This window comes from Arthrobacter sp. ISL-95 (assembly GCF_018613695.1).
In the GTDB taxonomy this organism is placed as follows: Bacteria; Actinomycetota; Actinomycetes; order Actinomycetales; family Micrococcaceae; genus Arthrobacter.
In genome coordinates this window covers 262,119-318,217 of sequence record NZ_JAGGPR010000008.1, presented here as the reverse complement: position 1 = coordinate 318,217, position 56,099 = coordinate 262,119, and the positions used below count along the sequence as shown (strand labels likewise).

Below are 56,099 nucleotides of genomic sequence, written 5' to 3'. Positions count from 1 at the left end.
CCGGGGTGGGTGCGGTCAGCACGGGCACGGCACCCGTTCCCGCCGTGCGCACCCTTTACGCGCTAACACAGCACCCGTTTCCGCTGTGCGCACCCTTTACGCGCTAACACAGCACCCGTTTCCGCTGTGCGCACCCTTTACGCGCTAACACAGCACCCGTTCCCGCCGTGCGCACCAGAGGTTACGGGTGCAAATGGCGTAAAAGGGTGCGGTAGGGGGAGCTGCTGCCGAGTTTGGGGTGGCCGGGGTGGGTGTGCTCAGCACGCGCGGCGCACCTGTTCCCGCTGTGCGCACCCCTCACGCCCTAACACCGCACCCGTTCCCGCCGTGCGCACCAGAGGTTACGGGTGCAAACGGCGTAAAAGGGTGCGGCAGGGGGAGCTGCTGCCGAGTTTGGGGTGGCCGGGGTGGGTGTGGTCAGCACGGGCACGGCACCCGTTTCCGCCGTGCGCACCCCTTACGCGCTAACACCGCACCCGTTCCCGCCGTGCGCACCAGAGGTTACGGGTGCAAATGGCGTAAAAGGGTGCGGCAGGGGGAACCGCTGCCAAGTTCGGGGTGGCCGGGGTGGGTGTGGTCAGCACGCGCGGCGCACCTGCTCCCGCCGTGCGCACCCCTCACGCACTAACACCGCACCTGTTTCCGCTGTGCGCACCCCTTACGCGCTAACACCGCACCCGTTCCCGCCGTGCGCACCAGAGGTTACGGGTGCAAACGGCGTAAAAGGGTGCGGCGTACGTGCCCAGTCAGCGATGACCATGACCGAGCACATCTGTACCCTGCAGATCTATCCAATAACGGCGGATTGGTTCAGTGACGCCCAAATCCGGGGCGAAGCTCTCTGGAGGGCGAACGCTTTCGAGAGTGCCGCCACAGGCTTCGATGGTGCGGGCGGATGCCACGTTGGGCTGCTTGCAAGTGACCATCACCCGTTCCATTCCGAGTGCACGCGCTTCTTTCAAGGCCCCGTTCAGCGCGAATTTGGCGAGGCCGTGACCCCTTGCGCTTGGCCGTATTCCGTAGCCAATGTGACCACCCACCTCGGTCAAGTATTCATTTATCAAGGAGTGCCTGAGGCTGACGGCGCCCAAATATGCATCGTCCCGAACCACCCAGATGGTGCTCTGGTTGGCCAAACCTTCAGGAGGTTGAAAGTCGTCCTTGGCCATCTGGTGCAGCACCTGAACCCATTCGGCGAAGTCGCTGTTGTCGCGAAGATCCAGGTGGTACCTCGCAGCCACAAAGGCTGCAGAACCGTCTTGGTCCAGGGTTCCCCATTCGTCGTAACTTTCCAGCCACGAGGCATGGAAGCTGGCAGACGGCTGGGTGAGCTTGGCGTGAATCATTCGGTGAGCGTACTACGCCTGCCGGCTAGTTCGACTTACTTAGCGTCCTGCCCATGATGGCCTGCGTGAGGGCGTCGATCACTTCAGCGTTGGCCAATGGGTTGCGGATGAGCGTGAAATCGACATCGCCCACCGGTGGCAATCCGAACCTCTGCGTAATGACCTTGAGGTCCTCCGGAACCAGCGATGCCGGCATTACGGCAACTCCAATGCCGGCGCGCACGGCGGCGAGTACTCCGCTGATCTGCTTGGTGCTGCAGGTGATCCGCCAGGTCCGGCCTTCGGCTTCCAGGGCATCGATAGCCAGCTTCCGGCTCAGGCTCGGTGCGGGGTAGGCGATGAGCGGGACCGGGGCCCCGGGTTCCAGTACGGTCTGTTCTACGCCCACCCACGCGAAGTTGTCGTGCCGGACCACCGTGCCCTCCTTGGCGCCAGCCACCCATTTCACGAACACCAGGTCCAATTGCCCGGCATTGAGGCGTTTGTAGAGCTGGTCGCTTTGGCTGACCGTGAGCTCCAAGTTGATCTGCGGGTACAACTGCCGGAACTCGCGGAGGATCCTGGGCAGGCCGGTGATAGCAAGGTCGTCGGCGGTTCCGAATCGGAGGCGCCCGCGCATGGCCGAACCCGAAAAGTAGCGGGCAGCGGAGTCGTGGGCGGCAAGGATGTTGCGGGCAAAACCGGCCATGGCGTCGCCGTTGTCGGTGAGCCGGACCTCGCGCGTATCGCGGGCAACCAGCACCCTTTTGGCCGAAGCTTCAAGCTTGCGGACATGCTGGCTGACTGTGGGCTGCGCGAGCCCAAGACGCTCTGCAGCCTTTGTGAAACTCAGCGTTTCCGCGACGGCCAAAAAGGAACGGAGCTGGACAGGTTCGAACACGGAACTCCTAAAGCGCAGGTCAACGCCGGGCCGGAGTACTGCGCCGATGAAAAGGACTCATTGCATTCCGCAATGCTAGTTATAGGCGCAATACGCTTCCATAATTGCTGCTGGCAACCCTAGCGTTAAACGCATCCCACCGAAACTCTCCATCCGAGGACTACCTTTGGCACCCCCACCGCCTTCAGCGGCAAACGTCAGCCAGCCCGTCATCGATTCCCTGTCCGCACCTCAGCCAGCGGACACCGTCACCCAGCCACTCGCCGTCGTGAGTGAGAAGCTGCCCTGGCGGCATACCTTCATCTCCCTGAAGGTCCCCAACTTCAGGATCTTCGCGATAGGCCACTTCATCGCCGTGATCGCGATCTGGATGCAGCGCATCGCTCAGGACTGGATGGTGCTCCAACTGTCCGGTTCCGTCACCGCCGTCGGAATTACTGTGGCGTTGCAGTTCATGCCTTCACTTTTCCTTGGCCCGTGGGGCGGCATGATTGCCGACCGTTTCGCCAAGCGAAAGATCCTCATCATCTGCCAATCTGCGGCGGCCGTGCTGGCCGCGGTGTTGGCGGCGCTCTCCCTGAGCCAGCGCGTTGAAGTCTGGCACGTGTACGTCATCGCCCTGGTCCTGGGGTTTGTGACCGTTCTTGACCAGCCGGCCCGGCAAGTGTTCGTCAACGAGCTCGTCGGCCCCAAGTACCTGCGGAACGCCATCAGCGTGAACTCCACAACGTTCCAGCTCGGCGGACTGATCGGTCCCGCCTTGGCCGGCGTGCTGCTCACCGCAGTGGGTGCCGGTTGGGCTTTCGCCGCGAATGCGGTGGCATGTTGCTCCACTGTCGCTATGCTGCTGATCCTGCGCAAAGACCAGCTGCACCTCAGCCAGCCGACTCCCCGCAAGAAGGGAATGTTGCGCGAAGGCCTCAACTACGCGCTGAGCAAGCCCACCATCTACTGGCCGTGGCTGATGGCCGGCTTCGTGGCAGTTTTCGCCATGAGCCTGCCGGTGCTGCTGGCCGCGTTTGCGGACCACGTGTACGACGCCGGTGCCGGAGGCTACGGCCTGCTGAACGCCATGGTTGCGCTCGGTGCGCTGACCGGCGCGGTGGCGTCCACCCGCCGTCGTCAGCTGCGGTTGCGGTCTGTGGTGACCTCCGCCGGGCTGTATGGCCTGATGCTCTGTGTGTCGTCTCTGATGCCATCCATGGTGTGGTTCAGCGTCACCATGGTCCTGGCCGGATTCTGGTGCCTCTTGTTCCTCACCGCGGCCAACCAAATGGTGCAGACCAGCTCCAACATGAGCATCCGCGGCCGCGTCATGAGCTTGTACCTGGTAGTGCTGATCGGTGGGCAGGCAATCGGCGGTCCCATGATGGGTTGGCTTGCCGAACACCTCGGTCCCCACCTGGCCGTCCTGATCTCCGGTGGTGTGCCGGCCATCGCCGCGGTGGTTGTCGCCGTCGTACTGGCCCGAAAGTCTTCCCTGCACATCAAAGTGGACCTGCGGGATCGGCGGCGGGTGCTGCGGATCGTGCAGGAACCGCAAACGGCCTGAACGGTTGAAGCGCCCCCGGTGTACCGGGGGCGCTTCATTGTTTCCAGCGTTGTTTGCCGTGAACTAGGCCGCGGGCAGGTGAGGGTATTCCGCTGAGCGTCCCTGGAACTCCAGGACGTCCGGATTGCGAATCACGCCATCGCGGATTTCGATTGCGCGGGAGACAGTCTCGTTGGCATCCCAGCCGTCCGGTCCCGCCGTCACGATGTCCAGGAACGGAAGCAAGGCCTCGCTGATTTCCCAGCTGGCAGAGTTCCAAAGGTACGACGGACTGTGGTCCACGGCGTAGTAATTGACGTGCCCGCCCACGCGGAACATGGGCTCGTCGAACGTGGTGGTCCGCGCCCAGCTGAAGCCCATCCCTTCGTCGCAGGACACATCCACAATCAGGCTGTCCGGCTGAAATTCCGTCAGGTCCTCAGTGCGAAGGTATGTCAGCGGGGCGTTCGGGTCCTGCAAGGTGCAGTTCACCACGATGTCCGCCGCGGCCAGGAACGGCGCCAAGGGCTTGCGCCCCTTGTCCGTGATGACCTCGCTGAGGAACGGCGCCTTGCTGTCATGGTCGAACTGCACAATCCGCACGGAGTGGATCGGAGACCCGACGGCGGCGACGCCCCGGTTGGTCAGGACCTGGACGTCGTGGATGCCATGGGCATTAAGGGCCGTGACAGCACCGCGGGCCGTGGCACCGAAGCCAATGACGACGGCGCTGAGCCGGCGGCCGTAATCGCCCGTGGAACCCGTGAGTGCCAAGGCATGCAGCACGGAGCAGTATCCGGCGAGTTCGTTGTTCTTGTGGAAGACATGCAGGCCGAAGCCGCCGTCTCCGGCCCAGTGATTCATGGCCTCGAAGGCGATGAGCGTGAGCTTCTTGTCGATTGCCAGCTGAGTGATGGCCCGGTCCTGCACACAGTGCGGCCAGCCCCACAACGTTTGACCGTCACGGAGTTCAGCCAAATCCTGTGCCTGCGGCTTGGGGAGGAGGATGACGTCGCTGTTGGCGATCAATTCCTCGCGGGTCCCGAGCCCACCCACCAAAGACTCAAGTTTGCTGTCCGGGACACCAAACCGCTCTCCGTAGCCGTGCTCAAAGCGAAGTTGGCTGCGAACTTCAGGAGCTATGCGCTCCAAATGCTGCGGGTGGATCGGCAGACGGCGCTCATTGGGCTTCAGCGAGGAAGCGAGGACGCCAACGCTCAGCTGGCCGGTTGGTGCGGTCACTTCTTGTTGCCGGTGGAAGGCTTTGCAGCCTCAGTAGCGGAAGACTCGGAAGCCCGCTTATCCGCCCGTTTTTCCTTGATGGATTTGCTGGATTTCTTCGATGCAGTTTGGCGCGGTGATTTGTCGCCCATGATGGCTCCCTTAGAGCGGAGCCGCGATGGCTCCTGACTCCTGACGATACACCTCCCCGGAATGTGTTGTGGTCGGAGTCACGAGGGGGCTGGGCTGTTTGTGCGTGTGGGGGCCGGGCGTTCAGTACTGAGACAAAGAAACCCCGGATCGCTGGATCCGGGGTTTTCTTGGAGCGGGCGACGGGAATCGAACCCGCGTATCGAGCTTGGGAAGCTAGCGCTCTACCATTGAGCTACGCCCGCGTTGCCCGGGAAAAATCCCCCGAGCGAGTCCTAGCTTAGCGCAGTTGAAGGACTCCTCATGACCGGCGCACCGCTTGCCGCCTTGGCTCTATTTGAACAACTTCATCCCATTCCAGCCGTTGCCCACCTGGCGCTGAGTACCCCAGAATCCGGCACCCAGGGCGTAATCGACGAGTAGTCCGTCCACGGTCTGGGCAGTGACGCCGCGCGTGCCTGGACCCGACAAACCGAAGCTCGGAACCAGCGCCTTCATGGTGCCCCAGCCGGAACCAATGGTGGCGGGAAGGCCTGCGAAGCCTCCGCCGCCGTTGCCGGGGTAGCTGAGCAGGTGCCCGGAGGTTGTGGTTGCCAGGATGTCGTTGGCGCCGTCGGCATTCCAGTCGGCCATGGTCAGGCCCATTCCCGCCCAGCCGCTTCCAATGTCCACCCGGTAGGTCAGCGCCCTGCCCGAGGTGTTGGGGTAGTAGCGCAGCCCGCCATCAGGTAAATAGCCCACGATTCCCGGGTACCCCTGCGCGGCGGACCATTTGCCTACAGTGATGGTCATCTTGTCCCAGTCACCCGTTCCCACCACGATCTGGGTGGAGAAAGCACCGCCAGGCCAACCCTTGAACAGACCCAAAGTGCCGTTATCCCATTGCGCCAAAATGTCGTAGACACCATCGGCGTCCCAGTCCACTACAAACGCCTGCTTCAAACCATGCCAGTTGGAGCCGATCATCGTGGGAACGCCATAGCCGCCACCGCCATGGGCGGGATACCGGAGGAGCCGGCCGGACGAGTCAGCAGCCACCAAATCCGCGCCGGAGGTGATGCTCGCATACGCGGTAGGGTTGCCCGCGAAGTACTGCTCCATAGTGGGGAAGCCCCGGCGTTTCATATCGGTAGCCAGATCAACACCGACGTAACGCAGGTGCCACGGCTCGTAGCTGTAGCCCGTGATGTTCGTATAGCCGTTGGGGTACCGGACAATGAAACCGTATTTGTGGGCATTCGCAGCCACCCAGATGCCGGCAGCCGTATCCCCGAAACAGGTGCTGAGCCCGCACGAACCGTTGGCGTTACCCACATCCACGGCCAAACCGGTCTGATGCTCGCTGTGTCCCGGGCGTGCAGAAATAAGATCCGCCTGGGCCTTGCCGTAGATGCTGACGTAATAGGAATAAACCTGCTGCTGCTGCGCGTAGGAACGGTAGCCGCTCACCACCGCAAGCCCGCCCGTGCCGGCATCAGCCGCACCTTGGAACAAACCATTGAGCCAAGCCGCAGCCTCGGCCCGCAAATACTGGCCGGAGCCGCGGGCATCGACCAAGTCGCCGGGAGCGTAGCTCACAGGATTTAAGGGCCGGGACTTGTTGACCAGGACTGAGAAGTTCGCGGGGTCGCCCACAGGGTCGACGCTCGGGAGCGGATTCGCTGCGGTGGGTACGGCGGCTTGTACTGCTGCCTGTACTGCGGCGGCAGGTGCGGCCGTGGCAGGGGACCCGGCCATGACCCCGCCAGCTACCGCCAGACTGAGGATCGCAGCGCACGCTGCCAGTCGTCGTCGTGCGTTCCTCACGGAACCCGAATGATCTTTCCCTCGCATAACGCCCCCCCAATTTGCTTGTAGCCAGCCGCAGGCACTCTACCCGGCTCGCGGTCGCCTGTCAGCAGTGCCTCGAAAAAATGGCAGATAACCATTCGGTCAAGGCTCGGCCGTCTTGTGTCGCGGACACCCCGCCGCTGACTATTCTGAAGGTGTTAGCTGCAGCGTATGGGGAACCGGGCTACGAATAATCGACCGTACGCCGAAAGAGGTTCCCATGGCATTCGCAGCCAACGAAGTGGTGATTAGCAGGGACGCCATGACCGTTTACGGATTCCTCATGGACGGGATGAACAACTCCCTGTGGCGTTCGGGAGTGCGCAGTATCGCGCTTCGGTCCGGCGTCCGCGGCCAAAAAGGTGCCCTCTACCAACAGACGGTTACCGGCCCCGGCGGCCGTCCCGTCGCCGCCGACTTCAGGATCACCGAAGCCCGTCCCGGAGCCGAAGTCCGCTACGCCGTGGTGACCGGACCGGCACGGCCCACCGGGGGCTTCTACCTCAGCACCGAAGGCAACACCACCCGCCTCCGGTTCGCCCTCGAATACCATCCGAAGGGCCTGCGCAAGCTCATGAACGGCATTATCCAGAAGGCCCTGGAGGGCGAAGTAGCGCAGTTGGAACAGCTCAAGGTTGCCATCGAAGCCCACTCGAACGATTAGTCGCGGCTGTTGCTAGTCACCGGTGTTGGCGTACGACGCCGGCACCCGGGTTGGGCTTTAGGCCTGCGTTCTATTGGGCGAACTTCAGCCCGCCCCAGCCGATGCCGATGGTCACCGGAGTAGTGAGCCGCCCGGTGTTGAGATCCCAATACTCAACAACCCCGTTGCGATCCAGCCCGGCAATGCCCGTGGAGTCCGGACCTGTTACCCCGCGCAGTGCCCGCAACCCCGTGTAATCGGTCCACTCCGCACCCACTACCGGACGTGATTCCTGTTTGGGCGTGCCCAGCCCGCTGCCACGATACAAACGGAGGGTGCCGTTGGCTTCCGTGGTGAGCAGGTCCTGGAAACCGTCGGCGTTGTAATCCACCATGCTGAGCTTGATCGCTGGGAAGCCCGTACCGATCGCTGCCTGTGACCGAATGTAAGCAAGGCCGGCGTTCTTGTAGAGATACAGGTTTCCGCCCGCGTCCATGGCAACTATCTGGGGGAGCCGGTTGTTCGCACACCAGGTGCCCACGGCAATGTTCAGCGTCCCCCAGCCCTGGCCAAGCGCAACGGGATCCTTGAATCCGCCGGCTTGAAGACCGGGATACACAAGGAGGGCCCCGTCAAGCCTTTGGGAGATCAGGTCAAACACGCCGTCACGGTCCCAGTCCGTAATGAAGAGGTCTTTCAGCCCGGTAAACCCGAGTCCGATCCTCTTGCCACCGCCATACCGGCCGCCACCCCACGAGGGGTAGGCCACCACGGAACCGTCACCGGCGATCGATACGATATCCGCTGGGCTGCTGATCGATGCCGCGCTCAGGTTGAGGGTGGGCGGTTGGTGCTTGCTGCCCGGTTCGCAGACAGCCACAGGATCCGTTGGTGGTGGGACCGTGCCGCCAGGGCTCGTAGTGGTCCCTGCCGGCAAAGTCGTGTAGCCGAAGAAATTCACCACCCCCCAGAGTGTGTAGCGGTTGGGGGTGGTCTGCCAATTACCGTCCGTGTACGTGATGCCGATGCCCATGACGTTGAACCGGGGATCACGCAGAAGGGCATCATGACCCGGGGAGCCTTTCCACCACTCCACCAGCTGCGCCGCGTCCCGGTCCCAGCGGACGGCTATGACCTCACCCGCACCGTTGTTCGGATTGAGTGCCCGGGGATCTGTCCAGAAATTGGCGCGGTGCTGGATCACCTCACGCGTTGCGATGTTGTTGGACCAATCCTGGGCCAGACTGGCCACCGTTGCGTGGTACTTCACCGGGGCCAAGCCAAGCGACGCACGGTAGCTGTTGATCGCGTTGAACACCGTCAGGATTGCTGCCGCGTTGCTGTCAGGGAGGAGGGCCAGGGCGCCGTTCTCCGGATTCACGTCGCCGCTGGGGCTCTTTCCCGGGAAGGGCGTGGTGGTCGTTGGAGAAGGGGCCGGATCTGAGGCCGCCGTGGGTGGCGGGGTTGCGGCGGGTTCGGATGGCGCCGGTTCGGATGATGCCGTCTGAGATGGCGCCGTCGGGGTTGGTGTGGCGGTTTCAGTTGGTGGCGTGCTCGCCGTCGATTCGGCTGGTGCCGGCGGAGATGGTGAGGCGGTTTCGCTTGGGGAAGCCGGGTCGGTGGGTAAATCTGATGGGTTTGGTCCAGCGGCCGGGGCCGTCGGCGGGGCTTCACTCGGGACTGCTCCAGCGGTCCCTTGTGGAGTCGGTTCCGTAGCAGGCGGTCCGGAGGTGCCCGGGTCCGAAGGGTTGTCCGGACCCCACGAGGGCCCGATATTGGGCACGGGAGGTGGCGTTTCAAAGACGGGATCCACCGCGACGGGTCCGCTATCTGAGCCGGTCTCCGTCGTGACACCTGGTGCCGGCTCCGAAGCCCCGGGACCGGGGACGGGCGCGGTGGTCGGTTGGGATTCACTGCCGGCCGCGGGGAGCGGGGCGGAAGGTGCGGGGTCCGCCGTCGTGGTTTCCTTCGGTGCCGTCAGTCCTGACGGGACAGCGGCGGAAGAAGTGACGGAGGGGCCGGGGACAGTCTCCGTTGACGGAAGAATTTGGCTGGAGGCAGCCACCCCGAGAGCCAGCGCGCAGGCCAGCACAATAGCGGCCGGCGCAGCCATTTTTCTCACAATTACCCCGCGAATGCTCGTTGCCCCCAAGTACGGGCGCGGTTCTACATGTCCGGGAACTATAGTCCCATGGGGCGGCGCGGACAATGCATGGGGTATTTTTGATGCTGTGCTGATCTCTGACCGCGATATTCGTGCCGAAATAGACTCCCAACGGATTGTTCTTGAACCGTACGACCCCGCGATGGTTCAGCCGTCCTCCGTGGACGTGCGGATTGACCGGTTTTTCCGGCTCTTCGACAACCATAAATACGCCCACATCGACCCCGCCGAGGAACAGCCGGAACTGACCCGGTTGGTGGAAGTGGAGGGCGACGAGCCGTTCATCCTTCACCCGGGAGAATTCGTGCTTGGCTCCACGTACGAAACTGTCAGTCTGGCCGACGACATCGCTGCGCGTCTCGAGGGGAAGTCATCCCTGGGTCGCCTAGGGCTGTTGACACACTCCACGGCAGGCTTCATTGACCCCGGCTTCTCTGGTCACGTGACCTTGGAGCTCTCCAACGTTGCCACGTTGCCCATCAAACTGTGGCCGGGCATGAAGATCGGCCAGCTGTGCTTCTTCCGGCTGACGTCCTCAGCGGAGCACCCCTACGGTTCAGGTGAATACGGCAACCGTTACCAAGGCCAGCGTGGACCCACCGCGAGCCGCAGCCACCAGAACTTCCACCGGACGTCCATCTAACGTCTTCTCCCTTGGTTGCCTTGTTGCCGAGGAGTTAGCTCTCGGCACTTTGGGGGTTTCTTTGGGTTGAGATCCCGCCCCTCGAGGGGGTTGGTTGTGATTCGGTTGGGTGCTTGGTGTCGAGGGGTTAGTTCTCGGCACTTTGGGGGTTTCTTTGGGTTGAGATCCCGCCCCTCGATGGGCGCGGATGGTCCCCACTAGTCCTCCACACTGTGGGTAACCTCTCGAGCCATTCTCAGCCATGCCAACAATGGCTGATGAGGATTCCTTCACCGCTTCCGATCGAGCTCGACGGCCGATCATTTTCGCTTGCAGAGCAACGTGCCGCGGGTCTGCCAGACCATCGGGCATGGAACAGCGACCTTCACGTCGCCAGCAGGGGAATCCGGGTACCTTGGGGTCGGGAACAGGACCCTGCACACACGGCCCGACTCCTCGCGCATATAAGCGAAGGGACTGTTTGTTGCCGCGAGACGGCCGCGATCCTGTGGGGATGTCCATTGCCTTGGGATGCGCAGCAGGATTTCTTAGTACATCTGACTCGTATGGACGGAACCTTTCGACCACAACGCCGGGGAGTCCGCGGGCACCGGATGATTCTCACTTCGGCAGACGTCGGCTCCGTTGATGGCATTCCGGTAACCAGCGCCGCGAGGACTTGGCTTGATCTTGCCGCAGTGCTGCCATTCGACGATCTGGTCGCGGCCGCGGACCATTTCATCTGTAGCCAGACCAGGAGCTTCGGACACAATCGGACTCCCCTTTGCTCGCTGGAGGATTTGAGAGCTCAAGTTGAACGACACGTCGGCACAAGAGGTATTCGGAAGGCCCGCGAAGCATTGGAATTGGCACGGATTGGGTCAGATTCAGTACCTGAGCCCAAGCTGCGTCTCGCCATGGGCCGCGCTTTCCTGCCCGAACCAATACTGAGTTACGTGGTGTGCGACCCCTCCGGCCGCGAGCTGGTGTGGCCCGACCTCGCCTTCCCGGAGTTCAAAGTCGCTATCAATTACGACGGCGGCCATCACCTCAGCGCCGCGCAGAAGGAGTCCGACATTCGGCGGGAGGCTTTGCTGGCGGCAAACGGCTGGATCTCGATCGTCATCACGGCGGAGCAGGTCCGGGAGCGAGGCTACGACGGCGTTGTTCGCCGCATCGAGGAAGCCCTTATCCGTGGCGGGTGGGCCTCGAGGGGTTAGCTGTCGGCGCTTTGGGTAGGTCTTTGGGTTGAGATCTCGCCCCTCGGCGGGGTGGTGTGTGGGCGTGGTGTGTGCGTGGCGGGTGGGCCTCGAGGGGTTAGCTCTCGCCGTTTGGGTAGGTCTTTGGGCTGAGATCTCGCCCCTCGGCGGGGGTGGCGTCTGTGGGTGGATGGCGGGCTTGCTACGCGGGGGCGCGCTCAGGCGTCCGGGGTGCGGCTCCCGGAGCCTTTCGGATGGCCTTGACTACCGGCTCCACGAAGCGGGATGCAAGTGGACCGAGGATAGCCATGATGAGTACGTAGGCGGTAGCGAGAGCGGCGAGTTCGTCGGGAACTGCGCCGGAAGCAACAGCCAGGCCCGCGATGACAATGGAGAACTCACCACGGGCGATCAACGCAGCGCCTGCGCGGAAGCGGCCCGGCACAGCGATGCCGGCGCGCTTGGCGGCCCATATTCCAGTGAGCATTTTGGTTGCGGCGGTGACAACCGCCAGCACCAGAGCCCATCCAAGGACCGGCGGAATGGACGTGGGGTCCGTGTTGAGCCCGAACGCAACGAAGAAGATCGCAGCAAAGAGATCCCGCAATGGTTCGAGGATCCTGGTGGCGTTGTGTGCCGTCGCGCCGGAGATGGCGATGCCCAACATGAAGGCCCCAACTGCGGCCGACACTTGGAGGGCGGATGCAATGCCCGCCACGAGTAGTGCGAGGCCAAGCACATTGAGGAGGAAGACTTCCGAGTTCTCGCTGTGCACCGCTTGCGAGACTCGGTGGCCGTGCTTGAGCGCAATGACCAACACCACCGTGACCACGGCAAGGGCAATTCCCACAGTTTGCAGTCCGCCCAGGAACCCCACACCGGCAAGGATGGCGGTGAGGATGGGGAGGTAGATGGCCATGGCGAGGTCTTCAAAAACCAGGATGGAAAGCACAACGGGAGTCTCGCGGTTACCGATACGGCCGAGGTCGGTAATCACCTTGGCGGCGATGCCGGACGACGAGATGTAGGTGACGCCACCCATGACGATTGCACCCACTAGTCCCCAACCCAGAAGAACGGCCAATCCCGCGCCCGGAAGGAAGTTGAGGACAAAATCCATGACACCGGCCTGCCATGATCGGCGAAGGCCCGTGACGAGCTCCGAGGCCGTATATTCCAGTCCGAGCATAAGCAGCAGGAGGATGACGCCGATTTCTCCCGAGAGATGAGCGAACTCGTGCATTCCATCGAGCTTGACGAACCCGCCGGCTCCGAAAGCCAGGCCCCCCACCAAGTAGAGAGGTATGGGGGACATGCCTATGCGGCCCGCTAGTCGAGCAAGGAGACCGAGGCAGAAGACGACGGCCCCCAGTTCAACGAGGGCTAATGCGAGCGGATCCATTTCCGGTCAGCCGTTGCGGAGGATGTCGGCTGCCGAGTCAAGACCTTCCTGCGTGCCGACCGCTACGAGCAAATCGCCGGTGTGAAGTACGACGTCGGGAGCCGGCGACGGGACCACCTCGCCTTCGCGCATGATCGCCACGATGGACACACCGCTGCGTGTGCGGATCTGTGCCTTCCCCATGGGCTGGTTGGCGAAGGGCGATTCAGGTGTAATGGAGAACTGGCGAGTGACGATGCCCGGTATCTCCCGGTGTTCCTCGGCCAAGCGCATGGCAATGTGTTGGCCGCCCAGGAGGTTCCCCAGTGTGGACGCTTCATCGGCTGTCAACGGGATGGATGCCTGGCAGGTGTCAGGATCGTCCCAGGTGGACACGAAAAGTTCTGTCTCACCCTCACGAAGTTCCACCACACCGATGCGACGGCCCGAGGCCGTGACGAAATCCTTGCGGATCCCGAGGCCCGGGAGTTCAGTCTCATCCACGTTCATAGCTCCACCCTAACTCTGTTGTACGGGTCTGGTACGGCGTTCATGCTCAGCCAGTCCAATGTAGTTAACGCTCAGGGACCACAGCTATTTCCACCTTGGTTGGTGGCTTCACAGGCAGGATCACCAAGAGGCCTGCAAGTAGCACCACCATGATTCCCAGGATGCCCCAGCGTTGGGCTTCACCTTCTGCGACTAGCGGCGAGGCGATGGTGATGCACAGGGTGAAGAGCGTGGGGGCGAGGAAGCTGACTGCCCGGCCCGTTGTGGCGTAAAGCCCAAAGAGTTCTCCGGATTCACCAGCGGGGGCGAGCCTTGCCAGATAGGCCCGCGAAGACGATTGGGCCGGTCCCACAAACAAGCAGAGCAACAGGCCGAAGACCCAGAACGTGGCGGTCCCGGGCCAATCATTTCCGAAGAAGAAGTAGTCGCCGTTGCCGAGAACCAGGATGGCTGTGCCGGCGACCAGGAGGCCAACCAAGGAGAGGATGATGACGGACTTGGGCCCGATCCTGTCGTCCAGGAACCCTCCGAAGATGGCACCGACAGCCGCTACTACGTTGCCGAAGATAGCGAAGAAGATGACGTCCTTGAGTTCGAAGCCGAAGGTACCGGCGGCGATGACGCCGCCGAAGGTGAACACGGCCGCAAGGCCGTCGCGGAAAATTGCGCTGGACAGTAGGAAGTAGATGGTGTGGGGACTGGTTTTGTAGATCGCCCCGATGCGGCGGAACAGCAGTTTGTAGGAGCCCACGAAACCTGAGGACGCCGTGTCTTTCTTCACGGATACTTCCGGAACGGCGAACATCACGGGCAGGGCAAAGATGAAGAACCACAGGGCGGAAAAGATGGCAACGAGGCGGATGTTAAGGGAGTCCTGTGTGGATGAGCCGAACCAGTCAAAGGAGGGCTGGACAAACAGCTGCAGGACAAGGAGGAGCGCCACGATTCCTCCGAGATACCCCATGGCCCAGCCAAAGCCGCTAACCCTGCCAATGTTCTTTGGGGTTGAGATCTGGGCCAGCATGGCGTTGTAGTTCACGCCTGCAAACTCGAAGAAGACGTTGCCGAGTGCTATCAGGCAGACGCCGAGGAGCAGGAATTCGGGCTGTGGGAAAACGAAGAAGCACAGCGCGGTAAGGACGGCAGTGGCGGCGGTGTTGACGCCAAGCCATAGCTTGCGGCGCCCTCCGGCGTCGGAGCGCTGGCCGGTGACGGGAGCTAGTAGGGCAATGGCCAGGCCTGCAATAGCCAGGGCGGCACCGAGGGCTGCCGAGGCAGCGTCCTCCCCGCCGAAGGCATTGGACGTCAAGTAGACGGTGAAAACAAAGGTGGTCATGACTGCCTGGAAGGCCGCCGAGCCCCAGTCCCAAGAGGCCCAAGCGAGTATTTGCGCCTTTTTGGAGGCCACGGGTCCCGAGGCAAGCTCGGACGTTGGGTGGGAGGCTTCGGGAACTGCGGCCGCGTTCATAACTTGAATGCTATAGGGGCGCGGAAGGTGGTGGGGGTATGACAGACCGGTATGTGGAGAACGCGGCTTTAAGCCATGCGCGCAGACGGGGTCCGATGCCCAAAACAGTCAGTCTGCCTTGATAAACTGGGTAAACCGAACCCAACGAATAACCGCCTGCTCCAACTTTTGACAATATGTTCCTGACTTTGCGGAGATAACAGTGATCACAGTTCTCGCCATCACCTTTGTAGCGGCAACTGTGGCGCCCTTGATCTTCAGCAAACTCGGCAGAAACGCGTTCTACGCCCTCGCGGCGGTACCCGCAGGCGCCTTCATCTGGCTGCTCTTCCAGTACGAGGCTGCATATTCCGGTGGAGCCATGGAAGAGATCCTTCCATGGATCCCCACCCTTAAGCTTGAACTCGCTTTCCGCATGGATCCCTTGGCTTGGGTGATGTCACTCCTGATCCTCGGCGTTGGATCTTTGGTGTTGGTTTATTGCGCCCGTTACTTCAAGAACAAGGACGCGGACCTCGGCGGATTCGGAGCTCAACTCCTCGCCTTTGCCGGCGCAATGTTCGGTTTGGTGACCTCCGATGACTTGCTGATGCTGTTCATCTTCTGGGAGCTCACCACCATCCTGTCCTATCTGCTGATCGGATACGCGCGCACCCGTTTGGCTGCACGCCGTTCGGCGCTTCAGGCTCTCATGGTCACCACCGCTGGTGGGTTGGCCATGCTCGTGGGCCTCATCATCTTGGGCCAAGCTGCAGGAACATACCGGATTTCAGAGATTTTGGACCAAGCCGGGACGCTCATGAGCGGACCAATGCAAGGAGCGGTGGCTGCCGCCGTCGTACTTGTTCTGGCTGGCGCGGTGACCAAATCGGCGCTTGTCCCGTTCCATTTCTGGCTGCCGGGCGCTATGGCAGCTCCCACGCCTGTCAGCGCGTATTTGCACGCGGCGGCGATGGTCAAAGCCGGTATCTACATTGTGGCGCGCCTTGCTCCGGGCTTTTCGACGTCGGAGTTCTGGCTTCCGATGGTTCTGGGGTTGGGCCTGGCCACCATGCTGGTTGGTGGCTACCGTGCGCTTCGCCAAACCGACATCAAGCTCATCCTTGCTTACGGAACCGTCAGCCAGCTCGGGTTCCTCACCATGGTGGTGGGTCTGGGGCGGCCGGATGCTGCACTCGCAGGGCTGGGGTTGCTGCTGGCCCACGGCCTCTTCAAAGCGGCATTGTTCCTGGTGGTGGGTATCATCGACCACCAATCCGGCACACGCGACATCCGCAAATTATCCGGAGTTTTCCGTTCTTCGCGGGCGCTCGGAGTAGTTGCCGGCGTTGCCGCCGCGTCCATGGCCGGCGTGCCGCCGCTGGCTGGTTTCGTGGCCAAAGAGTCGGTTTTGGAGGCATTCGTCCACTACGGCACCGGAGATCATGCTCCGGCATGGGGCATCTGGATCCTGATTGGGCTGGTCATCGGTTCCATCCTCACCTTCGCCTACAGCGTCCGCTTCATGTGGGGCGCGTTTGCCGTTAAGCCGGGTGTTGAACCGACACCTTTCAAACCGATTAAGCCCGCGTTCCTTGCCGCCCCGGCCATCCTGAGCATGCTCACCATCGGTATCGGTCTTTGGCCGGCCCCCGTAGACACATGGATCCAGCCTTACGCGGCGTTGTTTGCCGATCGTCCAGACGCGGTCGACGCCGGACATCTGGCTCTGTGGCACGGTGTCACGCCGGCGTTGGGCCTGACTGCGCTGACGTTCGCGGCCGGTTTCGCGATGTTTTATTGGAGAAACCTCGTTTCGAGGGCGCAAAGCCTGGTTCCGGACTGGGTGGATGGCGACAGGGCCTACCAGAACACCATCGGCGCCCTGGACGACGTTGCTGTCTGGGTCACCGGCCGCACACAGCGTGGTTCCCTGTACTTCTACCTTGCGGTGATCCTCACGGTTGCCTTCGCGGTCCCTTTGACGGCGTTGATTGTGGCGAACAAGCCCCTGCCGGACGGTATGTACTTCATCGACCCGAACTCCCCCCTGCAGTTGGTGGCTGGAGCTGGCATCGTAGTGGGTGCGCTGGCCGCCGTCCGCGCCAACAAGCGCTTCCTTGCCGTTCTGATGGTGTCCGTGACCGGCTATGGAATCGCACTGATGTTCGCCTTGCAGGGCGCCCCGGACCTCGCCCTGACCCAAATGCTGGTGGAAACCATTGTGCTGGTGGCGTTCGTGCTGGCAATGCGCAGCCTGCCCGCAGAGCTTAGGGACAGGACCGGCGGCCGACTCCGGGTGATCCGCGTGATCATCGGGGCGGCGTTCGGAATCACCATGATCTTCGTGGCAATCTACGCCATGGGCGCCCGCGTGGCCACTCCCATTTCGCTTGATTTCCCCCGATTGGCCTACGAAGGCGGCGGTGGTCTGAACGTCGTCAACGTGACCCTCGTGGACATCCGAGCCTGGGACACATTCGGCGAGATCTCCGTGTTGGCGATTGCGGCCACAGGCGTTGCCAGCCTGATATTCGTCCGCAGCCGCGGCGACCGCATCAAGACTTCGGAGGCCGTGCCGGAAGGCAGCGTGGGGCGTCGCACCGGCGTCGACCGCGATTCGCGCGACGGCGCCACGCTGGCCGTTGCCAAGAAGTTCACCGATGTCACCCGCGACGCGTGGTTGGTGGCGGGACGGACGCTTGCGCCGGAGCGACGCTCCATCATCTTTGAGGTGGTGACCAGGCTGATCTTCCACTCGATGATCGTCTTCTCCATCTATCTCCTCCTGGCCGGACATAACCTGCCGGGCGGTGGGTTCGCAGGCGGTCTCACCGCCGGACTCGCCCTCACCATCCGCTACCTCGCCGGGGGCCGGTTCGAGTTGAGTGAGGCCGCCACCATCAGTGCCGGCACGCTTTTAGGGACGGGACTTGCGACGGCGGCAGCCTCCGGTGTGGTCCCGCTGTTCCTCGGGGGGCAGGTGTTCCAGAGCGCAATCATCGAGTTCTGGCTACCGGTCTTTGGTGACGTCAAGTTCGTCACGTCCACGATCTTCGACATCGGCGTGTACATCGTCGTTGTGGGGTTGGCGCTCGACGTCCTCCGGAGCCTCGGTGCTGAAATCGACGAGCACTTTGAAGGTAAAGGCGCGCCGCTTGCGGAGGAAGATGCCGCCGAACATCCTGAGCTGGCCCACGAGGCCGCCGAGTCCGCTGCGCTCGGGAAGGTTAACCCATGAGCATCAACCTGACCCTGTTGATCGTCATGGGCGTGCTGTACGCCTGCGGCATCTACCTGATCCTGGAACGCAGCCTTACGCGCGTGCTCTTGGGATTGATGTTGCTGGCCAATGCCACCAACATCCTCATCCTGAGCACCGGAGGGTATGCAGGCCTTGCTCCGCTGTTCAGCAAGGAAACGAACCCGGAAACGTACAACGATCCGCTCCCGCAGGCACTAATCCTGACGTCGATCGTCATTTCCTTCGCCGTGACGGCCTTCATGCTGGGCATCATCTACCGCACCTGGGTCCTGGCCCGTCAGGACGAGATCCAGGATGACCTCGAAGACGTGCGCGTGGCCAAGACGCCGAGCTTTGATGCCGAGGACGATGCCATTGTCCCGCTGGAAACCTCCGAGTTCGCGGTCACCCCCGCAGGCCCGGCGAACCCCGAAAAACAGGACGCCACGGAGACCCCCAACACGGCAACAACCCAGGAAGGAGGCAGCGCGTGAATCTCGCAAACCTGTCGCCGCTAGCTGTCCTTCTGCCAATTCTGGGTGCTGCTCTGGCGTTCCTGCTGATCCGCCACCACACCGCCCAGCGGGTAGTCAGCATTGGCATTCTTAGTGCGACACTCCTGCTCGAATGCCTGCTCCTGATCTCCGTCTGGGACGGGGGCACCACCTCAGTCACTTTGGGTGGATGGCTGCCGCCGTGGGGCGTGGTCCTGGTGGTGGACCAGTTCTCCTCGCTCATGCTGGTGGTCTCCACCGTGGTGAGCCTTGCGGTGTTGATCTACGCAACGGGCCAGGGTATGGCCGACGGCGATCAGGAAGCCCCGGTCTCGATCTTCCACCCCACGTATCTAATCCTGGTGGCAGGTGTGTCCAACGCGTTCCTCACCGGTGACCTCTTCAACCTCTACGTCGGTTTCGAGATCCTGCTGACGGCAAGCTACGTGTTGATGACGCTGGGCGGAACGGGTCCGCGTATCCGTGCTGGTGTCACATATGTGGTGGTTTCCGTGGTGTCGTCGGTGCTGTTCCTCATTGCGATTGCCATGATCTACGGGGCCACCGGAACCATCACCATGGCGGACCTGGCCATCAAGTTGGCGGAACTGGATCAAGGCACCCAGAACCTCCTGCACGTGATGCTGCTGGTGGCGTTCGGCATCAAGGCGGCTGTCTTCCCCTTGTCCTTCTGGCTTCCGGACTCTTATCCCACCGCCCCCGCCCCAGTGACGGCCGTGTTCGCGGGCTTGCTGACCAAGGTGGGTGTCTACGCAATGGTCCGCACGGAAACACTCCTGTTCCCGGGTGACACCCTCAACGTCCCTCTAATGGTGGTGGCGTTACTGACCATGATTGTCGGAATTCTGGGTGCCCTCGCCCAGAGCGATATCAAACGTCTCCTCTCCTTTACGTTGGTGAGCCATATCGGCTACATGGTGTTTGGCCTGGCCATGAGCTCCGTGGCCGGGCTGGGCGCCGCAGTCTTCTACGTGGCCCACCACATCACCGTCCAGACCAGCTTGTTCCTGGTCACTGGCCTCATAGAGCGGCGTGGTGGAAGCTCCTCCATCGACCGTTTGGGTGGCTTGGCGAAGCTTTCACCGCTGTTGGCTTTGCTGTTCTTCATTCCCGCAATGAACTTGGCAGGCATTCCACCGTTCTCCGGGTTCCTGGGAAAACTGGGGCTGTTGCAAGCCGGTGTGGAGTTGGGAACGCCGCTGGCGATCGTGCTTGTGGTAGGTGGCGTGGTGACCAGCCTGCTGACCCTGCTGGCAATCGCCCGCGTCTGGAACAGGGCGTTCTGGCGCAAGCCGGAAGACGCTGAGTATCCGGACCCCGTGCTGAAGACTCCTGGAAACGTGGGAGTGCTTCCGCGGACCATGGTGGGGTCCACGGCTGGACTAGTGGTGTTCGGCGTTGCCCTGACGGTCTTCGCGGGCCCGCTGTTCAAGGTTGCTGACGGCTCCGCCGGAATCATGTTGGACCGTTCGGCATACATTCACTCGGTACTGGGAGATTCAGTTGTGGTGCCGCCACTGGCACAGCCTGATGAAACGCAGAACGATCAAACCCCAACGGATGATGCGCGGGACGGGTGATGCCAAATGAGCCGTAAACCGATCTCGTTCCGCACTGAACTGCCACTGCTCATCTGGTTGGTGATTGTGTGGGGTGCGTTGTGGCGGGACTTCAGTCCGGGCAACCTCCTGTTCGGTGCCCTGATTGCCGTGCTCGTGGCCAAGTTCTTCTACCTTCCGCCCGTGGAGCTCAGCGGCAGGTTCAACATCCTGCGCGCCATACCTTTTGCCTTGATGTTCCTCGCCAAAGTGGTGGCAGCGAGCTTCCTGGTGCTGTATCTGGCAGTAGCCAAAGGACCCAAGGTTCGCAGCGCCGTCGTCGCCGTTCCGTTGCGGAGCCATTCCGACCTCATGGTGACCGCTACCGGTCATGTAATCTCGCTGATCCCAGGCTCCTTGGTGGTGGAGGTGGACCGCTCCACTTCCACGCTGTATCTGCACGCACTCAACATTTATGAAGAGGCGGACATCGACAAAATTCGTCAGGAAACCCAACACATTGAAGCAGGACTGATCCGCATTATGGGTACACGCGAAGAAGTCGAGGCACTCAAAGCCGAACAACGTCCGGGGCTGGAAGGGGCTGCGCTGTGAAGGAAGTAGTCCTGGTGGTTACCGCCGTGATCCTCAGTCTGGCCGCCGCTGGTGCGATTGTCCGAATCGCGATCGGTCCGTCCCTTCTGGATCGTGTTCTGGCATCGGATGTACTGCTCGCCATCCTGGGTGCCGCCCTGGCAATCGACATGGCTTTAAACAAGCATCTGAACAACCTGATGCTGCTGGTAGCCCTGGCGGTGATCGGGTTCATTGGCTCGGTGACTGTAGCCCGGTTCGTCGCCGAGCGGAGGGAACAGAGCAATGAGTCCTGACGCCGCCGGCCTTGATGCCGTGATCGATGCTGTCACCGCAGTATTCCTGGTGGTGGGGGCGCTAATGTCCCTTGGCGCAGCCATTGGCTTGTTGAGATTTCCGGACCTCATGAGCCGCATGCACGCAGCCACCAAGCCGCAGGTCCTGGGGTTGTTCCTCATGCTGGCCGCGATAGGACTCCAGATGCGGACCTGGTGGGTGTGGCCGGTTCTGTTGGTGGCTTGGATTTTCCAGCTTCTCACAGCACCCGTGTCCGCCCACATGGTTGGCCGCTCCGCCTACCGCACCAAGCATGGACACCGCGAGAAGCTCACCAAGGATGAACTGGAGGCCGTGGTCCAAAGGGCGGCTGCCGGCCAGGAACCGTCGGAACGTTAAAGCAACGCGGGGTCACTTCTGGCCCCTAAACCCAATCGGAATGGGCCAGAAGTGACTCCGGCGTTGCTTCTTCGGCGGATGCCTAGACGATGTCGTGGCTCTTGGCGAAGCGCGAGATGGCACGCTGGGTGCCGCGGCTCGCCAGAACCTGAATAAGCGTGCTGACGAAAGCGGAGATCAGTGCGAAGGTCAATGCCGAACGCAGGCTGGCCTCCATGTCGTCATTACCCAGGGGTGGCTTGTTGCCCGTGGCCTTTTCCCAGCCCTTGTTGACGAGTTTGGTGCCCACAAAGCCTGCTCCGAGGCTCACTCCGGCACCGATCAGCTTGAAGAAGAGATTCATGCTCCCAGCCTAGCTGGCTAAGGTCTGCTCAAGCGTTAGCGGCGGTTTTCCCGCTCCTTGAGGAACGCAGCCATGGAACCAACCGGCGCCAGTACAGGAACAACGTGGTGTTGGGTCAACCAAACTTCGTCTACTGTTCGGAACCCGGCAATCTCCTTGAGCAGGTAATACGTGGGAGGCATCAGCTTCAAAGAGCCGGCCGCTTCCGCTGCAAGAATCTCTGCCACGGGCATCCACAGTGATTGCCAGGCCTCAGTGGTTTGGTGTTGGGGAGTAGCTCCCGGAGAGGGCTTGGCAATGTAGAAGTAGGTGTCGAAGCGCTTGGGCATGTCTGTTGGGGTGATCCAGTTGGCCCACGGGCGGAGGTGGGAGGCCTCGATGGTGAGCCCGGCCTCTTCCTGGACCTCGCGGATGGCTGCAGTGAGGATTGTCCCGGCGTTTCTCGCTGCTTTGCCCGGCTCCGCGCCGATGGAGCTCTGGTTCCAGTCTGCCGCGTGACGTTCAAGCAGCTCCTCGGGGTAGTCCCACCCGGACCCGTCCGTGGAGTCCACGCGTCCTCCCGGGAAGACCACCATGCCGGCAGCGAAGTCCATGGTGCTGACCCTGTGCTGGACGAAGGCTTCGAGCCCGTCCGAGGCATCACGGAGCAGGATGACGCTGGCGGCTAAACGTGGTTGGGGCACAGTGATGTCAGTGGTGGGAAGGTCTGTCATGAAATGTGCCCCTTTGCCGCGGTGAAGTCTGCTGGTTCATTCTCTCAGGTTCTGGTTGTGGGGCCTGGTGAGCGTGGCAAAACGGGGGTGGAGGGCGTAGAGCAGGCCTCGCAACGCACACGGGCGCCACGCAACGCACACCACCACGGCCGATTGTGACCGCATGCCGGCAACGGACCAGCACCCGCCGCAGACTGAGGTGTAAACTGAACCAGCCCATCAGGGCAGATTTGATAACGACAGGGGAGCGCCGCCGTCGGACTCTGCAGAGATGCAGGAGACGCGAGGGCGCTGAGAGTGCGGACAGCCGCAGACCCTCGAACCTGATCCGGTTAGTACCGGCGCAAGGGAGTCGAGCTTCTCAGAGTGTCCGGATCCGGATGGCGCAGGCCACTTGGATTCCGGGGAGCACTTTCCCCTCCTGTAACCTCAGGAGGCAGAAAATGACCACGGTAAACGTGAAGAAGACCAGTTATAACTGGCGTGTTGTAGACATTGTTGTGGCGGCTTTGATCGCCATTGCCGGCGGCGTGATTTTCTGGGCATGGTCCCAGGGCGCGGCGCTGGTGTCCATCCCCATGAATGCGACGTATCCGCCGCTCACCGGCCTGATCGCCGGCGGCTGGATGATCCCGGCGGTCCTGGGCATGCTTATTATCCGCAAGCCGGGTGCCGCACTGTTCTGTGAAGCTGTGGCAGCCACGGGCGAACTGATCATGGGTTCGCAGTACGGCACTACCGTGCTCATCTCCGGCATTCTGCAGGGTCTGGGCGCCGAGCTCATCTTTGCCGCCTTCCGGTACAAGAAGTTCAACCTGCCCACGGCGTTCCTCGCGGGCGCCGGTGCGGGGCTCTTCTGCGGCTTGAACGACTCCTTCCTGCCGTGGGGCTGGAACATCGCCTACGAAGCCGTGGACAAGCTGGCGTACATCACCTTCACCACGATTTCCGGCGCGATCATCGCGGGTGCCATCTCCTGGGTTGCGACGCGAGGCCTGGCCAAGACCGGTGTACTGAGCTCCTTCGCCTCCCGCAAGGCCGCTTCGGAGCCAGTCTTCAACTGATGTCGGCCACGCAAAGCGGCATGGTGCGGCCCGCTGCCATCTCAGCCGACGGCTGGGGGTGGCGGCATGCCGGCCGGGCCCAAGCCGCCGTTCAGGGCCTCGATCTTCGGATTGAACCGGGGGAGCGTGTGCTGCTGCTGGGCCCTTCCGGTGCCGGCAAGTCCACGCTCCTGCATGCCCTCGCCGGGGTGCTGGGGGATGAGGAAGACGACTCGGATGAGACCGGCTCGCTGCTGATTGACGGCGTCGCGCCCCGTGAGCACCTTGGCTGCGCAGGATTGATGCAGCAGGACCCCGAAACGCAGGTGGTCTTGTCCCGGGTTGGGGACGATGTTGCCTTTGGCGCCGAGAACCTTGCCGTGCCCCGGGATGAAATTTGGTCGCGTGTCCATGAAGCGCTCGACGACGTCGGGTTGCGTACCGCTGCCGGCGGCGGTCTGGCGTTGGATCACCCGACGGCGGCACTCTCCGGAGGCCAGAAACAGCGCCTTGCACTGGCCGGTATTTTGGCGATGCAACCCGGTCTGATCCTGCTGGACGAACCAACAGCCAACCTGGATCCGGCAGGGGTGCTGGAGGTCCGTGACGCGGTAGGCCGGTGTCTGGACAAGACCGGCGCCACGCTTGTTGTGGTGGAACACCGCGTGTCCGTGTGGAAGGACCTTGTGGACCGGATCGTGGTCCTGCAGCCGGGCTCGGCGGCGCCGGGTACTGGCGGCTCGGGAACGGGTGGCGTGCTCTTGGACGGGCCGCCGGATCAGGTTCTTTCAGAAGCCCGCACCATGCTGATGTCAGCCGGCGTCTGGGTGCCGGGGTACGTCCCGGCAACCCGCGAACGGCGGAACGAGCCCCACACCGCGCAGCTCCTCCTCGCGGCGCAGGACCTAGCCGTTTCCCGGGAAAAGCCACGACGCAAGGGCTTCAAGACCATCCCTCCCGTGCCGGTTCAAACGGGCATCAGTGCACAGGTCAGGGCCGGCCAGGCACTGACCATCACGGGCCCGAACGGTGCCGGCAAGTCCACTTTCGCGCTCACGTTGGCTGGCCTTCTAGCGCCGGTGGACGGCAAGGTGAGTGCCGCCGTCGACCTTTCCAAGGGCGCTGGCATTGACCCGTACAAGTGGAAAGCCGAGCAGTTGATTTCCCGCATCGGCACGGTGTTCCAGGAACCTGAGCACCAGTTCGTTACAGGCAACGTCATGGATGAGCTCATGTTTGGTCCCAAGCATTTGGGCCATGGCGAGGACCGAGTGGACGAACTGCTGGAGCGGTTGCGGCTGACGCATCTGGTGGATGCCAACCCGTACACGTTGTCCGGCGGGGAGAAGCGGCGGCTTTCGGTAGCCACAGTGCTCGCGGCTCACCCGAAAGTGCTTGTCCTTGACGAGCCAACGTTCGGCCAGGACGCCAATACCTGGGCGGAATTGGCGTCGTTCCTTTCAGAGTTGCTGGACGCCGGAACCGCGGTGGTCTCGGTGACCCACGATCAGGAATTCAGTGCCGTACTCGGCGGAACGGAACTGCGGCTCGGCCCCGTCCAACAGGGTGAAGCCACGCACCAGGAAGCCGGTGCAGCATGAGGGATGCGCTCAATATTCGCGGAAACCATGCACTCCTGACCAAAGCCAACCCTTTGGTTAAGTTCGTGTCCGTCTTCCTTATTTCCCTGGTGCTGGCCCTGTCCATCGACTGGGTCTCGGCCTCCACAGCGCTCCTTGCGGAACTGGCGCTCTTCCCTCTGGCCGGCCTCACGCTGAGGCTTCTGTGGCAGCGGGCCTGGCCCCTGATTATCGCGGCAGCGTTCGGCGGCTGGAGCACTGCGATTGTGGCCGCGGACAGTGGCGCTGTACTGCTCGACGTTGGACTCTGGTCCATCAGCGAAGGTTCCCTTGAGCTGGGGCTCGGTTTCATGCTGCGCGGTTTGGCGATTGCGTTGCCGGCCATTTTGCTGATGACCTGCACCGATCCCACCGACTTGGCTGATGCCTTGGCGCAGAAGGCAAAGCTGCCGCACCGGTTTGTCCTGGGCTCCCTCGCCGCGATGAGGCTGGTGGGGCTTATGGCTGAGGAGTGGCAGACTATCGGCATGGCCCGCCGTGCGCGCGGAGTGGGTTCCCAAGGCAGCCCGTTCCAACGGCTGAAAGCCACGCTGGGCCAGAGCTTCGGTCTCTTGGTTCAGGCCGTGAGGAGGGCTTCCCGGCTGGCAGTGACCATGGAAGCGCGCGGTTTCGGCGGCGGACAACGGACGTGGGCACGTGAATCCACATACTCGATGCTGGACGTGTGGGTGGTCCTCGGCGGACTTGTCATCGCAGCAGCTGCGGTGTTGACGGCCGTGGGAGCGGGAACCTGGAGCTTCGTCTGGCGCTAGCGCTGTAGGGCGCTGGCGAGCTGGGCACCAAGCGTGCCACCGGCATGTTGGGGGCGCCGGCGGCACTTCGCTTTTCAGAGGTGGCTACGGTGACTGCTGCTCCTGGATCTCATCGAAGCCTGCGCGCGTCAGGAACCCCAACTGGGCTTCCTTCTCAGCGAGCTGAATGATGGGACCAAGCTCAAAGCACGTCGCTTCCAGACGGCGGAGTGCCTTGGCATTGCGGGAGTCCGGCTCCACCACAATCCGGTCCTTCCCGGGCAAGGAGAACATGTACTTGATCAGGGATGTGCCCAGCCGCGGGGTGAAATGCGGAATGGGCCGTGTGGCGGGGGCCAGGAGCAGGTGCATGCCGATGTCCGCCTCGCGGGCGGGGTAGGCCTCCCCCACGGGATCGTGCAGTGGCTCGTAGGTCTGGAAGAGGGCCAGCGGCTCGCCATCCAGCAGAGCCAGGAACGTGTGGTGGGTCTCCAACGAGTCAAGGAATTCGTAAATCCCTTGAACTTCTTCCCTGGAGTTCTCCGTCATTCCCCAAAACTTGGCACGAGGCTGGGTGACCCATTCGAAGATGAGGTCGATGTCCTCAGCGGGAACCAGCGGGACAAGTCGCAGCGCACCCCATCCGTCGAGGTCTTCGGAGTAGATGGTGGTACGGACAGAGAAGTCCTGGGTGGTGGTGGTCATGGCTTCCTTCGGGGCTGATGGGGTCTGATGCGGGAGTAATGCTGGAGCAGTGCGGGGAACGGGTCAGGTCAGGGATTGTCTTTGGTCAGCTCAGGCCAGTTAGTGACCACCGGGACGAGTTGCCCCTCGGCCCAGAGCGGGAGCTGATCGGAGAAGTGTTGGTGGCCCGGAGTGCTGGAAGCGCCGAAAGGCACGATCCAACGGCTGTTGCGCCGATCAGCCAGGTCCCAGACGTAACGGGCTACGGGGCCACGGAAGCTTCGGTCTTCTACGCCAGGGAGGCTCTCGGTGCACAGAACACAGCCGGTGTCCCCGCTGAGGTCAGCAGTGGGCGCCGATGACGCCAGCGGTCGGGGCAGGACGTGAACGGCCAGAAGCTTATGCCGGTCACCCCAGGACGCGCCGTTCAGCATGGACTCTTCCAACGCGACGTCTTCAAGCGCTGCGGCAGCTTCCACTCCTACGCTGATGCCAAGTTCGGAGCCACGAACCAGCAGGGTCTCCAAGGCGAAGCCAATGCGGGATTCAACGGACAACCACGGCCCGAATAATGGCGAGTACCCGGTGGGCTCATTCAGGGGAGCCATCGCGGAATGCCGTGCCAGGCGCTGGACGATGGCACCACGCCAGGCTGCAAAGACAGCGGCTTGGTGGCTGCCTGCATCCATCAGGCCAGCCCATGTCAACAACAGCGAACGCAGCTCCTTGGCTTCCCTGGACAGGTCCTCGGCGTCCAGGCCGGAGAGCACAGAGCGGAACAACGGCCACGGGCCCAGCAAGGTGTCCATATGGATGGCCTGCATGGTGTCCACGGACAGATGCTTGGGAGCCAATTCCAGTAGCTCCCTGATCCGCAGGGCACGGTGCGCGGGCGCGAACTCCATGGCTACGGCATCACCGCCGCCTGCTTGGCGGTCGTTTGCGCTCACGGCAAACTGCTTGACCTCGGTGCGGGGCAGGACCACGTACTGTCCCTCCCACTCGTGGCGGACGGAGAAAGCTGGAGCGGGCAATCGCCGGTTGGCCGGATTCCGCTGGGGTACCAACCCGGCAACGAAATGCCGGACGGACCCGGAAACGTCCGCGGCCAGCACACTGTTGACGGGTTCCACCCACGCATCGAACGCGGCTTCCACCTCGGAAACGCTCCGGCTTCGCAGCAACGGCAGGAGGGCCTCGAAACCCAGCCGCCCTTCAACCCTGGCCGGGAAACGCAAACTCAGCGCGCCGCCGTCGGGCGTTTCAGAGATGACCGGACCGCGCGCGGTTTCAACAATCTCAACGGACACCACTTCACCGCCGCGGACGGTGATGGTTTCGGAACTCACGACGACGGGTTCCCAGCCTTCCGCTCCGCGCGCCTCGATGCGCTCACCGGCGAAATCGCTGACCCGGCGCAACTCCTCGACGAAGAGGTCCTGGTAGTCGGCCATGGCGTTGGTGATGGCCCAGGCGGTGGTGCCGGTGTGGGCGAAATGGGGGAGGCCGGGAACACCGGGGAACGCGAATCCGATCGCGTCGAACTCGGGGCAGGCCAGTCTTATCTGCTGGTAAACGCCGGGAAGTTCCATGAGGCGGTGGGGGTCGCCGGCAATCAGTGGCAGGCCGCTGACGGTGGTGGAGCCGTGGGCGGCCCACGCGTTGCTGCCTGACCAAACGGGCGCTTCGATGCTGAACAAGTTCACGGCGTCGTCGCCGAGTGTCCGTGCCACGTGGGCCCTGAACAGCTTGTTGGGGAACGTGGAGAAGAGGATGTGATGCACCAGGAAGACGCCGAGCGGGGTCCACGGATTCCATGGCTCGGGTTCGCAACCGGATTCTTCAAACTCGGGTCCGCCCCGATTGCCGCCCGTCAACGCCTGGTTGACGCCTGCCACGTACTGTCCGCACCAGCGTTGAGTGCCGGCGTCGAGGTTCTCAAAGCAGCGACGCGCGGTGTCATCCAGCCGCGCTTGCCGGGCAAAACGGTCCCAGAGTACGGCTTCGGCACCCAGGATCTCGGCCGTGCGGCCTTCCGATCGCCATCGCTCCAACTCGATCTGCCAGGAGCGGTCTGTGGCCGCGTTCATCCCTTGCAAAAAGGCCAGTTCATCGGCTGAATCGGCCCATAATTGCGGGATTCCCCACTGATCCCGGTACGTTCCGGAGCCGCCTGCCGGGGCGGCATGGTGCGTCGGGGCAGGCGTCATAATCTCTGGCCGCTTTCGAGGTTAGGTTAGGCTTACTTAAGCTCAAGATAAATGGCTTTGGCCGCGTTCACAAATCGTGGACATTCGTGAAGGAGTGTTGCTTGAAGCGCAATTGGGAAGGCGTCGTCCTCAAAGTCATGGGCGCCAAGGACTTCACTCTGGAGGTTACGGGGAGTGAAGAGATCACCCCGGACTTCCTCCGCGTGCACGTGCGGGACGGCGGACTCCTGGATCGCAGCGGACTGCATCCCACCATGTGGATCCGGCTCTGGTTCAACGATTCCGGGAAGGCCCACCAACGCGCCTACACCTTGGTCAACGCATCACCTGCGGACGGCACGTTCAGCATGGACTTCGCCATGCACAACGGCGTTGCTGCGGATTGGGCACGCTCAGTGCAGCCCGGCGACTCGATCGATGCCACCGTCCAAGGCAGCTCCTTCGCTTTCCCACAGCCCGCCCCGCGCCGGATCTGGGTAGTGGGCGATCCCGCTTCCATTCCTGCCATCAACTCGCTGCTTGACGAGCGGCAGCGTGATGCTGCAAACGCGGCTCCCGTGACGGCCTGGCTTGAATACCAGCACGACGCCGACCCCTCGCTTGAGGTGCGTACCTCCGATTCCGACGTCGTCACCTGGATTCCGCGTAAACGCGACGGTGCCGCGCTGGTGGAGGCAGTCTGCGCTGCGCTCACGGCAAACACGGTCTCGGTTGGGAGCGACTTCTTCTGGATCGCCTGCGAAGCATCAAGTACGCGGGCAATCGTCAAGCACCTGAGGAAAGAACTCGGCCTGGATAAGCACCGGATTGATGCGTTGGGGTACTGGCGGGCCTAACGATTGGCGGGTTACTCCCGCCAGTTAAGGAAGCCCTTCTGCCCCTCCGGCGGAGTGAGCACCACGTCCCGGCCGTACTTCTTCCTGGCGTCAGCCCCGGAGAAGGCGTCCGGGACAATGCGGACCGCTTTGGTTACTTTCCCGTCTTTCAGGAAGACGAAGAGAGCCGGTGAAGCCGTGTAGCGGCTCTCCTTGGTGAGGGGTTCCCCAAAGGTTTCCTCGATGTCCTTGGCCGGGGTTCCGGACGTGACGAAACCTGCCTGGTCCCAGTCAAAGTCCGTGGCATCGGCCAGCTTGAGCGCCGTGCCGTTCCTGGCAGACTCCAGGACCTGATTGTTGAGGTGATCGTTCGTTTCGGGCATGGCGGATCCTCCGAGGGAACAAGCGGCCAAGGCGCAGGCCAGAGCTAAGGTGAGCAAGGTGTTGATGGTGACGCGAAGCGCTGAAGACTTGGGGCGGCGTCGTAAATTAGTGGTCGCAGGAAGACTCATGAAGTAGTCCTGGACTCGTCATTGAACTCTGGATCTTCACCAGGGGCGGGCTCGGCATTGCCGGCGTCGCCGGTCTGGTCAGCGGGGACCTGGTTTGATGGGTGCGGCACAAGGTCAGGCCCCACCACAACTGTGTCTCCGCTATTGACGGCTTCCTCGATCAAGTCTGCAAGCTCCTCAGCACTGGCGTCCGGATTGGCGATGGCCACGTTGCGTCCAACTTCATTGTTGTACAGATCCATTGCTTCACGTGGAGCCGGATTTCCGGGGAGCTGTTCGTGGGCGGTGGCGTAGTCCTCGGCCCAGTCCGCGCCGAACTCCTTCACCATGAGGGCGTTCCAGTAGGCGTGGCGGAAGGCGTCATTCTGGTCATCGTTGCGATCTTCGCTGGGGAAGCGCTCATCGGCAACACTGAAAGCGTCGTCGTGAATGCCCTTGAAGGCGTTCAGCTCAAATGGTCCCAGGCCGTTCAAGAGTTCCGCTTCCTTCTCTGTCACTACCTTCTGGTCCACCACGAATCGCAGCGGATCCCAGTCGCCCGGCCAGTTGGTAGTCTCCGCGTCACTGACTTGGTACTGGTCCAGGATCTCCTGGGGTGTGGGCTGGGTGGGGTCGGTGGCCTTGGTGGTGGCGTCGACTGCCGGGTTGCCTGAGTGGTTCCCGCTGCCGTTCCCTGAGCTGCCCCCAGAACCCTCGGTAGACGCGTTCGACTGCTCGTCTGCGTTGGTAAGCACGGACTTGGATGCTTCTTCCAATCCTCGCGAGGTCCGTTCAAGCAACGGCCGTAGACGGCCCTGCCAATCGGAGGCGAATCGTTTGGAATCCTGCCCCTGCCAAAAGCCGCCCTGTGCGATCAAGGAGTCAAGCTCCCGGGCGCGGTTGGTCAGCAGCGAAGCCCCGCTGGCAAGGGTTTTTGATAGTGCTTTGAGTTGATCGACGTCGGCGCCGTAGAAAGGCATATTTCCCCCTGAGCTTTCCCATACATCCTTCGCCAACCCTCGTTGAGGCACAATGGGGAGCTCTGCCCCTGAAAATATTGGGGAAAGCGTTCGCCCAAGGCAAGCGGCCGAGGTTGTGCGCTATATCGCACAGGACGGGTATTGTGTGACGTGGACCGCTGAATCGGTAATCTGCTCGCCAGTTCTAACTCACTTGTGATATTTTTTGGTTATGACGCAACCTACCGCCGAACATGTAGGCCAACTTCTCCGCGATGCCCGTGGGGAAAAAGGCTGGACGCAGGGGCAGCTGGCTACTGAACTGGGAACCAGCCAGAGCGCAATCGCCCGGATGGAACAGGGCAAACAAAATCTCAGCCTCCGGATGATTGAGCGCCTCGAAGCCATTTTTGGGCGCTCCATCGTCAAAGTGGGCAAGCCGCAGATGACCCACCTCCGTGTGGAGGGCGGCCGGACCCTCTCCGGCGAAGTGGACGTGAACAGCAGTAAGAACGCCGGCGTGGCTCTCCTGTGTGCGAGCCTCATCAACCGTGGCACCACCACCCTGCGCCGGCTGGCCCGGATCGAGGAAGTCAACAGGATAGTTGAGGTCCTGACCTCCATCGGCGTGGAATGTACCTGGCTCAACGGCAGCGACCTCCGCATACGTCGCCCCGAGGTCCTGGATCTTGAGTCCATGGACGTGGACGCCGCCCGTCGAACCCGTAGCGTCATCATGCTGCTGGGTCCGCTCCTGGACGAAACCAGTGAATACCTTCTTCCCTACGCCGGTGGCTGTGACCTCGGAACGCGCACGGTGGAGCCTCACATGCAGGCGCTCCGCCAGTTCGGCCTTGAGGTAGAGGCGAAGTCCGGCTTCTACTCCGTGACTGCACCTCCCGCCGATGATCTCAATCGCTCCTTCGTGCTGACCGAACGCGGCGACACCGTAACGGAGAATGCCATCATGGCGGCCGCCCACCGCGAGGGCACCACCATCATCCGGAACGCCAGCCCCAACTACATGGTGCAGGACCTTTGCTTTTACTTGCAGGGCCTCGGTGTGGAGATCGACGGTGTAGGAACCACCACGCTGAAGATCACGGGACGGTCCGCCATTGATGTGGACATTGAGTACTTCCCGTCTGAAGACCCCATTGAGGCCATGAGCCTGATCACCGCCGGCATTGTGACCAACTCAGAGGTCACCATCCGCAGGGTTCCCATCGAGTTCATGGAAATTGAACTCGCCACCCTGGAGCAGATGGGTCAGAACCTCGAGGTTTCCGGCGAGTACATGGCGCGCAACGGGCGCACCCGGTTGGTAGACGTCACTACCAAGCCTTCGGAACTCCACGCCCCGCAGGACAAGATCCACCCCATGCCGTTCCCTGGGCTGAACATCGACAACCTGCCGTTCTTTGCAGTGATCGCGGGCAACGCCGAGGGCCAGACCATGATCCACGACTGGGTTTACGAGAATCGTGCCATTTACTTGACGGAACTCAACAAGCTGGGCGCCCAGGTGCAGTTGCTGGATCCGCACCGGATCTACGTCAACGGTCCCACTAAATGGCGTGCTGCAGAGATTGGCTGCCCACCCGCTCTGCGTCCCGCGGCCTGCCTGCTCCTGGCCATGTTGGCTGCCAGGGGAACCTCCGAGCTGCGCAACATCTACGTGATCGAGCGCGGCTATGAGGACCTTGCGGAGCGACTGAACACCATAGGTGCGAAGATCGAGTACTTCCAAGACTGACGCAGGAGTTGCGGGAGGGTGGCGCGTGCCGGCCACGCCCGCCGCGCCCCTTCGCACCTTTTGATGCTCCGATTTCCGCCATCCGCGCCAGCTACCTCTGGTGCGGATGGCGGAAACGGTTGCGAAACGGTTGAGGGCCGTGAAGCGTCCCTTGGAAACGGGATGGTTCCCGCTCGTGGCAGCGGGGTTAGACCTGTTTGAGGGCCTTCTCCAGATCCAAGATGAGGTCGTCCACGTCTTCAAGCCCTACGGACAAGCGGACAACACCATCGGAAAGCCCGATCGCCGCCCGCCCCTCCGGTCCCATAGCCCGGTGGGTGGTGGTGGCAGGGTGGGTGATGAGGGACTTGGAGTCGCCCAAGTTGTTGGAGATGTCAATGACACGGAGGCCATCGAGCAAGGCAAACGCAGCCTCTTTGGCTGAACGCCCGGCCGAAGGAGATAGCTCAAATGTCAGCACGGTGCCGCCCGCCTTCATCTGCTTCGCTGCTAGCTCGTACTGCGGGTGAGACTTCAGCAGCGGGTACTTGACCCAGCTGATGGCGGGCTGCTGCTCGAGCCACTCTGCGATCTTCAACGCGGATGCCGAGCTGTGGTTCACACGCAGTCCCATGGTCTCCAAGCCCTTGGTCAGCACCCAGGCATTGAACGCGGACAACGAAGGACCGGTGTGCCGCATAAGCTGCTTGACCGGGCCATCGATGAATTCCTTGGTGCCCAGGATGGCACCGCCAAGGACGCGTCCCTGGCCGTCAATGTGCTTGGTGCCGGAGTACACAATCACGTCGGCACCCAGCTCACCGCAGCGTTGCAGCAGGGGTGTGGCAAAGACGTTGTCCACCACCACAGTCGCCCCGGCGGCATGCGCCAGTTCGCTGACCGCGCCGATGTCCACGATCTCCTGCATGGGGTTGGACGGAGACTCGAAGAAGACCGCGGTAGTGGGCTCCGAAAGCGCGGCAGCCCACTGCTCCAAATCCGGGCCATCCACGAAGACCGTGTGCACGCCCCACCGCGGCAGGATCTCATTAAGGATCACAAAGCAGGAGCCGAACAGGGAACGGGCAGCAACCACGCGGTCGCCGGCAGCCAGCAGGGCACCCAAAGCAGTGAAGACCGCGGACATACCTGACGCCGTCGCAAAGCACGCTTCGGTTCCTTCGAGCAGGCGCAGCCGCTCCTGGAACGTTGCGACGGACGGGTTGCCGTAGCGGGAGTAGACGAAACGTTCGTCCTCACCTGTGAAAGCGCGCTCGGCAGCAGCGGCGGATTCGTAGACGAAGCCGGAGTTCAGGAAAACGGGTTCGGAGGTTTCCTGAAAATTAGTACGGTCAAGACCACCGCGGACGGCCTGGGTATCAGGGCTCCAGCCGGCGGCGTCGGGATTGAAGGTCATTTACTCGGTCCCCAAATTCGTCGGCAGGCCACGGTTCTTCCAGCCGTTGACGGTGCGCTCGCCGTAGCGGTCCGGTTCTCCTTCAAAGCCCTCCAGGACGTTGTAGGCAGTGAAGCCGGCCTGCGTTGCGGCGATAGCGGCGGAGATGGAGCGCTGACCGGAACGGCAGAGGAACACCAGCTCGACGCTGTCGTCCTCGGGGGCCTGCTGTCGCAAATCCTCGATGAAACGGGAGTTGGGGATGCCGCCGGCGAGGTTCCACTGAATGAACAGGGGATCGTTCTCCGTGGCTTTGGTGTCCGGGATGCCGATGTGGGCCCACTCGCCCTCGGTGCGGACGTCCACCAGGATGGCACCCGCTTCAAGCTTGGCCCACGCATCCTTCGGGGTCAGGTCACCTGCGTAGCTCATGCGTGGCCCTCGAATGCTTCGTCGTCGTAGTTCTCAAGCTGGTCCACTGCAGTCGCAACGGCGGCATCGGCATTGGCGATAGCCGCGGGGAGTACGACTGCTTGGGCAACAATGACGTCTGTACCGTTGAAAGTGGCTGCAGGGCTGCCGTGGAGCACGTAGCCCTCGGCGAGGGCGTTGTGGATCCGCTCGCAGAAATCACGGGTATCCGGGCCTGTAATCAGGCGATAGGAAAGTTTTTCTTCAGTGGGTTCAGGCATAGCTGGTGCTCCTCAGTCACGCTTGCAGTTCGAGTTGTCGATACGCCGAGTAGTCACCTGAGGCACCCCGCCGGAGAGAGGGTTGCCGACCAGCAAGTCAGGGCTGTGCGCTGGTGCTCATTACTCAAGAAAAACGTAACATCCACGGGCCTCGGACTGCACTTGCGGGGTATTGTCCGGTCGTCATGTTGCGTAATCGGCGGCTGCTTCCCTTATTCGTTTCGCAGCGCGCGCACTGCGGCGCCAACTGTGGGGAAGAAGTGGTCCGGCGTAAAACGGGCGGCCGTGCCCAGACGGATCAATTTGTCCTTGACAGGTCCCTTCAGTTCGGCGAACACGAGACCCACGCCTTTACTGGCCAGCCATTCATCCAGCGTGACGAGGTCATCCAGCGCTGTGGTGTCGATCCCGGTGATGGGCTCTGCGGCGAGGATGACGTGGGTGATCGGGTCCGCAGCCTCCTCCGGGGCTTCGTCCAACTGTTCCCGGACAAAGGCCGCCAAAACCTGCCCGTTGCCGAAGAACAGAGGTGCATCGAAACGGAGGATCAGGAGTCCGGGGATGCGCTCGCCGTCGGGGTGCCTCTCCAGGTCGTGATACCCGGGGAGCCCATCCTTGGCTCCGAGTTCTGTCCGGTACGGATCCCAAGCCCGCCGAACAAAGTCCAGAAGTGCCAAGGCTATGGCTACGACTATTCCCTGCAGCACACCTACGGTTAGGACTCCCAGGAATGCTGCCAACATCACCACGGATTCGCTTCGGCTCAGGCTGAGGAGCCGCTTAACACCGGCGGGGTCTGCCAGGGCAATCGCCGCGGCGATGACGACGGCGGCCAGGGTTGCGGAAGGAAGGTACCCGGTAACTCCGGGAGCCAACAGCATGAAAGCCACAACCAGCACCGCACCAACCACCCCGGTCATCTGGGATTTGGCGCCGGCGTCCACAGCTACAGGCGTGCGCGAGGTACTGCCGGAGATGGGGAATCCGCCCAGCAAGCCGGTGGCTGCGTTGGCTGCCCCAAGGGCTGCCATCTCCCTGTTGCCCGAAACTTTCTTTCCTTCCTTGGCTGCCAGGGTTTGGGACAGGACGCCGGTGTCTGCGAAGACCATGAGGGCAATACCGGCGGCAGCGGGAAGCAACGTAAGAGCGTCAGCCCAGCCTATTCCGCCGAGCGCCGGCATCGGCAGCCCCTGCGGCAAAACCCCGATGACCTTGACGTCGTCGTTCAGGCCCCAAACAGCCGTTACAACGCATGAACCCACCACCGCCAGCAATACGCCGGGCACCTTCCACTTCAGAAGCTTGGGAATCCAGATGAGCGCCAAGGAACCTATGCCGAGCAACAGCGCGGTGATGTTGACCTCGCTGCCCAGTAACCCGGCGGTGACGTTCGCGAGCTTTTGCCAGATGTCGCCGTCGGCCTCTATCCCCAGGAACGCCGGGAGCTGGGACAACGCCACCAGCAATGCGATTCCGTTCAGGTATCCGAGCCTGATGGGTTTGGACAGCAGCCCGGTGATGGCACCGAGTTTCAGGGCGGAGCCCGCGAGCATGATCACCCCGATCAACACAGCCAACAGCCCGGCGAGTGCCACAGATCTTTCACTACTGCCAGCTGCAAGGGGAACAATAGCTGCGGCGATCATGGGGGCAAGGGATGAGTCGGGTCCCAGGACCAGAATGCGGGACGGGCCCACCACGGCGTAGACCAGCAACGGGATCACCGTGGCGTAGAGCCCGGTGACAGGTGGCAGACCGGCGGCCTGCGCATAGGCCATGCCGGCAGGAACCAGCAGAGCAAACAGTGCAGCACCCGCCACGAAGTCGTGCCGCAGCCATTCACGTTTGTACCCCTTGAGCGCCCAGACGCCCGAGAGACGATCCTTGGCGGAAGTGCGGGTGGGTGAGCTCATACAGCGATCATTCCGGACCAATGTTGTTTGCGGAACAAGGCCAACGCTGTATGTGGACATCCAAGCCGTTATGAGTCCAGCCCAAATGTGACGTCCCGGGAGCATAATTGACCCAGTACGACCCCCTGTAACTTCGCATGAAATCAGGTCGCGGTGAACGGACAAAGCAGTTCTACACTCAAGCCCATGCTGCACTTTGGATGGTTTGTTGGCCACGGTTTCGGTGTCCAGGGGTGGGGGACCCCCGGCTATGGGCTTGGGTACGACTGGAAGAAACCCGCCCTGTACCAGGAAGCCGTCCGGGCATTTGAGCGATCCGGGTTGGACCTGTTCATCATTGAAGATTCCCTTACCGTTCCGGACACCTACGGCGGCTCTGCTGAGGTGTCTCTGGCACACGCATCTTTCGCCCCGAAACATGATCCGTTGGCGTTGGTCCCCTACCTTCTCTCCGCCACCGAGCACCTCGGGATTGTCCCGACGGTCAGTGCTTCCTTCTACCCGCCCTTCACTGCCGCCCGGCTCCTGGCCACGCTGCAGCATTTCTCCGAGGGGCAGCTTGGCTGGAACGTTGTCACCTCGGGCAGCGACCTCGCCGCCCAGAACTACGGGCTGGACCAGCAGATCGAACATGACCTCCGTTACGAGAAGGCTGAGGAATTCGTCGACGTCGTCAGGCGGCTTTGGCGCAGTTGGGAACCTGGCGCCGTGCTTGAGGATGTTGACGCAGGAGTGTTCGCCGACCACAGCAAAGTGCACCCCATTAACCACCAGGGTGACTTCTTCAAGGTCAGGGGTCCGCTGAACACAGCGCCTTTGCCTGAGGAACCTGTACTGGTTCAGGCCGGTGCCTCTCCCCGGGGAAAGGCGTTTGCCGGCGGGAATGCTGACGTAGCCATTGCTTTGGCCCGTGGCGTTGACGGGATGAAGTCCTACCGGGACTCGATCCGCGCCGAAGCTGCGAAAGCCGGACGCAACCCGGACGACGTCAAGGTACTTTTCGTCCTGAAGCCTACCGTTGTTGGTACCCAAACCGAGGCCGAGGAACTGCGAGCTCAGCGGCGGGAACTCACCCAGCGCGACATCGACAGCCAACTGAACTCCATCTCCTACCTGTCAGTGATCGACTTCAAGCAATTCGATCTCGACGCTCCGCTGCCCGAGTTGAGCACCAACAGCAACCAAGGCACGTTGGAGCACTTCGCCAAGGCAGCCCCTCCGGGTGCCACGCTTCGCCAGATCCTCCAGGCACGCAGTGGCGGGGCGGGTGACTCGATTATCGGCACGGCAGGCGAAATTGCCGACTACCTGGAATCGACAGGGTCTGAAGTGGGTGGCGACGGGTTCCTCTTCTCCGGCTTTGTGGACCCGGTCACCGTGCACAGTGTGCTGGACAAGCTCACGCCCGAACTGCGGCGTCGCGGCCTGTTGAGGAAGAGTTACGGCAACGGCGGGTTCCGGCAGAACCTCCTGGATTTCTAATGGTCTCCGGGAATCTGAAGAAGTTAGTGATTGGCGCAGCTCCCGTGCGTGCTGCGGACGTTGCACTTGCTGCTCAGGAGCCTACGTTTCACGTGGAGCTGAACCAGGATGCGTTGTCTTTGCTGCTGCGGTCGAGAGAGCTAGTGGAACAGACAGCGGCCTCAGGGCAGCGCGTGTACGGACTCAACACCTTGTTGGGATCTGGCCGCGATACGGCTGTGGAGGAGAACTCGCTCCTTGCCTACCAAGTCCAGGTGGTCAGGTATCACAACAGCGGGGTGGGCTCGTATCTGGACCGCGCTGCCGCCCGCGCCGTGATGCTCACCCGGCTGATCGGTTTCAGCCGAGGCGGCTCGGGAGTGCGCCCCGAGACCGCTACGTTCTATGCCGACATGCTCAACCGCGGCGTCTTTCCAGCCATCCCGTGCGAAGGTTCGGTGGGCTCGTCGGACCTGACCCAACTTGCCGCCGTCGCCGCCGTTGCCATCGGGGAGGGTGAAGCGTTCAGCGCGGACGGGACCCTGATCTCCGGTGCCAAAGCGCTCGCCGACGCCGGACTCCAGCCCCTGGTTCTTGCACCCGGCGAGGCTCTCGCCCTGGTCAGCGCCAACGCCTACTCGGTAGGTGCCGGAACCCTCGCATTGCTGCGGCTGCAGCACGTGGCCGGGCTGGCCGACGTCGCACTTTCCCTCTCGCTGGAGACGATCGCAAGGTACGACGGCGGCGGGAACCTCAGCCCGTTTTCGCCGACAATTCAGGCAGCCAAGGCGGTGGACGGGCAGCGCGACTCGGCAGCTGCCGTCCGTAGCCTGCTGAGCGGCGGGTGGCTGGAGGATATTCGCCCCGAAGTGTCGGTTCAGGATCCGTTGTCCTTTAGGGCCGCACCGCAGACTCACGGGGCCTTTCGAACATTCGTGACGCAGCTCGGCTCTGCCTTGGACGTGGAGCTGAACGGCCGCGGTGATAATCCCTTGGTTGATGTCGAATCCGGTCACATGGTGTCCGGCGGCAACTTCCAACCGATGCAGCTGGCCCTTGCTTTTGAGGGTCTGCGGCTGGCGTTGGCGCACGTTGGTATTTCCAGTGAGCGTCGCATCGCCAAGTTGTATCCGCCGCAGCGGGCTATCCGCGCCCGCCATCTGCAGTCGGCATCCTCCGGGGAGGGCCTGGCCCAGGAAGAACTTCCCGGGCTGCTCTGGTACTCGGCCGCCGGACTCTTGTCCGAGCTCAAGTTCCTTGCCGCCCCGGCGACGCTGGGAGCCCCTACCCTTTCCGCCGACGTCGAGGACCATTCAACGCTGGCCCCGCTCGCCCTGCAGCAACTCGAAAAGTCGGTGGAGGCTGCGGAAAAACTGTTGGTGATCGAAGCGCTGACGGCGTCGTACCTGCTGCTGGAAGCGGGGGCCGCGCAGCCGCTGGGAAAGGGAACCGGCTTAGTGGTGGGCCGACTCGCAGACGTGCTTGCCCACCGGCCATCAGCGCCGGACTTAGTGGAGCGGGCGAGGACGGAGTTACGGGATGCCGTTGCCCGGGAGCTTGCGGAGACAGGGGAGAAGACGTGGTGAGTGCAGTAATCCGCAAACATGGAGTGCACGCGGCCGATTCCGTCCCTGACGGGCTGGACGCCTCAGTCCTGGACAAGGTGGGGAACACGCCACTGGTGAAGTTGGAGGCGCTGGGCCGCGGCCTGGGCAGCACCATCCACATCAAGCTCGAGTCCGAAAACCCGGGCGGCTCCATCAAGGACCGCACGGCGCTCAGCATGGTTCGGGCGGCGGAAAAGTCCGGGGAGCTGAAACCGGGGGCCACGATTGTGGAAAGCACGTCCGGAAATACCGGGATTGGTCTGGCCCTCATCGGGCACCTGACGGGACACCCGGTAGTGGTGGTTACGGGCGACACGATCTCCCAAGAGAAGCTCGCCGCGCTGCACAGCTATGGCGCCCGCGTCATCCTGACCGACTGGAACGCGCCGTCGGAATCGCCGGAGAACGCCCGTGCCGTGGCAGCGCGTATTACCTCCGAGACCCCCGGTGCGTGGCGGCCGATGCAGTTCGACAACCCTGCCAACCCCATGGCGCACTATGAAACCACCGGGCCCGAGATCTGGGAGCAGACCGGCGGCTTGGTCACTCACTTCGTTGCGGGCATCGGGACGGGCGGAACCATTAGCGGGAATGGCCGGTACTTGAAGGAGCAGGTGGCTGCCGCGCGTCCCGGCGGGCATGTGGAGGTTGTTGGCGCCGACCCCTACGGCTCCGCCTACAGCGGGGGCCATCCCGGCGAGATCCTGGTGGACGGCGTGGGCAACTCCTGGCCCGAGCCTGAATGGCCCAAAGCCTTCGACCGCTCAATTGTGGACCGTTTCCTGCGCATCCCCAACGACGAGGTCTACACCACCGTCCACCGACTCCTTGATGAGGAAGGGCTCGCGCTCGGTCCGTCTTCCGGGCTCGCTGTAGCTGCGGCCATTCGCGTGGCTCGCGCCGCGCCGCACGGTTCCGTGGTGGTGGCCATAGCGCCCGACGCCGGTACGAACTATATGAGCAAGGCCTTCAACCCGGTGTGGCTGGCAGAGCACGGCATCCGGCTCGCCGCAGACACCCCTGCCGCGCGCGAGTAGAACCCTCTCTCACTTCCCTCGGGTTTGGGGCGGATCCTCTCTCACTTCCCTCGGGTTTGGGGCGGATCCTCTCTCATGTCCCTCGGGTTTGGGGCGGATCCTCTCTCATGTCCCTCGGGTTTTCTCGAGGGCTGCTAGCATCTGAAGCTCCGGCCCGGCACCTTGCTGCCGCGAAATTGGGGGTTTTCTTGTTTTCACTTGTTGGGGTTCTCTACACCCTGCTGATGGTGGCTGTCGCGGCTCTGGTAATTTACGCCCTGGTGCTCGCAATCATCTTCTTACGCCTCCGCATTGAGGAGCTGAAGCGGGGACAGGAACCCCCGTTGCGCTAGGCTCCAAGCATGCCTGAACAGGAAACAAAACCACGGCTGGCCGGCTATCTGGATAAGCAGCAGCCGGATCTCTACGCGACACTGAGCCACTATTCGCAGCAGTTGGTGGACGAAGCTGACCGGCTTGGCATCCCGCGCCGCACCCTTGAACTCGTCAACTACTTGTGCTCGCAGATCAACGGTTGCGCCTTCTGCCTGGATCTTCACCACCGGCGGGCCCTGAAATATGGCGAGACGGAACAACGGCTGTCCCTCGTTGCCGTCTACAAGGAAGTGCAGTTGTTCGAGCCTGCCGAAGTGGTGGCCATGGAAATTTCGGAACAGATCACCCGCATGAGCTCATCGAGGCCCAGCCCGGAGCTCTTCGAACAGGCGCGCCAGCACTACAGCGACGAGCAGATCAGCGTGCTTTGCATGGCGGCTATTGGGATCAACGCCTTCAACCGGCTGTCCATCTTGAGTGAGCACCCGGTCCGCGCTGCCAAGAAGTAGGTTCAACCGCTTAAAGGGGGGGCGGCAACCACCTACTTTGGCGGCGGGAGCTCCCCAACACACCCCCTAGCAGGCGTGTCGGGGAGGTTTGGAAATCAAAGTAGGTGGTGGAGGCCCGGCCCGTGAAGGGCCATGACCCTGTTTGAGACGAGATCAGCCCTTGGGCAACCGGGAAAGGTTGCCCAAGGGCTGACCTGCATCCAAAGAAGGTCAGGAACCCGCAGACCCGGGGGCGGGCAGGCGAGGCGAGTGCCGTCGTCGTAATTTCACCCAAAGCTCAACCGTGCGGCCACCACCTGCTTTGGCGGCGGGAGCTCCCCAACACACCCCCTAGCAGGCGTGTCGGGAGGTTTGGAAACCAAAGTGGGTGGTGGAGGCCCGGCCCGCGATGGTTCCTGACCCTGTTTGAGACGAGGTCAGCCCTTGGGCAACAGGGAAAGGTTGCCCAAGGGCTGATCTGCAGTCAAAGAGGGTCAGAAAGCCGCATACCCAGTAATGACTAGGCGTCCACTGCCTTCTTGAGCGATCGGCGCCGTCCGTACTTGAAGTAGAAGATGGCGTAGCAGGCGCCCACGAACGGAACGCCAAAGAAGAGAGCTGCCACCTGATTGGGGTCGAACGCGATGCCGATCAGCGACACCAAGCAAAGCGCGAACGCGAGGATCGGAACCAGCGGAAACAGGGGAGCCTTATACGGCAGCGTGCTGAGGTCGCCACCGTTTTTGATGAAGGTCCGCCGGTAGATGAAGTGTGAAGCGACGATTGACATCCACACACCAACGGTGGCGAAACCGGCCACGGAGACCAGCACCAGGTAGACGGTTTCCGCGGCCACCACACTGCTGATCAGTGACGCCAGGCCACCCAGCATGCTGACGCAGAGGGCCACCATGGGGATCCCGCGCTTGGTCAACTTTCGGAAAGCCTTGGGCGCGTGTCCTTCATCAGCCAACGAAAAGAGCATGCGGGCGCAGGAGAAGAGCCCGCAGTTTCCGGCGGAAAGCAGTGCCGTGATGATGACGAAGTTCATGATGTCCGCGGCGTACGGGATACCCAGCATGGAGAAGACCGTGACGAACGGGCTCTCGTCCACGCTGACTTGTTCGTACGGGATGGTGGCTGCGATGACCACGATCGCACCAACAAAGAAGATCATGAGCCGGATGACAGTGGTCCGCATTGCTTTGGGGATGTTCGCGCCGGGGTTTGCGGTCTCACCGGCGGCAACCCCGATCAGCTCGGAACCCGAGAAGGCGTAGAAGACCGCCAGGCAGGTGACGAAGACGCCGGTAAAACCGTTGGGGAACAACCCGTCTGGCGTGTTGAAGTTTTCGCCAAAGGAGGGGAACTCGCCAGGGGCCAGGGGGTGGAATCCTGCCAAGGCGGCGCCGCCCAGGATGATCAGGCCGACGACGGCGGCGACCTTGATGAGCGCGAACCAGAACTCCGATTCACCAAAGACGCGCGATGAAATGGCGTTCAGGGTGAACAGGGCAGTGGCGAAGACGAAGCACCAGATCCATACGTCAACGCCCGGGAACCAGCGTTGCATGAGTAGGCCCGCTGCGGTGAACTCGGAACCTAGAGCCACGGCCCAGCAGAGCCAATAGAGCCAGGCGGTGGCAAAGCCGGTTGCCGGGCCGATGGTGCGTGCAGCATAAATGTGGAAGGCACCCGAGACGGGGAACGCAACAGCGAGCTCCCCGAGGCATGCCATCACCAAATAGACCACTACGGCGCCTATGAGGAAGGCGAGGACCGCACCCAAGGGCCCGGCAGTGGAGATGGTGTATCCGGAACTGACGAACAGGCCTGAGCCGATGACGCCGCCCATGGCGATCATGACCAGGTGCCGGGCCTCCATGGACCGGCGAAGTCCTGTTTGAGAGGCGTCAGTCTGAGACTGCGCCTCGGTTGCCGATGCTTCGGCTTCTGTGGGGGAGCTGAGTCCCATATTCCCTCCGGGAGGTTAGCCAGCAAAGTCTGAAGTAGTACCAGCCGGACGTGATCCAACTAACACGAGTACAAGATTCATCACATGACGAATGTCCATTTCAAGGAGCCTAAGAAACGCGATTGAACGCGCAGATCACTCACGGCCGAGGGCAAGAAGTTCTAATCATTGAGTCATTCGAGCGATTACTCTACTTGCCATCTGCTAGGTTCCTAGCGGAGCAACGCAAGCGAAACTTTCGAAGCCCGCTGATTTACTCGATGCCCGCGAACAATGCGTTGAGCTCGGCAGTGAGCTGCTTGCGAACAGCCGGTGTACCGATTTCCTTGCCGTTGATGTGATTCACGGGAGCGATCAAACGGATGCTCGAGATGAGCCACACGGCGTCGGCATCGAACAGGTCCTGCGGGACAAGCGGCCCGTAACCGAGCTCCCACCCTGCGGCCTTCGCCGCTGCGAACAATGCCCCCTGCGAGGTGCCGGGCAGAATTCCGCTGTCATGCTGCGGCGTGATGAGGCGACGGACAGTCCTGACGGAACCTCCGCCGTCGTCCACTGTTTCAAGGTGCGCCAGCAACACAGTGGATGTGGGGCCTTCCAGGACGCGACCGTCCGTAGACGTGAAAATGGCGTCATCTGCGCCTTGCTTATGCGCAAAACGAAGCGCAGCCATGTTGACCGCATAAGACAGAGTCTTGGCGCCCAGCAACAGCCACGGCGCTCGCTCGCCGGCTTCGGTGTCGAAGCCACGGTCCAAAAGTACGACGTCGATGCCCGTCTCGCGCTGCCGGCGACTGCCCGCGGGTGAAGGGGAAGCCTGCACCCAGCATGTGGGGCTGGCTGCGCCTTCGACACCACGGGTCACGATCAGTTTGACCACAACCTCGTCCTCCTCCGGCGTGGGGGCCGGGTGGGCATCGCGGAACTCGCTAATGGCGGTATCAATCGCCTTGCGCCAAGCATCCTGCTCAGGAAGCACCAGGTCCAAGGCTGCCGCGGAACTGCTCAACCGGTTCAGATGAGCCTGCACCTTGCGGGGACGTCCTTGAACGGCGAGGAGTGATTCGAACACGCCATCGCCACGAGTGGCACCAAGGTCCGTAGCCATGAGCTGGGGCTGGCTGGAATCGGCAACGCGACCGTTTTCGAAGGCAGGATCCAGGAAAACCAGGACCGTGGGAGCAGGTGAAGTCATGGTCCCAGCTTAGTGCGGTGCCGTTGCGGATGACTTTGCCGGATAGGCTGAGGTCACTGTTGTTCTTGGAGCGTGGGGGTTTGTAGGGTGCTCTTTCCTTTTCCGTTTGGCCAGGAGTGGACCTGGTTACTGGGTGCGTGGGCCATCGCGGAAGTGGTCATGCGCATACTCCTTCTGGGCATCATTCCCGGCAACAGGCGTCCAACCACTGCCATGGCCTGGCTTTTGGCCGTGTTCCTCATCCCCTCCGTAGGGTTCGTTCTCTTCCTCCTTTTCGGCAATTTCAAACTGTCCAAGCGCAGGCGTGAGCAACAGGAAGAAGTAAATCGGCGCGTCCGTGCCGTGACATCCGATCTTGCCGATCCGGTGAGCGTCTACTCGGGGCCGGAATGGGTGAAGTCCGCGGGCGAGCTGAATCATCGCCTCGGTTCGCTGCCCATGGTTGACGGGAACAAGGTCGAACTGATCCCTGGGTACCACGAATCCATCAAAGCCATGGCCGAAGCAGTCAAGGGTGCCCAGAGCTACATCAACGCCGAGTTCTACATCATGAGCAGCGACTCCGTCACGGACGAACTCCTCACTGAGTTGGAGAAGGCGGCTGAACGCGGTGTCACTGTCAGGCTGCTCTTTGACCACATTGGAACGCTGCGGGTCAAGGGATACCGTCGCCTGATCCGGAGGCTCAAAGCAGGGAAGATCCAATGGAAGCGGATGCTTCCCCTGCTGCCCATCCATGGTCAATGGAGGCGTCCGGACTTGAGGAACCACCGCAAGATCATGGTGATCGACGGATTGATTGCTTTCACCGGCTCCCAGAACCTGATTGAACCCTCGTACAACAATCCCAAACACCACAAGGTGGGCCGTAAGTGGGTTGAGCTCATGTCCCGGCTTGAGGGTCCCATCGTGGCCACACTCAACGTAGTCTTCGCCACGGACTGGCTCAGTGAAACCGACGAGTCGCTTGAGGACCAGCTGCGCCTGCCAAACCAGCCGTCTCCGGGGCAGGTCACTGCCCAAGTAGTGCCGAGTGGTCCGGGATTCGCCACGGAGAACAACCTTCGCTTGTTCAACACCCTGATCTACTCAGCGCAGCACCGGATCTCCATCTGCAGCCCGTACTTCGTTCCTGACGACTCCCTCCTCTACGCCATCACCACCGCCGCGCAGCGAGGTGTTGATGTGGAGCTCTTCGTCTCCGAAAAGGGCGATCAATTCCTGGTGCACCACGCCCAGCGCTCCTACTACGAGGCGTTGCTGAATGCCGGCGTGCGGATCTACCTGTACCGGGCGCCGTATGTCCTCCACGCCAAGCACTTCACTATTGACGACGAAGTGGCCGTTCTTGGTTCCAGCAACATGGACATGCGCTCCTTCTCACTGAACATGGAAGTTTCGGTGATGCTCCTGGGCGCCGAAACCGTGAACCTCATGCGCGCCGTGGAGTCCACTTACCGCGAGGTGTCCCGAGAGCTTATGTTGGATGACTGGATGGATAGACCCCCACTGGCCAAGTATGTGGATAACGTGGCCAGATTGACCGCCACGCTCCAGTAGTTCTGTACAGCTGACGCCCTTAAGAGGCACTTTTAGGGGCATTAGCTGTACAAAAACTCAGCCCGGGAAGTCAGCACCCAGCGTGGAGAGCACACCGAAAGCCTTGGTCCGGATTTCCTCGTACTCGTCATCTGCCACGGAATCCGCGGTAATGGCCCCACCCACGCCGAGGGATAGGGTCCGCCCGCCGGCGCCATCAGGATTCACCACCAACGTGCGGATCACCACGGCAAGATCCGTGGCGGCATTCATGGAGAAGTAGCCGATAGCGCCGGAGTAAATCCCCCTGGGCCCGGATTCGAGTTGGTCGAGGATGTCCATGGTGCTGATCTTCGGCGCACCTGTCATGGACCCGGCAGGGAAGGCTGCGGCCAGGGCTTCCGCCCTCGGGGCACCCGGACGAAGGTGCGCATCTATGGTGCTCACCATTTGGTGGACAGTGGCGTAGCTTTCGATCGCACACAGCCTGCTGACAGTCACAGAACCCGGGATCGCGAAGTGGCTGAGGTCATTGCGCAGCAGGTCCACGATCATGATGTTCTCCGCGCGGTCCTTCAGCGACGTCTCGAGGTCCTGCCGCAAAGCAGCGTCCTCGGAAGCGTCAGCAGACCGGCCACGGGTGCCTTTGATCGGCTCGGCGCGCATGCCGCCGTCGGACATGATGCGGAGGAACCGTTCAGGCGACGTACTCGCCACCACCAGTTCGCCGAACCGAAGGTAGCTGGCGAAGGGTGCCGGGTTGCGGCGCCGCAGTGCGAGGTAGCTCGCCCAGGGATCCAAATCCCCGGCGGGGGCTTCCAGGGTGGTGGTCAGGCAGATCTCGTAGGAGTTTCCTTCGCTGATTTGGTGCTGCGAGTCCGCGATCTTGCGCTTGTAATCCGTAGCGGAGTCCCGGCTGACGAATTCGGGAACCGTCCGGGGGTGGGCTGCGCCGCCGGCAAGAGCACCAGCGGCCTCGGCGGCAGCGGGTCTGGCTTCAGCGGAAGCAGCTTCGACGGCGGAGCGCGCCTCGCGGAACCATTCCCCGGCGTCGGGTGCGTCCAAGGCGAGCAGCCAGACGGTTTGCTCGCGATGGTCCAGCACTACAGCACGGCCGGCGAAGAGCAGGGCGGCGTCCGGGGTGTCGGAGGGGACGTCGTTCCCGCCGGTTTCGCGCTTGAGTTCGTAGCCGAGATATCCGAGCCAACCGAGCGTGAACTGGCCGTCGTAGCCGCGGGGGGCGCGGACCGCCCGACGGCCCCAGACGGAATCGAGCCAACGGAAGAACGGCCCGGAGGTGCTGACGGACGCGGAGCCAGCTGTTACGTGGGTAGTTCCGGACCGGTGCAGCACCGACTGTCCGAACGTGCCGCCGTCGTCAGCCAGGATGCTGAAGCGGCTGCGCGAGGCAGCTTGGGAACGGCCGGCGACGGCGGAGGCATTGGAAGAATCCAGCCACACCGCGTTCGTGGACTTGCCGTAGAGGGAAGCGAACAGAAGCGCAGCGTCGGGCGTTGCCTCCAGTCGTTCGGATCGCATTTGCAATCCGCGCCGCGCACTAAGTTCCGGCGACAAGATCGAAGCAATTGAAGGCAAGTACATGAGGGCCCGCAGGACGTCGTCCGGCGCACTGCCATCGGCCTGGTTTTGCACCCGGACATCGGCGGCGGCCACCACCTGATCAGTCGAAAGCCACTCATCTTCCTGAGCGGCCCAGCTGTCCCAGTACGGTTCGTAGGTGCTTCCGTCACGTGTCAAGGCACGACGACGGCGGTCGTCGCCGGGGGATTCCACCCACACCACGGCGTCCAGCATGGACCGGGCTGCGTCGGCTGCCGCTCCTACCCCTTCAACAATCACGATCTCGGCGGGTAGCGTAACGTTCAGGCCGCCGTCGTAATGCTTGTCCCAATCCCAGCTGGTCCACTCTGCAGCCATGCCTTCACTGAGCGGCTTAAGGACCGTGCCGATGTAGCGCTCAATGCCGGGCATGAGGCCGTTCCAGCCGGGGTAGATGTCCTCCAGATGGAACAGGGAAACCTTGTGGTGTTGCCGCAGCCGGGCCGCCAGTTCAACGGCCAGAGTGGTTTTTCCTGCGCCGGACCTGCCGTCAACAGCGATGATCACGGGTGCAGGGGTCATGTCATAGAGGTTACCTGCTGGGGCTCGTTGGCTTTCGCGTCCTGGGATGCGACGATGGCTGCTTTGACGTACTGCACGATCCCGGGGATGGCGGCTTTGATAAGCGTCCAGGTGGTGTCGAAGTCCGTGTGGCCGCCGTACCAAGGGTCTTCGATGCCGAGGTCCAGGGAGCTGCGGCCTGCCATGTGGGGATCGAAGCTGCGGAGCATCCGTACTTTTTCGAGCGAGGCGTGATCCGGGGCGCCTTCTTGGAGCCAGCCGAAATGGTCAACGTCAAGGGCGAGAATCAGGTCCCGTGCGGCGTACCATTCACGCCGCCACTCGCGGGCAACGTGGTCCTCGGAAGCGAGGTGCCGGGCTGTTAGGACCCGTGCGGCGCGGGGGTCGATATGGTGTCCCACCTCGTACCCCGTAGTGCCCGCGGAGTCCACCACTACGAGCTCGCCGAGCCCTTCCGCGTCGAGGGCTTCGGTGAGTATGAGCGCTGCCATGGGCGAGCGGCAGATGTTTCCAGTGCAGACCGTGATGATGCGGTATGGGCTCGTCGTTGAGTACATGCAGCAAGCATGGTTCATGGCGCCCCCTCTTGGCTAGGGGCAACTTCACAGCTGAGTCACTTTTCCTGTCAAAGCTGTCACGGTGCTTGAGCGAGGGGCTTCGTTAGGCTTGGGTGTGGGCCGGTTCCTGGGCTTCGGCGGCCAGCGCTGCGGCTGCCAGATAAACGGTACGTACGACGGCGGCGCGTCGCCTTTCGGCCCGGCCGGGGTCATTGCCGGCCATGAGTCCGTCCAGTGCCGGCAGTACCGGAGCGGCGTCGCACAAGCTCACGATGGTGATGAGGAGATCCCCGGCGTCTTCCCGGGAAACTCCCGGCAGGGCAGCGATGGTGCTGTTGACCTTCGACGCACAGTTGGCCATCCGCTTAGGCAGCCCCACCACTTCCGTGCCCCGCTCCAGTCCTTCCCAGAACAGAAGGCGGGGCGCGGTGGCGTCCTTCTGGTGGTGGTCGAAAAGTCTGCCGGCGTAATCCGCCATGGCCTCGGGGCCCCTGCCTTCAATGGGGACTTCGTCCATGAGGGAGCTCAGGGCGGCAACGATCACGGCGTCGAAGAGCGCGTTCTTATTGCCGAAGTACTGGTAGATCCGTTCCTTGTTGACCCCTGCCTCAGCAGCGATGCGATCAATGCGGGCACCGGCCAATCCGGCAGCGCAAAACTCGCTGGTAGCTGCCTCCAGTAGCAGCGCCTTGGTTCGCTCTGTGTCCCATGCCATAGGAGTCATATTACCAGTTTCCAACTGGATGGTTGTAATTGTTGGCCGGTGGGGATATTGTGATTTCAAGCCAAAAGCAACCGTTTAGTTGGAGACTGCCATGACTACACAAACAACCACCGAAGTCACCCTTGAACCCACAGCGCCGGCGGCCCGCCCGCAGGGACCCTCCGTCCACATGCGGGCTCTCATCACCTGGCTCGCCATCTTCCCGCTGGTGTCCATCGGCATGCTGCTCCTCGGCCCCATCATGGAGCCGCTCCATCCGGTCCTCCGGGCACTCATCCTGACCGCCTTTGTTGTTCCCACGGCCGTGTATTTTGTGGTTCCCCGCCTGATGGCCGGCCACGGCGCAGTGTCCCGCAAGGCAGTTGAGCGCGCAGCACAACGCGCGGCCCGCAAGTCCGCCTAACCCATGTAGGTCGCATTTAAGCGCGTTTTGGGAGTTCCAAACGCGCTTAAATGCGACCTGGTTGGGTGCGGTGCCGGGACTAGGCGCCCCGCAGCTGCTCGACGTCGGCGATGCTGGGGTACGCGGTCTGCGTGCCCTTCTTTGTTGCAGCCAACGCGGCGGCAACTGAGGCGAAGGACGCCGCGGCGGCGAGGGAGTCCCCGGCTGCCAGACGCGCAGCGACAGCACCCGTAAAGGCGTCGCCGGCACCCGTGGTGTCAACGGCGGAAACGCGTGTGGGGGCAATGCGGGTGATCTGGTCTTCAGCACCACGTGCCAGCGAATCCAAAACCACGGAACCCCGAGCGCCGAGGGTCACCAGGACCCGCTGCAAGCCACGGTCTGCAAACTGGCTCCGGACCGGCTCCCACGCCTCGGCCTCCGCTTCAGCGTCAGGAATGTCCGCTTCCGTGCCAAGGAACAATGACGCCTCGTGCGCGTTCACCAGCAGCACATCACTCAACCCGGCCAACCGCTCCGGCACCTCCGCGTAAGGCGAGAGGTTGAGTAGAACGGTCGCTCCGGCGTCGTGCCCTGCTTGGGCGGCGGCAGTCACAGTATCGATCCCCACCTCCAGGCAGAGACACACCACAGCGGCGTCCTGGAAGACGTCGGGCGTGATGTCCGCAGGCCTGAGCGCGCCATTGGCGCCGGCCGAGATGATGATGCTGTTCTCGCCACTGGAGTCCACGGAAATGACCGCGACGCCGGTGGCCTTATCCGAGCGCCGGACGCGGGAAACGTCCACGCCGGCGCTGGCCGTCGAGTCCAGAAGCATTGCGCCATTGGAGTCGTCGCCCACGGCGCCGATCAAGCTGACCTGACCGCCGAGCTTGCTGGCAGCCACCGCCTGGTTGGCGCTCTTGCCGCCGGGGTTCACCGCGAAACCATTGCCGTGGACTGTCTCACCGGGTTGTGGGAGACGGTCGCAGTAGATGGTGAGGTCGGCGTTCAGGGAGCCGACGACGACGATTCCCGCCTTGGGTGCGCGGGTCATGCAGTCACCTTCTCGTTCTCGGTCACTTCAGCGTCCACCGGCTTGGGAATGAGGAGAGATGCGGCGAAGGCAGCAAGTGTGATGCCCAGGCCCACCACCACAACGGTCAGGTAGGAAGCCTTGCTGTCATTCAGTGACGCTGTTGCAACGAGGACTGCCGGAAGGACAAGGAAGCTCAGTCCGGCGCCGAGGTTGAAGGCGCCGGCGTTCATGCCCGGGAGGAAGCCCGGGTTGCCCTGCGGCGAGAGAACCACACCCAGTCCGTTCAGCATGATGTTGACGGTACCGGCGTACATGATGCCCAGCAAGGCCGTGCCCACGATCATCATGGGCAGGTTGTTCAGGCCGAAGAATGCAATGATCGCCAATGCCACCAGGCTGCCGATCAGGCCGATTCGCAGGACCTTGGTGTAGCCGAGGACGGGTGCCAGGCGGCCGCTGATCGGGCCGAACAGCCAACCTAGCAGGGCGTACGGGGTGAGGACGATGAGCGACATCTCGGTGGGGCCGACGCCGAAGCCTGGATCTGCGGCTTGGACATAGGCGGGGACGATCCCGTTGATGACCGCGAAGATACCCGTCATGGTCAGGGTGGTGGTCAGCAGGGGAGCCCACGTGGAGCGCTGGCGCAGGTGCACGGTTTCCACCATGGGCTGCTTGGCGCGCTTCTCCACGGTCCAAAACGCAAGGAACGCGACGACGGCAATCACCGTGAGCACGATTGCCAAGGTCAGGGTTCCGGCGTCGAAGGCCGTGGCCAGTTTGGCGCCTTCGTTCAGGGCCGTCAGCAGGGCACCCACAGCGACCACGATGAAGAACACGCCCAGCCAGTCCATGGTGGTACCGGCGGCGGGCTTGCTTTCGCCGGCCAGGACGGCGATCAGGACAGTTGCTACCAAGGCCAGTGCAACCATGAGCCAGAAGATGCTGCGGAAACCAAAGTTCTCAGCAAAGTAGCCGCCAACGAATGAGTCCACGCCCGCCACGCCGCCGTTGACTGCCGTGATGAGGCCCATGAGGGTGCCGTACTTGCGCGGGTTGGTGACCGCGGAGCGGAGCATAATCAGGCAGAGCGGAACCGTGGGACCGCTGACGCCTTGGATGATGCGGCCCACGAAGAGCCATGTGACGTCCGGTGCCATGGCTGCGATGACAGAGCCAACGGCCATCAGGATCATCATGCCTACGAGGATCTTCTTACGGCCCACGATGTCGCTCAGGCGCGGCAGGAAGAGGGAGAACAGTGCGGCAGCCGTAAAGAACCAGGTCTGGGACAGGCCGATCGTGGCTTGGTCAGTGTTGAGCTCGTTGCCCATGGTGACCAGGGCCGGGCTGAGCATGGACGCGTTGAGCTGGAAGGCTACGCAGGCCGCCAGCAGCGCAACCATGAGGGCGGTGACGTTGCCGCGGGAGGGCTTTGTTTCTGCGAGGGTGGGCATTATTTGGCCTCTCCAACCAGAACGGTCTCAGCAATAGCGGTGGCGTCAGCGTCGGCGTCGAGCGTTGGTTCGCCGATCCTGACTATCGCGTCGGTGACCAAATCCCAGAACTTCTTGTGGTCCAGGTCCACGGCCACGGAGGTGTGGCAGTCCGCCGGGGCCGGGGCGCGGAAGTCAGCAACGGTCATGCCGAGTGTGAGCTTGCCCTGCAGCTCGATGTCCACGGGGACTTTGCGGGTGGTCATGACGGTGGGGTCGATAACGTAGGCCACCGCGCAGGGGTCGTGGACCGGTGGGAAGTCGAAGCCCTGGGCGTCCTTGTACGTCTTCTGGAAGAAGTCCATGAGTTCCATGACGAACTTGGCCGGCTTGGTGCCGATGGCCGCGATCCGGTCCACCACCTCGTCCGTGGCCAGCGCCTGGTGCGTGAGATCCAGGCCGACCATCACCACGGGCCACGTTTCGTTGAACACGATGTGCGCGGCTTCGGGATCAATAATGATGTTGAACTCGGCCACGGCACTCCAGTTGCCCACGTGGTAACCGCCGCCCATGAGGACAACTTCCTTGACACGCTCAACGATGCGCGGCTCCTTGCGGGCGGCCATCGCAATGTTGGTGAGGCCCGCGGTGGGGACCAGGGTGACCGTGCCCGGCTCATGTGCCATGACAGTTTCAATGATGAGGTCGACGGCGTGGCGCGGGTCCAGCTCGATGGCGGACTCGGGCTGCTCCGGGCCGTCCATGCCGGAATCGCCGTGGATGCTGGGTGCCGTTTCGATGGTGCGGACCAACGGGCGGTCGCAGCCGGCGGCGAAGGGGACACCGGTGATGCCGGCGATGGTTGCGACCGAAAGGGCGTTACGGGTGACCTTTTCCAGGGTCTGGTTTCCCACCACCGTTGTAACGGCCAGCAGTTCGATGTCCGGGTTGCCGTGCGCCAGCAGCAACGCCACGGCGTCGTCATGGCCAGGGTCGCAGTCAAGAATGATCTTCTTGCGTGCTGGTGTCATGGTGTTGGGTTCCACGGTTCTCTCCACGTCATTGGGGCCTGCCTGGTACTTGCCCGGGGCAGGGCGCTAAGCATTCAGGGGAATTCTGGCACTGCTTTGTGCAGTACGTCAAACGCTTAACGTTGATGCCGAACTCTTCCCCTGATCCGTGCGTCAAGCGCTTGATGCCTTCTCGCAGGTCAAAGCGGTTTGAGACCGCTACGATCGATGCATGGAATCCCTGGATCGGCGCCATGGCCGCGCGCCCCGCTCACCTCGCGTGACGGCCGCGATGGTGGCTGCCCGCGCAGGCGTTTCGACGGCCACCGTCTCCTTGGTGGCGAACGGTAAAACCCAGGGCCGCGTCTCCGAGGACAACATTTCCCGGGTCCGCTCCGCCATCGCTGAGCTCGGCTATGTGGTGGACAGCATCGGCAGTTCCCTGGCTCGCGGGGTCAGCTCCATCGTCATTCTGGTGACACCGGACGTGTCCAACCCGTTCTTCGCCAACGTCATCGCAGGGGTTCGGGAATCGCTGGGCTCCCAGTATCAGTTGCTGCTGTCAGTGACCGACGCCGGTGAATCACCCCAGGCCGACGATGTCCGCAAATTGCTTGCCCTGAGGCCCGCAGGCCTGCTGGTGGGCGCTCCCAGTGCAGAATTCCTGGAGGACCTGTCGGCTGCCGGGCCCCTTGTGCTGTTGGACGCCCCGGGCCTTGAGTCCTACGCGCCGTCAGTGAACCTTGATGTTGCCCAGGGAGCGCGAGAGCTTGCCCGGCATTTGGCGTCCTCCGGGCACACCCGGGCCGCCTACGTGGATGGCGTGACAGGGACAACTACATTCCAGCTGCGCCGCGAAGCCTTCTTGGCGGAGGCTGCTGCGTGTGGACTCTCAGTGGCCGATGGGCACGTCATCAGTACCCCGATCGACGTCGGTGCTGCCGCTTCCGCCTTCGCCGAAGCATGGCCGGAGTGGCAGCGCCAGGGGGTTACCGCCGTCGTCTGCGGTACCGATACGCATGCCTACGGCGTGCTGCAGGAAGCCCGCGTTGAGGGTGTTCAAATACCTGAGGAGTTGGCCGTGGCAGGCTTTGATGATCTGCCCTACTCGGCCACCAGCAACCCCAGCCTTACCAGCGTGCACCTGCCGGCAACGCCCCTTGGACGTAAAGCGGGGGAGCAGCTTCGGGGACTCATGGAAGGCCTGCCGCTGGACGAACCACACCTGACCCTTGAGAGCTCGCTGGTGGTTCGGGGATCTACGTCTCTGAGCTAGTCGGCGGGGCTGGGGAGGAGTGGGCGAAGCTGCTCTTCCGAGACAGGGTTGGGAACTGTGAAGTAGATCTGGGGCGCGGTCATATCGCCCCAATCTTCCTTTTTCACCCGCACTACAGACGGCGTAACTTCCGCTATCCGCACGCGCAGCCAGCCGCCGTCGTCGTCGAGCATTAACTCGTACGGGTCCGCGAGGTAGCGCAGCCCGAGCTCGTCAAGAATTTCCTCCGCGCTCAACCAGTCCACAACATCGGTCCGCGGGCGTCCGAGCAGATCAAGGGCCACAAATCCGTCGTCCATGGGCTTCATCCACCCTACGTGCTCGCCGTCGTCCGCTCGTCGATGTTCGATCCAGTCCGCTTCCATGCCCATGACGGTAGCAGCCGCGTGCGTTCGGGACCTTGTGGTTAGTGAATGACGGCCAAGAGTATGCCCACCAGGACGAACAAGCAGCCAAAGACCCGGTTGAGGATCTGCTGACCGCGTTCATCGTGGGTGAATCTCTGGAAGGACCGCGCCGCGAATGCGAAGAAGAACCACATCACCAGGATGTCGATAATGATGACCGTAGTGGTCAGCACCGCGTATTGCTGAAGCAGCGGCTGATCCGGGCGGATGAACTGCGGCATGAAGGCAAGGAAGAAGACGATTGCCTTCGGGTTCAGCAGGTTCACCCAGATGCCGCGCTGGAACATGGAAAGGGCGGACTCGTTCTTTTTATCCTCAACTTTTTCTTGGTCGAGGTCCGGCTTGTGCAGGAACTGCCTGATGCCGAGATACACCAAATAGGCGGCCCCGGCGTAGCGAATGACGTTGAAGATCACCGGAGAATTGGAGACCAGCACTCCAACGCCCAAGGCCACGATGAGGATGTGGATGACCAAAGCCACCTGCTGTCCGAGGATGCCCCAGATTGAGCGTCGGAAGCCGGAATTGAGCGAGTTGCTCATGGTGAAGATGGCACCGGCGCCGGGAGTGAAACTGATCAGAGTGCCGGCACCAACAAGAGCCAGCCAAAGTGAAAACTGCACGTCTCAGCTTATGCCCGAGGGGCGGATG

53 protein-coding genes, 1 tRNA gene and 2 riboswitches are annotated in these 56,099 nt (G+C 62.4%); of the genes, 23 read left to right on the top strand and 31 right to left on the bottom strand.

Annotation, left to right across the window (positions count from 1 at the left end):
* Positions 1-746: 746 nt before the first annotated feature.
* Together J7I86_RS13625 and J7I86_RS13620 are read right to left on the bottom strand one after the other, a co-directional pair.
* Positions 747-1,346 carry a GNAT family N-acetyltransferase gene (locus J7I86_RS13625; RefSeq protein WP_214820617.1) on the bottom strand — a complete coding sequence of 200 codons (600 nt, stop codon included), beginning with the start codon at positions 1,344-1,346 and terminating at the stop codon, positions 747-749.
* A 25-nt stretch (positions 1,347-1,371) separates the two neighbouring features.
* Positions 1,372-2,226 carry a LysR substrate-binding domain-containing protein gene (locus J7I86_RS13620; protein ID WP_159732880.1) on the bottom strand — a complete coding sequence of 285 codons (855 nt, stop codon included), beginning with the start codon at positions 2,224-2,226 and terminating at the stop codon, positions 1,372-1,374.
* A 166-nt stretch (positions 2,227-2,392) separates the two neighbouring features.
* Here J7I86_RS13620 and J7I86_RS13615 point away from each other — a divergent pair, with 166 nt between their 5' ends.
* The gene (locus tag J7I86_RS13615; RefSeq protein WP_214820614.1) at positions 2,393-3,778 is read left to right on the top strand and encodes an MFS transporter; all 1,386 of its coding nucleotides are present in this window, start codon (positions 2,393-2,395) and stop codon (positions 3,776-3,778) included.
* A gap of 63 nt (positions 3,779-3,841) precedes the next feature.
* On the opposite strand, the gene J7I86_RS13610 is transcribed toward J7I86_RS13615, so the two are convergent.
* The 4 genes from J7I86_RS13610 to J7I86_RS13600 form a co-directional block, all read right to left on the bottom strand.
* Positions 3,842-4,999, bottom strand: coding sequence for a N(5)-(carboxyethyl)ornithine synthase (locus J7I86_RS13610; protein ID WP_214820612.1), 1,158 nt, complete (start codon positions 4,997-4,999; stop codon positions 3,842-3,844).
* Positions 4,996-5,130 (bottom strand): hypothetical protein, encoded by a 135-nt coding sequence (locus tag J7I86_RS22890; protein WP_011776304.1) that lies wholly within the window; start codon positions 5,128-5,130, stop codon positions 4,996-4,998. Before J7I86_RS22890 ends, J7I86_RS13610 begins: the two co-directional genes overlap by 4 nt.
* 169 nt (positions 5,131-5,299) lie before the next feature.
* Positions 5,300-5,373 (bottom strand) — tRNA-Gly (locus tag J7I86_RS13605).
* A gap of 88 nt (positions 5,374-5,461) precedes the next feature.
* On the bottom strand, positions 5,462-6,934 hold the full coding sequence (locus J7I86_RS13600) for a M15 family metallopeptidase (protein WP_309476731.1): 1,473 nt from the start codon (positions 6,932-6,934) through the stop codon (positions 5,462-5,464).
* Positions 6,935-7,178: 244 nt separating this feature from the next.
* Between J7I86_RS13600 and J7I86_RS13595 the strand changes: the two genes are divergently transcribed.
* Positions 7,179-7,622, top strand: coding sequence for an SRPBCC family protein (locus J7I86_RS13595; protein ID WP_214820608.1), 444 nt, complete (start codon positions 7,179-7,181; stop codon positions 7,620-7,622).
* A 70-nt stretch (positions 7,623-7,692) separates the two neighbouring features.
* On the opposite strand, the gene J7I86_RS13590 is transcribed toward J7I86_RS13595, so the two are convergent.
* A complete protein-coding gene (locus J7I86_RS13590) occupies positions 7,693-8,982 on the bottom strand; it encodes a CAP domain-containing protein (RefSeq protein WP_309476730.1) in 1,290 nt (429 codons plus the stop codon).
* Positions 8,983-9,832: 850 nt separating this feature from the next.
* Here J7I86_RS13590 and dcd point away from each other — a divergent pair.
* Positions 9,833-10,408, top strand: a complete 576-nt coding sequence (gene dcd / locus J7I86_RS13585; RefSeq protein WP_011776299.1) for a dCTP deaminase — start codon at positions 9,833-9,835, stop codon at positions 10,406-10,408.
* A 527-nt stretch (positions 10,409-10,935) separates the two neighbouring features.
* Here dcd and J7I86_RS22885 read toward each other — a convergent pair.
* Positions 10,936-11,157 (bottom strand): hypothetical protein, encoded by a 222-nt coding sequence (locus J7I86_RS22885; protein WP_286179746.1) that lies wholly within the window; start codon positions 11,155-11,157, stop codon positions 10,936-10,938.
* A 96-nt stretch (positions 11,158-11,253) separates the two neighbouring features.
* Between J7I86_RS22885 and J7I86_RS22880 the strand changes: the two genes are divergently transcribed.
* Positions 11,254-11,607, top strand: a complete 354-nt coding sequence (locus J7I86_RS22880; protein WP_286179745.1) for an endonuclease domain-containing protein — start codon at positions 11,254-11,256, stop codon at positions 11,605-11,607.
* A 181-nt stretch (positions 11,608-11,788) separates the two neighbouring features.
* Here the strand turns inward: J7I86_RS22880 and J7I86_RS13575 are convergent, their stop codons facing one another.
* The 3 genes from J7I86_RS13575 to J7I86_RS13565 form a co-directional block, all read right to left on the bottom strand.
* A complete protein-coding gene (locus J7I86_RS13575; protein ID WP_214820604.1) occupies positions 11,789-12,988 on the bottom strand; it encodes a cation:proton antiporter in 1,200 nt (399 codons plus the stop codon).
* Between the two features lie 6 nt (positions 12,989-12,994).
* Positions 12,995-13,477 (bottom strand): cation:proton antiporter regulatory subunit, encoded by a 483-nt coding sequence (locus tag J7I86_RS13570; protein ID WP_024818355.1) that lies wholly within the window; start codon positions 13,475-13,477, stop codon positions 12,995-12,997.
* Positions 13,478-13,541: 64 nt separating this feature from the next.
* Positions 13,542-14,945: an MFS transporter gene (locus tag J7I86_RS13565; protein ID WP_214820602.1), complete on the bottom strand. Its 1,404-nt coding sequence runs from the start codon at positions 14,943-14,945 to the stop codon at positions 13,542-13,544.
* 202 nt (positions 14,946-15,147) lie between these two features.
* On the opposite strand from J7I86_RS13565, the gene J7I86_RS13560 reads away from it, so the two are divergent.
* From J7I86_RS13560 to mnhG, 6 genes are read left to right on the top strand one after another with little or no spacing between them, the layout of a single operon-like run.
* Positions 15,148-18,165: a Na+/H+ antiporter subunit A gene (locus J7I86_RS13560; RefSeq protein ID WP_214820599.1), complete on the top strand. Its 3,018-nt coding sequence runs from the start codon at positions 15,148-15,150 to the stop codon at positions 18,163-18,165.
* Positions 18,162-18,662, top strand: a complete 501-nt coding sequence (locus J7I86_RS13555) for a Na(+)/H(+) antiporter subunit C (RefSeq protein ID WP_214820596.1) — start codon at positions 18,162-18,164, stop codon at positions 18,660-18,662. Before J7I86_RS13560 ends, J7I86_RS13555 begins: the two co-directional genes overlap by 4 nt.
* Positions 18,659-20,263 (top strand): Na+/H+ antiporter subunit D, encoded by a 1,605-nt coding sequence (locus J7I86_RS13550; RefSeq protein WP_214820594.1) that lies wholly within the window; start codon positions 18,659-18,661, stop codon positions 20,261-20,263. The genes J7I86_RS13555 and J7I86_RS13550 overlap by 4 nt, the downstream gene beginning before the upstream one ends.
* Positions 20,264-20,269: 6 nt before the next feature.
* Positions 20,270-20,836 carry a Na+/H+ antiporter subunit E gene (locus J7I86_RS13545; protein ID WP_214820592.1) on the top strand — a complete coding sequence of 189 codons (567 nt, stop codon included), beginning with the start codon at positions 20,270-20,272 and terminating at the stop codon, positions 20,834-20,836.
* Positions 20,833-21,111: a monovalent cation/H+ antiporter complex subunit F gene (locus J7I86_RS13540; RefSeq protein WP_214820590.1), complete on the top strand. Its 279-nt coding sequence runs from the start codon at positions 20,833-20,835 to the stop codon at positions 21,109-21,111. Before J7I86_RS13545 ends, J7I86_RS13540 begins: the two co-directional genes overlap by 4 nt.
* Positions 21,101-21,490, top strand: a complete 390-nt coding sequence (gene mnhG / locus J7I86_RS13535) for a monovalent cation/H(+) antiporter subunit G (protein WP_214820588.1) — start codon at positions 21,101-21,103, stop codon at positions 21,488-21,490. The genes J7I86_RS13540 and mnhG overlap by 11 nt, the downstream gene beginning before the upstream one ends.
* An 82-nt stretch (positions 21,491-21,572) precedes the next feature.
* Here the strand turns inward: mnhG and J7I86_RS13530 are convergent, their stop codons facing one another.
* Positions 21,573-21,833: a DUF4235 domain-containing protein gene (locus J7I86_RS13530; RefSeq protein WP_214820586.1), complete on the bottom strand. Its 261-nt coding sequence runs from the start codon at positions 21,831-21,833 to the stop codon at positions 21,573-21,575.
* A gap of 35 nt (positions 21,834-21,868) precedes the next feature.
* Positions 21,869-22,546 (bottom strand): NUDIX domain-containing protein, encoded by a 678-nt coding sequence (locus J7I86_RS13525; RefSeq protein ID WP_214820585.1) that lies wholly within the window; start codon positions 22,544-22,546, stop codon positions 21,869-21,871.
* A 231-nt stretch (positions 22,547-22,777) separates the two neighbouring features.
* A riboswitch (TPP riboswitch) is annotated at positions 22,778-22,914 on the top strand.
* A 75-nt stretch (positions 22,915-22,989) separates the two neighbouring features.
* Here J7I86_RS13525 and J7I86_RS13520 point away from each other — a divergent pair.
* From J7I86_RS13520 to J7I86_RS13510, 3 genes are read left to right on the top strand one after another with little or no spacing between them, the layout of a single operon-like run.
* Positions 22,990-23,610, top strand: a complete 621-nt coding sequence (locus J7I86_RS13520) for an ECF transporter S component (RefSeq protein ID WP_214820584.1) — start codon at positions 22,990-22,992, stop codon at positions 23,608-23,610.
* A complete protein-coding gene (locus J7I86_RS13515) occupies positions 23,610-25,190 on the top strand; it encodes an ABC transporter ATP-binding protein (RefSeq protein WP_214820583.1) in 1,581 nt (526 codons plus the stop codon). The genes J7I86_RS13520 and J7I86_RS13515 overlap by 1 nt, the downstream gene beginning before the upstream one ends.
* The gene (locus J7I86_RS13510; RefSeq protein ID WP_214820582.1) at positions 25,187-25,981 is read left to right on the top strand and encodes an energy-coupling factor transporter transmembrane protein EcfT; all 795 of its coding nucleotides are present in this window, start codon (positions 25,187-25,189) and stop codon (positions 25,979-25,981) included. The genes J7I86_RS13515 and J7I86_RS13510 overlap by 4 nt, the downstream gene beginning before the upstream one ends.
* Before the next feature lie 84 nt (positions 25,982-26,065).
* Here J7I86_RS13510 and J7I86_RS13505 read toward each other — a convergent pair whose 3' ends face one another.
* Both J7I86_RS13505 and J7I86_RS13500 read right to left on the bottom strand, forming a co-directional pair.
* On the bottom strand, positions 26,066-26,665 hold the full coding sequence (locus J7I86_RS13505; protein ID WP_214820581.1) for a GNAT family N-acetyltransferase: 600 nt from the start codon (positions 26,663-26,665) through the stop codon (positions 26,066-26,068).
* A 68-nt stretch (positions 26,666-26,733) separates the two neighbouring features.
* On the bottom strand, positions 26,734-28,854 hold the full coding sequence (locus tag J7I86_RS13500) for a penicillin acylase family protein (protein WP_214820580.1): 2,121 nt from the start codon (positions 28,852-28,854) through the stop codon (positions 26,734-26,736).
* Positions 28,855-28,955: 101 nt separating this feature from the next.
* On the opposite strand from J7I86_RS13500, the gene J7I86_RS13495 reads away from it, so the two are divergent.
* Positions 28,956-29,690, top strand: a complete 735-nt coding sequence (locus tag J7I86_RS13495; RefSeq protein WP_214820578.1) for a siderophore-interacting protein — start codon at positions 28,956-28,958, stop codon at positions 29,688-29,690.
* An 11-nt stretch (positions 29,691-29,701) separates the two neighbouring features.
* Here the strand turns inward: J7I86_RS13495 and J7I86_RS13490 are convergent, their stop codons facing one another.
* The gene (locus J7I86_RS13490; RefSeq protein WP_214820576.1) at positions 29,702-30,181 is read right to left on the bottom strand and encodes a hypothetical protein; all 480 of its coding nucleotides are present in this window, start codon (positions 30,179-30,181) and stop codon (positions 29,702-29,704) included.
* Positions 30,178-31,140 carry a WXG100 family type VII secretion target gene (locus J7I86_RS13485; RefSeq protein ID WP_214820574.1) on the bottom strand — a complete coding sequence of 321 codons (963 nt, stop codon included), beginning with the start codon at positions 31,138-31,140 and terminating at the stop codon, positions 30,178-30,180. Before J7I86_RS13485 ends, J7I86_RS13490 begins: the two co-directional genes overlap by 4 nt.
* Positions 31,141-31,351: 211 nt before the next feature.
* Between J7I86_RS13485 and J7I86_RS13480 the strand changes: the two genes are divergently transcribed.
* Entirely contained in the window at positions 31,352-32,875 is a 1,524-nt protein-coding gene (locus tag J7I86_RS13480; protein ID WP_214820571.1) for a UDP-N-acetylglucosamine 1-carboxyvinyltransferase, read from the top strand.
* Positions 32,876-33,062: 187 nt separating this feature from the next.
* Here J7I86_RS13480 and J7I86_RS13475 read toward each other — a convergent pair whose 3' ends face one another.
* The 4 genes from J7I86_RS13475 to J7I86_RS13460 form a co-directional block, all read right to left on the bottom strand.
* Complete coding sequence (locus J7I86_RS13475; protein WP_214820569.1) at positions 33,063-34,271, bottom strand: O-succinylhomoserine sulfhydrylase; 1,209 nt, start codon at positions 34,269-34,271, stop codon at positions 33,063-33,065.
* On the bottom strand, positions 34,272-34,682 hold the full coding sequence (locus J7I86_RS13470) for a rhodanese-like domain-containing protein (protein WP_214820567.1): 411 nt from the start codon (positions 34,680-34,682) through the stop codon (positions 34,272-34,274).
* Positions 34,679-34,942 (bottom strand): DUF1737 domain-containing protein, encoded by a 264-nt coding sequence (locus J7I86_RS13465; protein WP_214820565.1) that lies wholly within the window; start codon positions 34,940-34,942, stop codon positions 34,679-34,681. The genes J7I86_RS13470 and J7I86_RS13465 overlap by 4 nt, the downstream gene beginning before the upstream one ends.
* 13 nt (positions 34,943-34,955) lie before the next feature.
* Positions 34,956-35,067: riboswitch (SAM riboswitch) on the bottom strand.
* A gap of 87 nt (positions 35,068-35,154) precedes the next feature.
* Positions 35,155-36,855: a SulP family inorganic anion transporter gene (locus J7I86_RS13460; protein ID WP_214820563.1), complete on the bottom strand. Its 1,701-nt coding sequence runs from the start codon at positions 36,853-36,855 to the stop codon at positions 35,155-35,157.
* 153 nt (positions 36,856-37,008) lie between these two features.
* Between J7I86_RS13460 and J7I86_RS13455 the strand changes: the two genes are divergently transcribed.
* The 5 genes from J7I86_RS13455 (at position 37,009) to J7I86_RS13435 (ending at position 41,784) form a co-directional block, all read left to right on the top strand.
* Positions 37,009-38,337, top strand: coding sequence for an NtaA/DmoA family FMN-dependent monooxygenase (locus tag J7I86_RS13455; RefSeq protein ID WP_214820561.1), 1,329 nt, complete (start codon positions 37,009-37,011; stop codon positions 38,335-38,337).
* Positions 38,337-39,902, top strand: a complete 1,566-nt coding sequence (locus tag J7I86_RS13450; protein ID WP_214820559.1) for an aromatic amino acid ammonia-lyase — start codon at positions 38,337-38,339, stop codon at positions 39,900-39,902. Before J7I86_RS13455 ends, J7I86_RS13450 begins: the two co-directional genes overlap by 1 nt.
* Entirely contained in the window at positions 39,896-40,960 is a 1,065-nt protein-coding gene (locus tag J7I86_RS13445; RefSeq protein WP_214820557.1) for a PLP-dependent cysteine synthase family protein, read from the top strand. The genes J7I86_RS13450 and J7I86_RS13445 overlap by 7 nt, the downstream gene beginning before the upstream one ends.
* A gap of 188 nt (positions 40,961-41,148) precedes the next feature.
* Positions 41,149-41,292: a hypothetical protein gene (locus tag J7I86_RS13440; protein WP_214820555.1), complete on the top strand. Its 144-nt coding sequence runs from the start codon at positions 41,149-41,151 to the stop codon at positions 41,290-41,292.
* 9 nt (positions 41,293-41,301) lie between these two features.
* Positions 41,302-41,784 (top strand): carboxymuconolactone decarboxylase family protein, encoded by a 483-nt coding sequence (locus tag J7I86_RS13435; RefSeq protein WP_214820553.1) that lies wholly within the window; start codon positions 41,302-41,304, stop codon positions 41,782-41,784.
* Between the two features lie 499 nt (positions 41,785-42,283).
* On the opposite strand, the gene J7I86_RS13430 is transcribed toward J7I86_RS13435, so the two are convergent.
* Positions 42,284-43,738 carry an amino acid permease gene (locus J7I86_RS13430; RefSeq protein WP_214820551.1) on the bottom strand — a complete coding sequence of 485 codons (1,455 nt, stop codon included), beginning with the start codon at positions 43,736-43,738 and terminating at the stop codon, positions 42,284-42,286.
* A 253-nt stretch (positions 43,739-43,991) separates the two neighbouring features.
* The gene (locus J7I86_RS13425) at positions 43,992-44,933 is read right to left on the bottom strand and encodes an aminodeoxychorismate lyase (protein ID WP_214820549.1); all 942 of its coding nucleotides are present in this window, start codon (positions 44,931-44,933) and stop codon (positions 43,992-43,994) included.
* A gap of 87 nt (positions 44,934-45,020) precedes the next feature.
* Here J7I86_RS13425 and cls point away from each other — a divergent pair, with 87 nt between their 5' ends.
* Positions 45,021-46,493, top strand: a complete 1,473-nt coding sequence (gene cls, locus J7I86_RS13420) for a cardiolipin synthase (RefSeq protein ID WP_214820547.1) — start codon at positions 45,021-45,023, stop codon at positions 46,491-46,493.
* A gap of 57 nt (positions 46,494-46,550) precedes the next feature.
* Here cls and pabB read toward each other — a convergent pair whose 3' ends face one another.
* The 3 genes from pabB to J7I86_RS13405 form a co-directional block, all read right to left on the bottom strand.
* On the bottom strand, positions 46,551-48,614 hold the full coding sequence (pabB, locus tag J7I86_RS13415; protein ID WP_214820545.1) for an aminodeoxychorismate synthase component I: 2,064 nt from the start codon (positions 48,612-48,614) through the stop codon (positions 46,551-46,553).
* Positions 48,611-49,171: a low molecular weight protein-tyrosine-phosphatase gene (locus J7I86_RS13410; protein WP_214820544.1), complete on the bottom strand. Its 561-nt coding sequence runs from the start codon at positions 49,169-49,171 to the stop codon at positions 48,611-48,613. The genes pabB and J7I86_RS13410 overlap by 4 nt, the downstream gene beginning before the upstream one ends.
* 103 nt (positions 49,172-49,274) lie before the next feature.
* Positions 49,275-49,886, bottom strand: a complete 612-nt coding sequence (locus J7I86_RS13405) for a TetR/AcrR family transcriptional regulator (protein WP_214820543.1) — start codon at positions 49,884-49,886, stop codon at positions 49,275-49,277.
* Positions 49,887-49,986: 100 nt separating this feature from the next.
* Between J7I86_RS13405 and J7I86_RS13400 the strand changes: the two genes are divergently transcribed.
* A complete protein-coding gene (locus J7I86_RS13400) occupies positions 49,987-50,298 on the top strand; it encodes a hypothetical protein (RefSeq protein ID WP_214820542.1) in 312 nt (103 codons plus the stop codon).
* Between the two features lie 79 nt (positions 50,299-50,377).
* Here J7I86_RS13400 and J7I86_RS13395 read toward each other — a convergent pair whose 3' ends face one another.
* The 3 genes from J7I86_RS13395 to J7I86_RS13385 are packed head-to-tail and all read right to left on the bottom strand — an operon-like array spanning position 50,378 to position 53,786.
* A complete protein-coding gene (locus J7I86_RS13395) occupies positions 50,378-51,334 on the bottom strand; it encodes a ribokinase (RefSeq protein WP_214820541.1) in 957 nt (318 codons plus the stop codon).
* Positions 51,331-52,773, bottom strand: coding sequence for an MFS transporter (locus J7I86_RS13390; RefSeq protein WP_214820540.1), 1,443 nt, complete (start codon positions 52,771-52,773; stop codon positions 51,331-51,333). Before J7I86_RS13390 ends, J7I86_RS13395 begins: the two co-directional genes overlap by 4 nt.
* The gene (locus J7I86_RS13385; protein WP_214820739.1) at positions 52,773-53,786 is read right to left on the bottom strand and encodes a nucleoside hydrolase; all 1,014 of its coding nucleotides are present in this window, start codon (positions 53,784-53,786) and stop codon (positions 52,773-52,775) included. The genes J7I86_RS13390 and J7I86_RS13385 overlap by 1 nt, the downstream gene beginning before the upstream one ends.
* 211 nt (positions 53,787-53,997) lie before the next feature.
* Between J7I86_RS13385 and J7I86_RS13380 the strand changes: the two genes are divergently transcribed.
* The gene (locus J7I86_RS13380) at positions 53,998-55,041 is read left to right on the top strand and encodes a LacI family DNA-binding transcriptional regulator (protein WP_214820539.1); all 1,044 of its coding nucleotides are present in this window, start codon (positions 53,998-54,000) and stop codon (positions 55,039-55,041) included.
* Here J7I86_RS13380 and J7I86_RS13375 read toward each other — a convergent pair.
* A complete protein-coding gene (locus J7I86_RS13375) occupies positions 55,038-55,406 on the bottom strand; it encodes a hypothetical protein (protein WP_214820537.1) in 369 nt (122 codons plus the stop codon). The two genes, J7I86_RS13380 and J7I86_RS13375, sit on opposite strands and share 4 nt — an antisense overlap.
* A 41-nt stretch (positions 55,407-55,447) precedes the next feature.
* Positions 55,448-56,071: a LysE family transporter gene (locus tag J7I86_RS13370; RefSeq protein ID WP_214820535.1), complete on the bottom strand. Its 624-nt coding sequence runs from the start codon at positions 56,069-56,071 to the stop codon at positions 55,448-55,450.
* Positions 56,072-56,099: the final 28 nt, after the last annotated feature.

Excerpts from the sequence above, each read along its gene's own strand:
- J7I86_RS13465 (WP_214820565.1), bottom strand. The coding sequence starts at position 34,942 with ATGCCTGAACCCACTGAAGAAAAACTTTCCTATCGCCTGATTACAGGC.
- J7I86_RS13500 (WP_214820580.1), bottom strand. The coding sequence starts at position 28,854 with ATGACGCCTGCCCCGACGCACCATGCCGCCCCGGCAGGCGGCTCCGGA.
- J7I86_RS13375 (WP_214820537.1), bottom strand. The coding sequence starts at position 55,406 with ATGGAAGCGGACTGGATCGAACATCGACGAGCGGACGACGGCGAGCAC.
- J7I86_RS13545 (WP_214820592.1), top strand. The coding sequence starts at position 20,270 with ATGAGCCGTAAACCGATCTCGTTCCGCACTGAACTGCCACTGCTCATC.
- J7I86_RS13390 (WP_214820540.1), bottom strand. The coding sequence starts at position 52,773 with ATGCCCACCCTCGCAGAAACAAAGCCCTCCCGCGGCAACGTCACCGCC.
- J7I86_RS13555 (WP_214820596.1), top strand. The coding sequence starts at position 18,162 with ATGAGCATCAACCTGACCCTGTTGATCGTCATGGGCGTGCTGTACGCC.
- mnhG (WP_214820588.1), top strand. The coding sequence starts at position 21,101 with ATGAGTCCTGACGCCGCCGGCCTTGATGCCGTGATCGATGCTGTCACC.
- J7I86_RS13400 (WP_214820542.1), top strand. The coding sequence starts at position 49,987 with ATGACTACACAAACAACCACCGAAGTCACCCTTGAACCCACAGCGCCG.
- J7I86_RS13425 (WP_214820549.1), bottom strand. The coding sequence starts at position 44,933 with ATGACTTCACCTGCTCCCACGGTCCTGGTTTTCCTGGATCCTGCCTTC.
- J7I86_RS13520 (WP_214820584.1), top strand. The coding sequence starts at position 22,990 with ATGACCACGGTAAACGTGAAGAAGACCAGTTATAACTGGCGTGTTGTA.
- J7I86_RS13405 (WP_214820543.1), bottom strand. The coding sequence starts at position 49,886 with ATGGCATGGGACACAGAGCGAACCAAGGCGCTGCTACTGGAGGCAGCT.
- pabB (WP_214820545.1), bottom strand. The coding sequence starts at position 48,614 with ATGACCCCTGCACCCGTGATCATCGCTGTTGACGGCAGGTCCGGCGCA.
- J7I86_RS13395 (WP_214820541.1), bottom strand. The coding sequence starts at position 51,334 with ATGACCCGCGCACCCAAGGCGGGAATCGTCGTCGTCGGCTCCCTGAAC.
- J7I86_RS13625 (WP_214820617.1), bottom strand. The coding sequence starts at position 1,346 with ATGATTCACGCCAAGCTCACCCAGCCGTCTGCCAGCTTCCATGCCTCG.
- J7I86_RS13515 (WP_214820583.1), top strand. The coding sequence starts at position 23,610 with ATGTCGGCCACGCAAAGCGGCATGGTGCGGCCCGCTGCCATCTCAGCC.
- J7I86_RS13385 (WP_214820739.1), bottom strand. The coding sequence starts at position 53,786 with ATGACACCAGCACGCAAGAAGATCATTCTTGACTGCGACCCTGGCCAT.
- J7I86_RS13490 (WP_214820576.1), bottom strand. The coding sequence starts at position 30,181 with ATGAGTCTTCCTGCGACCACTAATTTACGACGCCGCCCCAAGTCTTCA.
- J7I86_RS13435 (WP_214820553.1), top strand. The coding sequence starts at position 41,302 with ATGCCTGAACAGGAAACAAAACCACGGCTGGCCGGCTATCTGGATAAG.
- J7I86_RS13470 (WP_214820567.1), bottom strand. The coding sequence starts at position 34,682 with ATGAGCTACGCAGGTGACCTGACCCCGAAGGATGCGTGGGCCAAGCTT.
- J7I86_RS13410 (WP_214820544.1), bottom strand. The coding sequence starts at position 49,171 with ATGTACTCAACGACGAGCCCATACCGCATCATCACGGTCTGCACTGGA.
- J7I86_RS13430 (WP_214820551.1), bottom strand. The coding sequence starts at position 43,738 with ATGGGACTCAGCTCCCCCACAGAAGCCGAAGCATCGGCAACCGAGGCG.
- J7I86_RS13530 (WP_214820586.1), bottom strand. The coding sequence starts at position 21,833 with ATGAATCTCTTCTTCAAGCTGATCGGTGCCGGAGTGAGCCTCGGAGCA.
- J7I86_RS22890 (WP_011776304.1), bottom strand. The coding sequence starts at position 5,130 with ATGGGCGACAAATCACCGCGCCAAACTGCATCGAAGAAATCCAGCAAA.
- J7I86_RS13460 (WP_214820563.1), bottom strand. The coding sequence starts at position 36,855 with ATGAGCTCACCCACCCGCACTTCCGCCAAGGATCGTCTCTCGGGCGTC.
- J7I86_RS13505 (WP_214820581.1), bottom strand. The coding sequence starts at position 26,665 with ATGACCACCACCACCCAGGACTTCTCTGTCCGTACCACCATCTACTCC.
- J7I86_RS13570 (WP_024818355.1), bottom strand. The coding sequence starts at position 13,477 with ATGAACGTGGATGAGACTGAACTCCCGGGCCTCGGGATCCGCAAGGAT.
- J7I86_RS13510 (WP_214820582.1), top strand. The coding sequence starts at position 25,187 with ATGAGGGATGCGCTCAATATTCGCGGAAACCATGCACTCCTGACCAAA.
- J7I86_RS13450 (WP_214820559.1), top strand. The coding sequence starts at position 38,337 with ATGGTCTCCGGGAATCTGAAGAAGTTAGTGATTGGCGCAGCTCCCGTG.
- J7I86_RS13485 (WP_214820574.1), bottom strand. The coding sequence starts at position 31,140 with ATGCCTTTCTACGGCGCCGACGTCGATCAACTCAAAGCACTATCAAAA.
- J7I86_RS13525 (WP_214820585.1), bottom strand. The coding sequence starts at position 22,546 with ATGACAGACCTTCCCACCACTGACATCACTGTGCCCCAACCACGTTTA.
- J7I86_RS13480 (WP_214820571.1), top strand. The coding sequence starts at position 31,352 with ATGACGCAACCTACCGCCGAACATGTAGGCCAACTTCTCCGCGATGCC.
- J7I86_RS13475 (WP_214820569.1), bottom strand. The coding sequence starts at position 34,271 with ATGACCTTCAATCCCGACGCCGCCGGCTGGAGCCCTGATACCCAGGCC.
- J7I86_RS13595 (WP_214820608.1), top strand. The coding sequence starts at position 7,179 with ATGGCATTCGCAGCCAACGAAGTGGTGATTAGCAGGGACGCCATGACC.
- J7I86_RS13380 (WP_214820539.1), top strand. The coding sequence starts at position 53,998 with ATGGAATCCCTGGATCGGCGCCATGGCCGCGCGCCCCGCTCACCTCGC.
- J7I86_RS13565 (WP_214820602.1), bottom strand. The coding sequence starts at position 14,945 with ATGAACGCGGCCGCAGTTCCCGAAGCCTCCCACCCAACGTCCGAGCTT.
- J7I86_RS13575 (WP_214820604.1), bottom strand. The coding sequence starts at position 12,988 with ATGGATCCGCTCGCATTAGCCCTCGTTGAACTGGGGGCCGTCGTCTTC.